Source organism: Leptospira andrefontaineae (assembly GCF_004770105.1).
Classification (GTDB): Bacteria; Spirochaetota; Leptospiria; order Leptospirales; family Leptospiraceae; genus Leptospira_B; species Leptospira_B andrefontaineae.
Window position 1 is genome coordinate 1 of record NZ_RQEY01000023.1, and the last position, 57671, is coordinate 57671.

General features: G+C 39.7%; 46 protein-coding genes (1 of these 46 running past the window's edge). 26 read left to right on the top strand and 20 right to left on the bottom strand.

What is annotated here, in order from left to right:
* Positions 1 to 308: 308 nt before the first annotated feature.
* On the bottom strand, positions 309 to 1364 hold the full coding sequence (locus EHO65_RS16845; protein WP_135775718.1) for a hypothetical protein: 1056 nt from the start codon (positions 1362 to 1364) through the stop codon (positions 309 to 311).
* A gap of 302 nt (positions 1365 to 1666) precedes the next feature.
* Positions 1667 to 2581 carry an NAD(P)/FAD-dependent oxidoreductase gene (locus EHO65_RS16850; protein ID WP_135775719.1) on the bottom strand — a complete coding sequence of 305 codons (915 nt, stop codon included), beginning with the start codon at positions 2579 to 2581 and terminating at the stop codon, positions 1667 to 1669.
* Positions 2582 to 2729: 148 nt separating this feature from the next.
* Between EHO65_RS16850 and EHO65_RS16855 the strand changes: the two genes are divergently transcribed.
* A complete protein-coding gene (locus EHO65_RS16855; protein WP_135775720.1) occupies positions 2730 to 3647 on the top strand; it encodes a LysR family transcriptional regulator in 918 nt (305 codons plus the stop codon).
* A 2-nt stretch (positions 3648 to 3649) separates the two neighbouring features.
* Here EHO65_RS16855 and EHO65_RS16860 read toward each other — a convergent pair whose 3' ends face one another.
* Positions 3650 to 4795 carry a TauD/TfdA family dioxygenase gene (locus EHO65_RS16860; RefSeq protein ID WP_135775721.1) on the bottom strand — a complete coding sequence of 382 codons (1146 nt, stop codon included), beginning with the start codon at positions 4793 to 4795 and terminating at the stop codon, positions 3650 to 3652.
* Between the two features lie 199 nt (positions 4796 to 4994).
* Between EHO65_RS16860 and EHO65_RS16865 the strand changes: the two genes are divergently transcribed.
* Together EHO65_RS16865 and lfb1 are read left to right on the top strand one after the other, a co-directional pair.
* Positions 4995 to 8231: an acetyl-CoA carboxylase family protein gene (locus EHO65_RS16865; protein WP_135775722.1), complete on the top strand. Its 3237-nt coding sequence runs from the start codon at positions 4995 to 4997 to the stop codon at positions 8229 to 8231.
* A 99-nt stretch (positions 8232 to 8330) separates the two neighbouring features.
* Complete coding sequence (lfb1, locus tag EHO65_RS16870) at positions 8331 to 8690, top strand: LIC10280 family protein (protein WP_135775723.1); 360 nt, start codon at positions 8331 to 8333, stop codon at positions 8688 to 8690.
* Between the two features lie 70 nt (positions 8691 to 8760).
* Here lfb1 and EHO65_RS16875 read toward each other — a convergent pair whose 3' ends face one another.
* From EHO65_RS16875 to EHO65_RS16890, 4 genes are all read right to left on the bottom strand, one after another.
* A complete protein-coding gene (locus tag EHO65_RS16875; RefSeq protein ID WP_135775724.1) occupies positions 8761 to 9834 on the bottom strand; it encodes a sulfate/molybdate ABC transporter ATP-binding protein in 1074 nt (357 codons plus the stop codon).
* A 9-nt stretch (positions 9835 to 9843) separates the two neighbouring features.
* Positions 9844 to 10728, bottom strand: coding sequence for a sulfate ABC transporter permease subunit CysW (cysW, locus tag EHO65_RS16880; protein ID WP_135775725.1), 885 nt, complete (start codon positions 10726 to 10728; stop codon positions 9844 to 9846).
* On the bottom strand, positions 10725 to 11552 hold the full coding sequence (gene cysT / locus EHO65_RS16885) for a sulfate ABC transporter permease subunit CysT (RefSeq protein WP_135775726.1): 828 nt from the start codon (positions 11550 to 11552) through the stop codon (positions 10725 to 10727). Before cysT ends, cysW begins: the two co-directional genes overlap by 4 nt.
* 105 nt (positions 11553 to 11657) lie before the next feature.
* The gene (locus EHO65_RS16890) at positions 11658 to 12707 is read right to left on the bottom strand and encodes a sulfate ABC transporter substrate-binding protein (RefSeq protein WP_135775727.1); all 1050 of its coding nucleotides are present in this window, start codon (positions 12705 to 12707) and stop codon (positions 11658 to 11660) included.
* Positions 12708 to 12899: 192 nt separating this feature from the next.
* On the opposite strand from EHO65_RS16890, the gene EHO65_RS16895 reads away from it, so the two are divergent.
* The 7 genes from EHO65_RS16895 to EHO65_RS16925 all read left to right on the top strand — a co-directional run bounded on the left by EHO65_RS16895 (position 12900) and on the right by EHO65_RS16925 (position 20464).
* The gene (locus tag EHO65_RS16895; protein WP_244243562.1) at positions 12900 to 14945 is read left to right on the top strand and encodes a PP2C family protein-serine/threonine phosphatase; all 2046 of its coding nucleotides are present in this window, start codon (positions 12900 to 12902) and stop codon (positions 14943 to 14945) included.
* A gap of 145 nt (positions 14946 to 15090) precedes the next feature.
* Positions 15091 to 15225 carry a hypothetical protein gene (locus tag EHO65_RS20110; protein ID WP_008589440.1) on the top strand — a complete coding sequence of 45 codons (135 nt, stop codon included), beginning with the start codon at positions 15091 to 15093 and terminating at the stop codon, positions 15223 to 15225.
* Between the two features lie 96 nt (positions 15226 to 15321).
* Positions 15322 to 17799, top strand: a complete 2478-nt coding sequence (locus EHO65_RS16905) for a hypothetical protein (RefSeq protein WP_135775729.1) — start codon at positions 15322 to 15324, stop codon at positions 17797 to 17799.
* Positions 17796 to 18947 (top strand): DUF445 family protein, encoded by a 1152-nt coding sequence (locus tag EHO65_RS16910; protein WP_135775730.1) that lies wholly within the window; start codon positions 17796 to 17798, stop codon positions 18945 to 18947. Before EHO65_RS16905 ends, EHO65_RS16910 begins: the two co-directional genes overlap by 4 nt.
* Positions 18948 to 18989: 42 nt before the next feature.
* Positions 18990 to 19286 (top strand): hypothetical protein, encoded by a 297-nt coding sequence (locus EHO65_RS16915; RefSeq protein ID WP_135775731.1) that lies wholly within the window; start codon positions 18990 to 18992, stop codon positions 19284 to 19286.
* Positions 19283 to 19627 carry a hypothetical protein gene (locus tag EHO65_RS16920; RefSeq protein ID WP_135775732.1) on the top strand — a complete coding sequence of 115 codons (345 nt, stop codon included), beginning with the start codon at positions 19283 to 19285 and terminating at the stop codon, positions 19625 to 19627. The genes EHO65_RS16915 and EHO65_RS16920 overlap by 4 nt, the downstream gene beginning before the upstream one ends.
* 123 nt (positions 19628 to 19750) lie before the next feature.
* A complete protein-coding gene (locus EHO65_RS16925) occupies positions 19751 to 20464 on the top strand; it encodes a pirin family protein (RefSeq protein WP_135775733.1) in 714 nt (237 codons plus the stop codon).
* A gap of 140 nt (positions 20465 to 20604) precedes the next feature.
* Here the strand turns inward: EHO65_RS16925 and EHO65_RS16930 are convergent, their stop codons facing one another.
* Complete coding sequence (locus EHO65_RS16930) at positions 20605 to 21612, bottom strand: S1C family serine protease (protein WP_208744144.1); 1008 nt, start codon at positions 21610 to 21612, stop codon at positions 20605 to 20607.
* A 115-nt stretch (positions 21613 to 21727) separates the two neighbouring features.
* Positions 21728 to 22039 (bottom strand): putative quinol monooxygenase, encoded by a 312-nt coding sequence (locus tag EHO65_RS16935; RefSeq protein WP_008597036.1) that lies wholly within the window; start codon positions 22037 to 22039, stop codon positions 21728 to 21730.
* An 82-nt stretch (positions 22040 to 22121) separates the two neighbouring features.
* Here EHO65_RS16935 and EHO65_RS16940 point away from each other — a divergent pair, with 82 nt between their 5' ends.
* On the top strand, positions 22122 to 23039 hold the full coding sequence (locus tag EHO65_RS16940) for an NAD(P)H-dependent flavin oxidoreductase (RefSeq protein WP_208744146.1): 918 nt from the start codon (positions 22122 to 22124) through the stop codon (positions 23037 to 23039).
* 47 nt (positions 23040 to 23086) lie between these two features.
* On the opposite strand, the gene EHO65_RS16945 is transcribed toward EHO65_RS16940, so the two are convergent.
* From EHO65_RS16945 to EHO65_RS16970, 6 genes are all read right to left on the bottom strand, one after another.
* Positions 23087 to 23368: a hypothetical protein gene (locus tag EHO65_RS16945; protein WP_135775736.1), complete on the bottom strand. Its 282-nt coding sequence runs from the start codon at positions 23366 to 23368 to the stop codon at positions 23087 to 23089.
* Positions 23369 to 23577: 209 nt separating this feature from the next.
* Positions 23578 to 24216: an MXAN_6521/LA_1396 family lipoprotein gene (locus tag EHO65_RS16950; RefSeq protein ID WP_135775737.1), complete on the bottom strand. Its 639-nt coding sequence runs from the start codon at positions 24214 to 24216 to the stop codon at positions 23578 to 23580.
* On the bottom strand, positions 24213 to 27128 hold the full coding sequence (locus EHO65_RS16955; RefSeq protein ID WP_135775738.1) for an MMPL family transporter: 2916 nt from the start codon (positions 27126 to 27128) through the stop codon (positions 24213 to 24215). The genes EHO65_RS16950 and EHO65_RS16955 overlap by 4 nt, the downstream gene beginning before the upstream one ends.
* Positions 27128 to 27712: an ABC transporter substrate-binding protein gene (locus EHO65_RS16960; protein ID WP_135775739.1), complete on the bottom strand. Its 585-nt coding sequence runs from the start codon at positions 27710 to 27712 to the stop codon at positions 27128 to 27130. Before EHO65_RS16960 ends, EHO65_RS16955 begins: the two co-directional genes overlap by 1 nt.
* A 120-nt stretch (positions 27713 to 27832) precedes the next feature.
* On the bottom strand, positions 27833 to 28645 hold the full coding sequence (locus EHO65_RS16965; protein ID WP_135775740.1) for a hypothetical protein: 813 nt from the start codon (positions 28643 to 28645) through the stop codon (positions 27833 to 27835).
* A gap of 180 nt (positions 28646 to 28825) precedes the next feature.
* Positions 28826 to 29458: a TIGR04282 family arsenosugar biosynthesis glycosyltransferase gene (locus EHO65_RS16970; protein WP_135775741.1), complete on the bottom strand. Its 633-nt coding sequence runs from the start codon at positions 29456 to 29458 to the stop codon at positions 28826 to 28828.
* Between the two features lie 184 nt (positions 29459 to 29642).
* Here EHO65_RS16970 and EHO65_RS16975 point away from each other — a divergent pair, with 184 nt between their 5' ends.
* Together EHO65_RS16975 and EHO65_RS16980 are read left to right on the top strand one after the other, a co-directional pair.
* Positions 29643 to 29828 (top strand): hypothetical protein, encoded by a 186-nt coding sequence (locus EHO65_RS16975; protein WP_135775742.1) that lies wholly within the window; start codon positions 29643 to 29645, stop codon positions 29826 to 29828.
* On the top strand, positions 29825 to 31021 hold the full coding sequence (locus EHO65_RS16980; protein WP_135775743.1) for an LIC_12337 family protein: 1197 nt from the start codon (positions 29825 to 29827) through the stop codon (positions 31019 to 31021). Before EHO65_RS16975 ends, EHO65_RS16980 begins: the two co-directional genes overlap by 4 nt.
* A gap of 351 nt (positions 31022 to 31372) precedes the next feature.
* Here EHO65_RS16980 and EHO65_RS16985 read toward each other — a convergent pair whose 3' ends face one another.
* On the bottom strand, positions 31373 to 32707 hold the full coding sequence (locus EHO65_RS16985; protein WP_135775744.1) for a sterol desaturase family protein: 1335 nt from the start codon (positions 32705 to 32707) through the stop codon (positions 31373 to 31375).
* Between the two features lie 168 nt (positions 32708 to 32875).
* Here EHO65_RS16985 and EHO65_RS16990 point away from each other — a divergent pair, with 168 nt between their 5' ends.
* From EHO65_RS16990 to EHO65_RS17005, 4 genes are all read left to right on the top strand, one after another.
* Positions 32876 to 33937, top strand: a complete 1062-nt coding sequence (locus EHO65_RS16990; protein ID WP_135775745.1) for a saccharopine dehydrogenase family protein — start codon at positions 32876 to 32878, stop codon at positions 33935 to 33937.
* Between the two features lie 78 nt (positions 33938 to 34015).
* On the top strand, positions 34016 to 34690 hold the full coding sequence (locus EHO65_RS16995) for a hypothetical protein (RefSeq protein WP_244243564.1): 675 nt from the start codon (positions 34016 to 34018) through the stop codon (positions 34688 to 34690).
* Between the two features lies 1 nt (position 34691).
* Positions 34692 to 35597, top strand: coding sequence for a hypothetical protein (locus EHO65_RS17000; protein WP_208744148.1), 906 nt, complete (start codon positions 34692 to 34694; stop codon positions 35595 to 35597).
* A gap of 80 nt (positions 35598 to 35677) precedes the next feature.
* The gene (locus tag EHO65_RS17005; protein ID WP_135775746.1) at positions 35678 to 37147 is read left to right on the top strand and encodes a caspase family protein; all 1470 of its coding nucleotides are present in this window, start codon (positions 35678 to 35680) and stop codon (positions 37145 to 37147) included.
* Positions 37148 to 37432: 285 nt separating this feature from the next.
* Here the strand turns inward: EHO65_RS17005 and EHO65_RS17010 are convergent, their stop codons facing one another.
* The gene (locus EHO65_RS17010; protein WP_244243565.1) at positions 37433 to 38278 is read right to left on the bottom strand and encodes an SGNH/GDSL hydrolase family protein; all 846 of its coding nucleotides are present in this window, start codon (positions 38276 to 38278) and stop codon (positions 37433 to 37435) included.
* A 287-nt stretch (positions 38279 to 38565) separates the two neighbouring features.
* Here EHO65_RS17010 and EHO65_RS17015 point away from each other — a divergent pair, with 287 nt between their 5' ends.
* The 7 genes from EHO65_RS17015 to EHO65_RS17045 all read left to right on the top strand — a co-directional run bounded on the left by EHO65_RS17015 (position 38566) and on the right by EHO65_RS17045 (position 51588).
* Positions 38566 to 39990: a circularly permuted type 2 ATP-grasp protein gene (locus tag EHO65_RS17015; RefSeq protein ID WP_135775748.1), complete on the top strand. Its 1425-nt coding sequence runs from the start codon at positions 38566 to 38568 to the stop codon at positions 39988 to 39990.
* Positions 39991 to 40073: 83 nt separating this feature from the next.
* Entirely contained in the window at positions 40074 to 41018 is a 945-nt protein-coding gene (locus tag EHO65_RS17020) for an alpha-E domain-containing protein (protein ID WP_135775749.1), read from the top strand.
* A 2-nt stretch (positions 41019 to 41020) separates the two neighbouring features.
* Entirely contained in the window at positions 41021 to 44308 is a 3288-nt protein-coding gene (locus EHO65_RS17025) for a transglutaminase family protein (protein ID WP_135775750.1), read from the top strand.
* Positions 44309 to 44418: 110 nt separating this feature from the next.
* Positions 44419 to 45720: an imelysin family protein gene (locus EHO65_RS17030; protein WP_135775751.1), complete on the top strand. Its 1302-nt coding sequence runs from the start codon at positions 44419 to 44421 to the stop codon at positions 45718 to 45720.
* Positions 45720 to 48140: a TonB-dependent receptor family protein gene (locus EHO65_RS17035; RefSeq protein WP_135775752.1), complete on the top strand. Its 2421-nt coding sequence runs from the start codon at positions 45720 to 45722 to the stop codon at positions 48138 to 48140. Before EHO65_RS17030 ends, EHO65_RS17035 begins: the two co-directional genes overlap by 1 nt.
* A gap of 33 nt (positions 48141 to 48173) precedes the next feature.
* The gene (locus EHO65_RS17040) at positions 48174 to 50690 is read left to right on the top strand and encodes a circularly permuted type 2 ATP-grasp protein (RefSeq protein WP_135775753.1); all 2517 of its coding nucleotides are present in this window, start codon (positions 48174 to 48176) and stop codon (positions 50688 to 50690) included.
* A complete protein-coding gene (locus tag EHO65_RS17045) occupies positions 50683 to 51588 on the top strand; it encodes a transglutaminase family protein (RefSeq protein ID WP_135775754.1) in 906 nt (301 codons plus the stop codon). Before EHO65_RS17040 ends, EHO65_RS17045 begins: the two co-directional genes overlap by 8 nt.
* A 356-nt stretch (positions 51589 to 51944) precedes the next feature.
* Here the strand turns inward: EHO65_RS17045 and EHO65_RS17050 are convergent, their stop codons facing one another.
* Positions 51945 to 53033, bottom strand: a complete 1089-nt coding sequence (locus tag EHO65_RS17050) for an acyl-CoA desaturase (RefSeq protein ID WP_135775755.1) — start codon at positions 53031 to 53033, stop codon at positions 51945 to 51947.
* 175 nt (positions 53034 to 53208) lie between these two features.
* Between EHO65_RS17050 and pyrE the strand changes: the two genes are divergently transcribed.
* Both pyrE and EHO65_RS17060 read left to right on the top strand, forming a co-directional pair.
* A complete protein-coding gene (gene pyrE, locus EHO65_RS17055; protein ID WP_135775756.1) occupies positions 53209 to 53766 on the top strand; it encodes an orotate phosphoribosyltransferase in 558 nt (185 codons plus the stop codon).
* Positions 53766 to 54485: a hypothetical protein gene (locus EHO65_RS17060; RefSeq protein WP_135775757.1), complete on the top strand. Its 720-nt coding sequence runs from the start codon at positions 53766 to 53768 to the stop codon at positions 54483 to 54485. Before pyrE ends, EHO65_RS17060 begins: the two co-directional genes overlap by 1 nt.
* Here EHO65_RS17060 and EHO65_RS17065 read toward each other — a convergent pair.
* Complete coding sequence (locus EHO65_RS17065; RefSeq protein WP_135775758.1) at positions 54472 to 55422, bottom strand: hypothetical protein; 951 nt, start codon at positions 55420 to 55422, stop codon at positions 54472 to 54474. The genes EHO65_RS17060 and EHO65_RS17065 overlap by 14 nt on opposite strands.
* Before the next feature lie 49 nt (positions 55423 to 55471).
* Positions 55472 to 57671: the 3' portion of an FtsX-like permease family protein gene (locus EHO65_RS17070; protein ID WP_135775759.1), read on the bottom strand. Its footprint extends 308 nt past the window's final position; the window shows 2200 of its 2508 coding nt (coding positions 309-2508); its start codon lies beyond the right edge, outside the window — the gene reads right to left on this strand; the stop codon is at positions 55472 to 55474.

Below are 57671 nucleotides of genomic sequence, written 5' to 3' on the forward strand. Positions count from 1 at the left end.
GGGCTGGGGGTGTAACAAATCGGTGAGTCACGCTACTCTATATGTTTTCGAAGAGTCTTCCTCTTCTTTCTAATTTAATAAACTCTAAATAAACTTAAGATCTGAGATACAATTCTCTATACGGATAACATGCGCGCTTTCGCATGTTGGAATTCCTACGTCTTTGTTTGAGAGTTTTTTCTCTTGCTTAGATGAATTTTTTGTGATATAGAAAATTTTCTCTCCCACAAGCCACTCCCCACCACCCAAAACAGGGAGGGGGGCGTTTGCCAGATAACCTGTGGGAGCTCCTACAAAGCTTGCAATTATCAGCCTAAGGGACTAAAACATCTTCCCCCAAGCAAGCAACCCCAGAAATAAATATGGTTCTTGAAGCCTAACACTAAAATTGATATTAGCTGTAAGGGAGAAGTTGCGATATCTAAGGTAATTGAAAAAGGGTATAATGCCGGATATGCACTCCAAATTCCTGCGGCATCCTTCTCTGTTCTTGAATCATTTGGTAGAGAGATGAATTGTATTCCATCACGAAGGTTCTCGACTTGACCAATGATCCTAAACGTTTTGTTTTCTATTCTAAATATCCCGTTACTATCCGGATATTCGTATTGAACCGATATGAGTTTTTCTTGTTTAGGTAATGTGAATTTTCGAATTTCTAATTGCTCTTCACTTTTTACTTTCGCCTTTAGTTGAGCGAATGGGCGCCAAGAATAAATGTCTGCTGAGATCTGAAATCCGCTTCCAGTGGCATACATATAGATTTCTTCCTTTGTGTCGAATTGTATGCGCAAATATCTATGGCTGAAGTAATCTCCTTCTAATAAAGAGGCTGAAATGACTTCTCTTCCTTTTACAAATTTCAGAGAATTGATTCTAGGATAAAAATATGTATTTCCGAATTGTTTGGGGGAAGGAAAGGGGCGTGTGAATTTATCGAATCCATTTTGGGAATAGAGGACGATTTTTAAATCAGGTATCCAAATTCCGTTTCTCAGTTCCGGGATCTCTTCTAATTTCAAATCTATAAATTTCGAAGAAGTCTCCGGCTCGCAGGAGGTATAATCCTTTATATCTTTATAATATGTATCTACAACCGAAAGAGATTTTAAGCTAAAGCAAGCGGTCTTTTGAATAATAGCTCGGTCTTTCGAATCCCGAGAAGTGTACAAGCCTACATCATAGACGATCTTTAATTCCTTATCAGATATGGACAATTGTCTAATGTCCCTTGTGCTCTCTTGGAAGAATGGACGTGAACCTTTTTGGTCTCTTAAATCCCAGCCATGTTTCGTCATGACTACCGCGGTAAAGCAGTTCCAGAAAAATAAAAGAAGGAGGATAGGTAAAAGGAACTTTTTCATTCTAATTCAAAATAAAGTTTTTATTTCGGCGAATTTATAGCTGAAATACTGATACTTCGAAAGAAGAATTTACATTAATTTTCAAAAAGATGTAAATTCGGAATATCTAAAATGGGGTATCTAGCCTAAGGAAAATGAATTTTATAGTATGTAGGAATTCCAACATGGGAACGAAGTGCGCCCCCACCCAAGTTCGGGTGGAGGAGGTGGGCTCGTGGGAGAAGCCGTTACCCTATATACCAAAAATCACAAAACATCAACTCAAAATTCCACCCACAACTCATGTTGGAATTCCAACATAACTACTCTAAAAATTTCTCGCTCAATAATTCGTGAACTATACCTGCCCCTGCCATTCCTCCAGAAGCTGCTGCTAGTAAAACAGAATGGGCACCGCTTGCATTGTCCCCACAAGCATAAACTCCATCTATAGTAGTTTTTCCTCTTTCACTAACTTTGTAAAAGCCGAACTGATCCTTTTCGCAGCCAAGCTCTTCTCCGATTTTAGATTTTAGTTTGAATGGGAATGTTGGAAGTGCGTAAAGACCGTCTCTTTCTAGATTCTCTCCATTTTCAAAAGTGACACTTTTTAGTTTTTCCCCTTCATGTATAAAACCTGTGATCTTTTCTTCTATGAAGCGAATTTTTTTCTTATTCAATAAGTCTCTTTGTTCTTCTTTGAATTCTGCTTTTCCGTTTGTAAAAATAATTAAGTCGGATGCTAAATCGTGTATAAGAGGAAGCATATAGAATAATGTATCTCCGTTTCCAATCAGGCCCAACTTAGAATCTCTTACTTCGAAGCCATGGCAATACGGGCAGTGAAAAATGGATTTACCCCAGAGTTCCTTGTAACCCGGGATCGGAAGATATTTGTCCTCCACTCCGTATGCAAGAATGACCTTCTTAAAGTTGAACGTTTTTCCTGTTGATAATTTTGCTTCAAAGCCGGATCCAGACTTTTCTACGGAAAGAACACTCGCTTCTACATAGTTGATAGTATTATATTTTTCTAAATCTTTTCTTACTAATTTTCTCCATTCTGCAGGATGGATCCCATCCCGAGTGGGAAAATTATTCAGATGAGAAGAAGCCGCATTTCTTGGACGACTATCGTCGCAGATTAGGGCGGTTCTGCTCATTCTTCCTAAAGCCAATGCTGCGCTGAGACCTGCCGGTCCTCCGCCGATAATCAATACTTCATAATCGAATTTCATTTCTGTCCTCCTTGAGGGCTTTTGATAATAATAATTATTGAAATTTTACCATCTTGAAAACTGTAAATACATTTGAGGGAAATTTGTAAATTTTTGATTTTATTCCAAATTTAGTTGATTTATTGATACTTAATAGGTATCAATACTTATGGATTTATCTAAATTGAGATCTTTTATAGTCGTTGCAGAGGAATTAAATTTTAGGAAGAGCGCTGAAATTTTGGGAATGTCCCAGCCTCCTTTGACCAGGTTGATCTCTTCTTTCGAAGAGGAACTTTCTACCAAATTATTCGAGAGATCTACAAGGCATGTAAAACTTACCGGGGCGGGGGTTCATCTACTGAAGGAAGGTAGAGAGATTATTGCAAAAGCGGAAAAAATCGAAAAGGAAGTTCGTTCTATCGGTAAACTCAAGGCGGGAGGACTTAGTATAGGTTTTTCCACGACTACTTTTATGGCGAGTTTGCCTCAGATCATTAACGAATTCCAAGATCGTTTTCCTCGGATCAAATTACAACTTCAACAAGAGACTCGAAATAGGATCATTAAGGGATTAAAATCTGCTCAATTTGATATTTGTTTTTTAGAAGGAGTAGTTTCTGATCCTCGTTTGGAAAAACATCCGGTCCACGACGAGGTGCTCGGTGTTCTTGTTCCTAAAAAACATCCTCTTGCTAAAAGGGAAGAGATCGAGTTTAAGGAATTAAAGGACGAAACAATCATATTACATCCTAAAAAAGACTCAGGAAGTTTTTACGATACGATCTCTTCTCTTTTTAAACAAAGTGGGATCAAACCCAAGGTTTACGTAAAGAATGAAAGAGAAAGTTGTCCTATCTTGGTTGCGACCGGCAAAGGGGTTTCTTTGACAATTTTAGGAGCACAGAATTTTGCACCTGCGGATACTAAATTTGTTCCGATCAAACAATTATATTTGCCAGTCTCCGTTTTTTATATTCCGGAAAATCAAAACCCTTCTTTAAAAACTTTTTTAAGTTTCGTATCCGAAAGTAGTTTTATCAAAAACAAACATGCAGAATGCCTGATGGATGTTATGAGGCTCTGATTTTATTCGGTCCAGGCGACTTGGATCTCTCTTGGACCAACAAATGGAAGTCTTCCGTGAGAAACTGAATAATTGTCTATATAAAGAATATCATCCTTCTGCCAGGAGAAAATTTGAATATTCTTCCAAAAAACATTTACGATGGTTTTTATATCTTTATTAGAAATTTCCGATCCATCTCCGTAGGTCGCGTGAACATCTAAATCTTCGGACCTACTGAATAGTTTTTTGATCCCGGTCAATAGATTTAAGATCAGATAGACTCCTAATCCTCTGAGTGTTTTCTGTCTTTTGAAAATATATTTGTATTCTAATCTTGGAGAATCTATATGAAATGTTTGGCTATGGTTATGCCATGCTTTAGAACCTGCGATCGGATGTTTCCTAACACCAACTTGAGAATTAATTAATCTTAATTTATTTCCAGGCAACCATTCATGGTCGAAGTTCTGTTTTTTTATCTCCTTCTCCGCTTCTTTTTTATCTACCGTCTTGAACATTTCACTCCAAGGTTTGGTTTTCCATAAGCTATAACGAGAAGCTCCCGGGCCGTCATAATGTCGAATATACTTAATACCTTGCTTTTCTACTTTATCCGAAATATGAGAAGGCATTTCTCTCAAAACAGTTCTTAGATCTGTGATAGGAGTTTCCCCGTTTTTGGAAGGCGCCACCTTAGCATAAAAGAAAAGTTTTTTAGGAGGTTTATTTAAGAAACTCATCTCCGCATGTTGCATGATCGGATATGAGGAAGGAAGTTCACTCGCAGTATGAACAAACTTAGTCTTCTTATCTCTGGGAGAAGTTCCCAAATACGCTTCCGATAAATTGGAATCCAGGCCCAAAGCGATCTTTTCGAAATTTTCGGAAGAACCTATATTAAATCCTCTGAATAGAATGGCGCCATAGATCAACAAATCTCTTTGTATTTCCTTATGGTTCTTCTTGATCCAATCAGTCAGATGTTTTAGATCTGCTTTTTCCGGAGAAGAAGGAGAATAAACAATAGGAAGATTTAAACCTTTGATCAGGTTTTTGGAAACTTCTTCCGAAGTTTTGGAGGGTCTGGTTTTCTTCTTTGATAAATTCGCATTTTTGGTTAGGGCTTTCTTTTTCCCCGATATTCGAACAATACTAGTAGCAGACATATTGAATCCCCTTAAAAACCACTTCAGTGAAAGTCCAGGTTTGCTTCGATTCGTATATCTAATATATTGGAATAAAAATCGTTATTATGGATAATGATTTATGCAAATGCATATTATAATGTGCATTCGTTCAAAATTTAGAGGTGGCTTGGAAACTGGATCGACTTGGGGCCTTTTATCATAAAACTTCCTCCAACTTATGAAATTATCCAAATTATTAATAGCGAATCGGGGAGAAGTTTCTATCCGAATTGCAAGGGCTGCCTCTGGGTTAGGAGTTCCTACAGTCTCCATATATTCGGAAGATGATGCTAATTCCAGACATAGATTGACGACCGATGTTTCCATCCCTCTAAAAGGAAGAGGAGCCAAAGCCTATTTGGACCAAGAAGAGATACTTTCTATCGCGCTCAGAGAAGGTTGTGATTCCATTCATCCAGGTTACGGATTTTTAAGCGAGAATTCAGGCTTCGCAAAAAGATGTGAAGACTCTAAGATCAATTTCATCGGGCCAGATCCCAAGACACTTGAGATCTTAGGCGATAAATTGAAAGCGGTATTGCTTGCAGAATCTTTAGGAGTTCCTACCTTGCCCGGACTTCGCAAGGTAATCGATCTGAATGAAGCGAAAGAATTCCATTCTAAAAATGGAATATTCCTCTTAAAAGCGATTGCAGGGGGTGGGGGAAGAGGAATTAGGATCGTAAGAAACTCCGAAGAATTAGATACAATATTCAAGAGTTGTTCTGAAGAAGCATTACATTCATTTGGAAATCCTAATTTATACGCGGAAAAATATCTATCAATCGCAAGGCATGTGGAAGTGCAGGTTTTAGGCGATGGTTCCGGTAAGGTTCTCCATTTTTGGGACAGAGATTGTTCTCTCCAGAGAAAAAATCAAAAACTACTCGAGATCGCACCTGCTCCAGTTTTAGATCCTAAGCTCAGAGAACAGATCATCTCATATTCTTTGAAGATCGCTTCTCATCTTTCTTACAGAAGTTTAGGCACTTTTGAATTTTTGATCAGTCCTGACTCCGAGATCTATTTTATAGAATCCAATCCTAGATTGCAGGTGGAACATACGATCACTGAGGAAATAACAGGAGTAGATCTTGTAGAAGCCCAACTGGAGATTGCTTCTGGAAAATCTTTTCAAGATATCGGATTAGAACAAAAGAATATAGAATTTCCTAAAGGGTATGCGATCCAAATCAGGATAAACTCCGAAACCTGGGATGAAAAAGGAGAGATCATTCCTTCTTCCGGGAAAATAAAAGTATTCGAACCCAGTTCTGGTCCCGGTGTTAGGGTGGATAGTTCCGTATATTCAGGTTATGAGGTCGGTCCCAATTTTGATTCCCTACTTGCGAAATTAATCGTTCATTCTAAACATACGGATTTTTCAAAACTTATCCATTCTGCTTACCGGGCATTATCCGAATTTAGGATAGAAGGTATCAAAACAAATCTTCCACTTCTTCTAAATGTATTCAAAAGGAAGGAACTGGAATCTTATTCCGTTTGGACAAAGTTTATAGAAGAGAATATCTCGGGACTTACTAACACGCGATCAATAGATCATAAAAAATATAATTTTGATCCTGTTCAGAATGAAAATTTAGAAAATTTTAAAATAAAAGAGGAAATTCCAGAAGGATTGATCTCTTTTCATTCTCCCATGACTGGAAGTCTTATCGATATTTATCCGAAAGAAGGAGATCCTATTCGAAAGGGAGAAAAACTTGTACTTCTTTCTTCCATGAAGATGGAACATCTATTACATTCCGAGACAACTGGAATTATAGAAAAAATTTTGATCAAGCCTGGAAAGGTTATATCGGAAGGAGAAGCGCTCGTTTGGATCCGACAGGAAGATCTGGAACATTCTTCTTTTCATCATGAGGAGAAAATAGATCCGGATCAAATTCGTCCCGACCTGAAAGAAGTCCTAGATCGTTTACTTTTGAATGAAGATGTTTCTAGACACCAAGCCGTTTCTAAACGTCATAAGAGAGGACAAAGGACTGCAAGGGAGAATGTGGCAGATCTTTGTGATCCAGGAAGTTTTGTAGAATACGGGAGTCTCGCCATTGCAGCTCAAAGAAGAAGAAGGTCCATTGAAGAATTGATCAAACTGAGTCCTGCAGATGGACTTATCGCAGGTCTTGGGACTGTGAATACAGAGTTATTCGATCCTCATGTAGCCAGAGCTTCCGTACTAGCTTATGATTATACGGTTTTTATGGGAACACAAGGCGCAATAAGTCATAAAAAGACGGACCGATTTTTGGAAATGGTAGAAAGCCAAAAACTTCCTTTGGTATTTTTTACGGAAGGAGGGGGAGGTCGTCCCGGGGAAGTGGATGTTCCTGCAGTTGCAGGTTTGGATCTGCATACATTTCGAAAATATGCAGGCTTAAAAGGAAAAAGTCTAAGGATCGCAATCGCTGCAGGTAGATGTTTTGCAGGGAATGCCGCATTATTCGGCGCAAGTGATATTCGGATCGCAACAGAAGATTCTAATATAGGAATGGGCGGTCCTGTGATGGTAAAGGGTGGAGGCCTCGGAAATTTTTCCGCGGAAGAGATAGGTCCTGCAGAAGTCCAAACCAAAAACGGTGTAATCGATATATTGGTAAAGAATGAAGAAGAAGCGGTCTTTACAGCGAAAAAGGCTTTATCATATTTCCAAGGGAATATCAAAAAATACGAATATAAGGACCAGAAAATTTTAAGGACATTAATTCCAGAAAACCGTCTTAGGTCCTATGAGATCCGCTCCGTCATTTCTTCCTTGGCGGATACTGATTCTGTCCTGGAATTTAGAAAAGATTTTGCAAAAGGAATCGTTACTTCTCTTATACGAATAGAAGGTAGACCCTTCGGTCTGATCGCTAATAATTCTAGTCATCTTGGCGGAGCAATCGATGTGGAAGGAGCGGAAAAAGCTTCCGAGTTCGCGGAATTCTGTGATTTGAACAAACTTCCTATATTATTTCTTTGTGATACACCTGGCTTTATGGTAGGACCAGAAGCAGAGAAGAGGGGACTTGTGCGTAAAGCTGCAAAATTTTTTGAGGCCGGCGCTTCTTTGCAGGTTCCTGTGTTTACAATTGTTCTCAGGAAAGGGTATGGCTTAGGTGCAATGGCAATGGCTGCCGGCAGTTTTCATTCTCCTGTATTTACAATTTCTTGGCCGACCGGCGAATTCGGTGCAATGGGAATAGAGGGAGAAATTAGAACCGGTTACCAGAAAGAACTTTCAGAAGTAAAAGATTGGAAAGAGAGACAAATTTTATTCGAACGTTTGGTTGCCGAAGCTTATGAAAGAGGGAAGGCAATCAATATGGCCTCCTATCTGGAAATAGATGCAGTAATAGACCCGGCAGAATCCAGAAAATGGATTTTGAGAGGTTACGATTCCTGCATTTAGAGAGATTCCAGCTGGAAATAAATGTTTTCTGACTTAGCAGAAAGATCTTGATTAGATCCGGATCTGTGTTTTCATTTTCCCCTCACCTGGGAGGTATTCATGTTTAGAAATCCTAAAGCTAAAATTATAGCTTTATTTACCGTGATCGCTTTGACCGTTTCCTTCTCTTATTTAAGCGCTCAGACTTTGAACGTTTATGGAACTTATAAAGTGACAGGTACAAATCCGAATGGAAGCAAATACAAAGGAAGTGTTACGATCACTTTGAATGAGGATGGGTCTTACAATTTCGAATGGTCCGTAGGAAATAGTTTTTCAGGAACAGGTACTTTGAGTGGAAGCACTTTAACAGTGGATTGGGGTGATACTTACCCGGTAATTTATACTGTAAAGAGCGGAGGAAGTCGATTGGAAGGTACTTGGGGAAATGGGACGGGTACTGAGATCCTAACCAAATAAGATCTATTGATACAAAAAATCCCCGTGAATACGGGGATTTTCTTTATTATTCTTTTCTAATTCTTTTCGACTAGATCGAAAAATCTTCCATATATTCTACATATACTTTAGCTTTTTTAATCCTGAGATATACTGTTTCGCCAGGTAATAGATTTAATTCTTTAAAATTAGATTGATCCAGTAAGGACTCGATCAGGGTTCCTGAATCCAAACGTTTTAATTCTATTCTTACATTTCTACCTGTAGAATGGATATATTGGATTTCAGCTGGAATTCCTTGGGTGGAAACTCTGGAAATTTCCACATCATAAGGTCTAACGTATGCAACTGCTTCCTTGTCCACCACGTCGGAATGTTCCGGAGTAGCTACATCTATATCGCCTATCTTTGCAGTCCCTTCATGGATCCTTCCATGGAATAGATTCACATCTCCTAAAAAGTGAAAAACGAAAGGTGTTTTAGGTTTATTATAAACTTCGTCAGGAGTACCGATCTGTTCTATTTTACCGGATCTTAATATTACTATGGAATCGCTGACTTCTAACGCTTCTTCCTGATCATGCGTTACGAACACACTTGTGATATGGATCTCGTCGTGAAGTCTTCTGAGCCAGGTGCGTAATTCTTTCCGTACTTTTGCGTCCAAGGCCCCGAAAGGTTCATCCAAAAGTAAAAATTTAGGTTCTATAGCCAAAGCTCTTGCTAAGGCCACTCTTTGTCTTTGTCCTCCGGATAATTCGAAAGGAAATCTTGCATGGAAATTTTCCAACTGCACTAATTTCAAAAGTTGAAATACTTTCTCTTGGATCTCTTCTTTGGAAGGTCTTGTGGATCTTGGACGTACTTTTAGACCGAAAGCAATATTTTCAAAAATTGTCATATGACGGAAGAGTGCATAATGTTGGAATACGAATCCTACTCCTCTGTCCTTAGAACTTTTGGATTTGGATCTTTCTCCGTTGAATAATACTTCTCCTTCGTCGGGAGTATCTAATCCAGCGATGATCCTGAGAAGTGTAGTTTTTCCACTTCCGGAGGGTCCGAGTAATGCGACTAGATTCCCATCCGGGATTGTCAGGTCCACTTGGTCCAAGGCCTGGAATTTTCCGAATCGTTTGCTTACATTTCGAATTTCAATAGACATTCTATTCTCCTAGGATTTGGAAACCTGAACATTTGTATTTTTTTCTTTTCCGAGACCGGTTGTTTCTGGGATCTCTATTTCTTCTTTGCGATGAAGATTTCTTTCTAAGATTGTTTTTAAGAGTAGAGTTAGTAAGGAAAGGAATACCAGAACAGAAGCGGCGGAAAATGCCCCTACCGAGTTGTACTCATTATATAACATCTCTATCTGCAAAGGAAGAGTGTTTGTCTTTCCGCGAATATGTCCGGATAATACGGAAACCGCTCCGAATTCTCCCATTGCTCTCGCATTACAAAGAATGAGTCCGTATAAAAGTCCCCATTTGATGTTCGGAATGATAATTTTGATAAATGTTTGGTAGAGGGAAGCCCCGAGCAAAATTCCAGCTTCCTCTTCTTCTTTTCCCTGGCTTTGCATTAATGGGATCAATTCTCTTGCAACAAACGGAAGTGTGATAAATACGGTAGCGATCACGAGTCCCGGAGTATTAAATACGATCTTAATATTCCATTCTTCTAATATATCTCCCATCCATCCTTGTTTTCCGAAAAGTAATAGGAAAATCAGACCGGAGATTACCGGAGAAACTGCAAATGGAGAATCTATGATGGTGAGTAGGATATTTTTACCGGGAAATTCGAATCTGGTTAAAAGAAATGCAGCAATCAATCCGAATGCAGTGTTTAAAGGAACTGCAATACCGGCAACCTTCAATGTCATTATCATCGCAGCAATTGTATCGCTGTCCTGCAGCCCTTTTAGATAAGCCTCCCAACCTTGAGCGAATGCTTCTAAGAAAACGACTGTGATCGGTAGGATCAAAATAATAAATGCAAGAACTAAGACCGAAAAGATCAAAGCAAAGCGGATCCAAACGGATTCTGTTTCTTTCATCCTAGTCTCCTTGAGGCTCTGTTTTGGAGATAATTGATCCCGAACATGATCGTAAAGGAGAGGACCAACATCAATACTGCGATCCCGGTCGCCTTTGCATATTCGTACTGTTCTAATTTGGTAACTATGAGTAATGGAAGGATTTCAGTTTTTCCCGGAAGGTTTCCTGAAATAAAAACAACCGATCCATATTCTCCAATACCTCTTGCGAACGCCATACTGGTTCCTGCAAGTAGAGAAGGAATTAACTCAGGCAAGATCACCTTAGTAAATGTTTGGAATCTGCTAGCTCCTAAACAATAAGCGCTCTCTTCCAATTCTTTAGGAAGATCTTCCAAGATAGGTTGGACTGTTCTTACAACGAATGGAAATCCGATGAATACTAAGGCGATTACGATCCCGATCGGAGTGTATGCGATCTTGATCCCATAAGGTGTAAGATATTTTCCAATAAATCCGTTGGGAGCATAAATTGTGGTAAGCGCTATCCCTGCAACTGCAGTAGGAAGAGTGAATGGTAGATCCACGAGAGAATCTAAGATCTTTTTTCCCGGAAAATCGTAACGAACCAAAACCCAGGCGAATAAAAATCCAACAAATAGATTGATAACAGCTGCGACTCCACCCGCTCCGAAGCTCAAATATAAGGCCTGCTGGATTCGATTCTCAGAAAAAACTTCCCAGAGTCCGGATACGCCTAAGGTCGCAGATTTAAAGAATAATGCGGATAATGGAATGATTACTAGAAGGCTTAGGTAGAAGACTGTGAGTCCTAAGGATAGACCAAAGCTTGTTTTAGAATAAGGACGAAAAATTAGTTTCAAACGGGAAACCCTTTGGGTCGATTCTTGAGAAACGCCCTATTTCGTCAAACCAAGAGCCGCCCTAAGGCGGCTCCCTTTTTGTAAGTGGTCAGTTGGAGTTCCTACTTACTTTTTTGCTTCGCCATAGATGGAGTCGAAAAGACCGCCGTCAGCGAAATGTTTCTTATGAGCCGCCGCCCAGGAACCTTCAATAGTTCTTACATCGAATAATTGAAGTTTTGGGAATTTTGCAACATTCGCTTTTAGGATAGCTGCATCATTTGGACGGAAGAAATGTTTAGCTATGATCTCTTGTCCTTCTTTGGTGTATAAGAAATCCAAGTACGCTTTTGCCACTTCAGTGGTTCCTTTTTTAGCAGCTACTTTTTCAACGATTGCTACAGGAGTTTCAGCTAGGATACTTGTGCTTGGATAAACCACTTCGAATTGAGCCACTCCACCGTTCGCTTTTCTGGACTCGGATAGAGCAAGTTCTGCTTCATTTTCCCAAGCAAGAAGAACATCACCGATTCCTCTTTGAACGAAAGTAGTTGTGGATCCTCTTGCACCGGTATCAAGAACGGAAGTGTTCTTATAGAGGTTTTTAACGAACTCGATTGCCTTTTCTTCGGTTTTGTATTGTTTCTTAGCAAAACCCCAAGCTGCTAAATAATTCCAGCGAGCTCCACCTGAAGTTTTAGGGTTTGGTGTGATCACTCCGATCCCTGGTTTTACAACATCATCCCAGTCTTTGATCGCTTTAGGATTACCTTTTCTAACTAAGAAAACGATAGTAGAGTAGTATGGAGTAGAATGGTTCGGGAAAGCTTTCTCCCAATCTTTGGAAACAGATCCACTGTTAGAAACGATGCTGTCGATATCATAAGCGAGTGCAAGAGTTACTACATCTGCTTCTAATCCATCGATTACCGCTCTTGCTTGTTTTCCGGATCCACCATGGGATTGTTGGATAGTAAGGTCTTTGCCGGATTTCTTCTTCCAAGATTCTACGAATTTCTTATTAATTTCTTCGTAAAGCTCCCTAGTTGGGTCGAAAGAAACGTTTAATAGGGTGTCTTCTGCAAAGGCAGAGAAGGAGAAAATACTGATTAGAGCCAGAGCGCCGATTCCTTTGGCAATTGACCGTAGTATAGAATGATTAGATTTTGCTTTCATATGGTTCACTTTTACGTCCCTTCCGACAGTAAGCCGGAATTTTTATCCAATAAATTGGATATTTATCTGTTATAGTCGGAATATGCTTCTTTTTGTCAAGAAGGGTTTTATATTTTAAAACATTTTTTTCCTATTTTGAACGCTTTTTTGATTCGATCCCTCAGACTTCGGTTAAAGCGGATTTTCCAAAAAATGAATAAGGCATTTTCCTTCTTAATTCTGGTATTTCTCCCATACTTCTTCTCAGGATGTTCCGAATCTTCGGCAAAAGTAGACCATCCAGCTCTCGTCCAGGGAATACTCGAGTTAAAGAATTATGATTTGGAAGAGCAAGGTCCAATTCTACTTTCCGGCCTTTGGAAATTCAGATGGTTGTATTGGAAAAGTTCCGGATTAGAGAGCCAGAACTCATACGAAATAGTTAGTGTACCTTCTTCTTGGAACGGAAAGAACGGTTCTAGAATAGGAGAAGGTTACGGAACCTACGAACTTAACATAAAACTAAATCGAAATTACGGAGAACTTGCATTTGCACTACAAGAACAAAGTTCTTCTTACTTTTTGTACGTGAACGGCAAACTTTTAGCTTCTTGCGGAGAAGTCGAATTTCCTTCTACCTCGGATATCACTATCTTCGAAGTCAAACCTGCCTGGTGTAATAAACTAGTGAAATTCACTCCGGATAGTGAAGAGCTGCAAATCGACATGCAGATCGCGAATAGGGATCATAGGCTAGGAGGTTTTTGGGCACCAATCCGATTCGGAACTGCATCCAGTATGGAGAAAACCTGGAACGCGGAAAGATTTTTGGATCTATTCTTAGCAGGCGGATTATTCTGCATTGGATTACTTCATCTTATCTATGCCGTGGTAAGAAGGGGAGAAGCCGCTTCCATGTATTTCGGCACCTACTGCGTGATCATGGCTGCAAGAGGTCTATTCTCAGGCACTCGAATTATTTCAGAATATCTTGATTTTCTAAAATACCATCATTATGTACGGATAGAATACGTTACGTTTTATCTTGCAATCCCTGTTTTTTTAAGTTATATACTTTCCGTTTTCCCTAGAGAGTTAAAACGAATTCTAGTAGATCTTGTTTGGTGGATTGCGATCGGCGCATGTATTGTGGTCCTTGTCTTCCCGGTAAGAATATTCACATTCACTATTACGATCTATTATTTGGTGGCGTTTCTTGCAGGAACTCTCGGATTATTCTCTCTTACTAAAGCAGCCTTAAGAAGAAGAAAGGGTGCGCTCATAATACTTGCCGGTTTCGTATTCGTGTATGCCGCTATGATCCACGATATCTTATACGCCACATTCTATCTGGACACAGGATATTTTACGAATATCGGTGCATTCGTATTTATAGTTGCTCAATCCGTATTCTTATCCATTAGAAGTTCTGAAAGTTTGGATAGACTTTTGGATCTTTCCAGGAATTTGGAAAGAAGGGTAGAAGAAAGGACTAAACAACTCCGAAATGCCCTCCGCCTTATCCAAAATGATCTGAATGTTGCGAGAGAGATCCAAAAGGGACTCTTAAATTTAGAGGATACTTCTGCAAAAAAAATCGGGAATATCAAATTCGGGAGCTTGCATAAACCTCTGGCGGAAGTTGGTGGAGATCTTTATGATATCGCAGAACTTCCAAGTGGGAAGATACGTATTTTCCTAGCGGACGCAACCGGCCACGGAATACAGGCAGCACTCATCACAATACTGATCCGCAGTGTTTATGAAGATCTAAGACTAAAAGAAGAAAGTCCCGGAAAATTGCTCTCGGCGATCGGCTCTCAGTTTCACGGTAAGTACGGAAATGTGTCCACATTCTTCTCCGCATCCATCCTGGAAATTTCTCCTGATGGAGAAAAACTCACTCTTTCTTTAGCAGGATCTCCTCCAGTCTTAGTCCAGACAAAGGACGAAGAACATATAATTGAATGTGAAAATCCGTTAGTGGGTCTTTTGGAAAATTTCCATTTCGAAGATAAGGAGATCCTTCTCACTCCGGGTTTTAGAATACTTTGTTTTACGGACGGACTCACAGAATCTTCCAGGCTTCCCGGAGATTTTTACGGAATAGAAAGAGTATTGGCTTACCTAAGAACTGGAGATTCTCAAAGTTTAGAAGAATTATTAAGCGGCATCCAAGAAGATCTATTCAGATTCTTAGGAACTTCTGAACCCAAAGACGATATACTAGTCTTGGGAATAGAAGACCAACGTTCCTAAGTTAGTAAAACATTTCTTCTTTCGAGAATATTGGATCGTTTTCTAGTTTTATTGTATTGGACCCCGAAAATGATGGTTAGAGAGAAGGTGAACGGGTCCATACTTTTAGAATGGATCCCGAAATCGTTACCTTGTAGAGGACCCTATGGCATTCAAGCTCGACGGGGCAAAATTCCCCACCTTGGAAGAGTTGATTACGGCTCTGTATCCATTGTATGCGGACAAGATGAGCGAAGCTGAATTTAGAAAGTACGTTCAGGAGAATGTGAAAGAGGAATAGTCTTCCTCTTTTTGCCCCGATCCTTCGGGGCTAATCCTTCCCTCTTAATATCCAGTTTTGCTTGTCAATTATAGGGGTTTTCCTTACCCTCTCGGCATGCCTTTTTTTCAGAAAAAATGGAGACTTGCTCCCGCTTGGCGAAGGCCATTATTGCTTCTCGCCTCATTCTTAGTTCTCATTATCAAATTCAGGTTCTTATTTAGCGAAGATACTCTTTCGGGTTGGAGCCTTCATGCCCAAACCCATTTGGCAGAGATCTACGATTCATTTTTGGATAACGGGCAATCTTTGGGTTATGATAGCCGCTGGTTTTCCGGGATGCCGGTCTTCTATTTCCAGCCTCCATTCTTCTATTTTTTAGTCGCTGTACTTCATAAAACTGTCTTCTTCTGGTCCTCACTTTCTCTTTCTTTCAATATAGGAGTTCTACTTTCTATATTACTTTTTACATATGCATTTATCAAGTTCAGTCTTTTGCTATTGAGTGAAACAAACCATAGAGCAAACACGGTGATGCTCGCGATGTCTGGGCTTTTGTTCTTCTTTTTATGCGCAGGAGAAGAGCCGTTCGGACTTTCTTTAGTTGGTTTGTTCAGCGGCTCTGTGACCGGATTTTTCGGACTCGGTTGGAGTTTATTAGGTTTTTATTATTTAGAGAAATATAGGACCACCGGTAAATTATCCTCTCTTTCTAAATATCTGGTAGTTAGCGCTTGTGTTTATTATTCCGATCTTCCTTCTTCCTTATTCTATCTTGTTTCTCTCTTGATTTATTTCTTATTTTTGGGAGAAGAGTTGGGGAAAAGAGCATTCTCAATTGCATTCTTCATTCCTTTGATCGCGGCCACACCGGTTTGGTGGAATTTTTTGAAATATTCTTCCTATCGCGCAGAAACTTTCCCAATGGATACTACTCCTGGATTGATCTCCATTTTAGGTTCGGAAGCCTTAAGACCGATTTGGGAAGGAAGTGGAGTCATCGCTTTCTTATGGAATTTTATTATAGGACTTCATTGGACACAGGTAGTGTTCCCTGCTTTATTCTTACTCGGAATTCGTTCTATTCTAAAACGTAAAATTTTTCCTCCCGCATCCAGATTTGTGTTCTTTGCAAGTTTGATCTTTTATTGGATCGGAGTAGATACCTCTCTTTCTAAGTTTTTCCCAGGTTTAGGATTTCCTTGGTATAGAGCATTGGATCTTTCTTTATTATTTTTAACTTTATCCGGTTTGGAAACAGCGGTTCATTTGCTTAAAAATAAAACTTCTTCTTCGGTTGCACAATATTCAGTCTCTGCACTTTTGTTTTTTGCATTAATAAGATTTTTCTTATGGCATCCTGAATTGGAATGGAAGGAGAATACTACATTTTTAAAAGACAGTTTCTCCGCTATGGAGATGAAAGATGTAGAAGTTGCACTTTCGGAACTTCCTAAAGATTCTAAAATTTTTCCGGAAATAGATTCTCATAGAAAATGGGGGGACAGTCCTTTTACATTAGGGCTCTTGATCAGAAGGGCAGGACATAGGAACCTATTGGGAATGGAGGCGGATGCTTCCTTGACTTCTCTTGCGCTTCAACCTTATTTAAGTCGTTATCTGCCTTGGACTGCCTGGAAAAAAAATCCAGGCTACGAAGAGGAACTTTCTTTGGAAGACGCAGGCATAGGATTACATCGATTTTTGCAGGCGAACGGAACTTCTTATATTATAGGTTCCACCGAAAAACTTTATAAAATTCTAAAATTAAATCCGACTCGTTTCGAATTATTAAAAGGTTGGGTAAATAGAGAAGGTCTGCGTACGAATGATTCACCTTCTGAAACATACGAAAAAGAATTAGAGAATAAATCTTTCTTATTCTTATTTAAGGTGAAAAATCCGGGGGCAGATATTGCTGTTTTGACTGAAAAACCTTGGGGAGTCGCGGATTATAAGGAACTGAGCGGAGGAAAATCACTTCGCCCTAAAAGATTCTTGTATAATACGAACGAGGCAATCTTGCATGAAGGATTAGATGCGGGGATCGTATTTGCTCGTATTGGTAGAAAAGAGATAGAGGCTATCGGTCCAAATTATAACAAATGGTTCCAAGGTTTACTGGTCCTGAATGTTCCGAAAGAAGATAATGTTTGGAAGGAAGAATTCAAATCCAAATACGGAGATCTTTCTTTCTCGGATCGAAACGAATTTTTAGGCAGATTTTTTCCCGTAAAAGAAAAACCGAAAGAGCCGGTATTACTTCCTGAACTTCCGATTTTACCTCGTATTTTTTCGGATGAAGAAGTTTTTGCAGGATCTGAGACCTCTTCCGTTGAAAAACCGGAACAATCTACATTAGAAAATCATAATTGTAAACTTGTTCGAAGATCCTTTTTTCCGAGCTGGGAAGATGCGGAAGGTGGGATCTTATTCCAAACCCAAAGAAACGAAATTTTGGTCTGTTCGGGGAAACAAAACTCCGATCTGAAGTTTGTTAAAGGGAATTCGATCTTCTTGACCATTATTCTTTTCCTTCTCCCTATATTCTTCATATTCTCTTCCTTTGTGAAAGGAAGGTGGTTTTTCCGTTGAGGAATCCGTACGGCAATAAACCGTACTCTAAACTTCAATTCGTTTCGAATTCACTTTTGGTGTTATTCGGAAGTATCCTTCTTTTTGGGCTCTGGCAAAAATGGAGCCTTTATATTTGGGGAAATATTTTCATTCACGGCTTAGAAGGCGGGTTGGTCGGAGCGATTTGTGATTGGTTTGCTGTTTGGAAAACTTACAAAGCTGTAGAATCGGAAAGCGAGACAATCGCGGAAGAAATCGGCCATTGGGTATCTTCTGACCTGATCAGCGAACATAAATTAAAATCCTATTTAGACGGGATCTTAGATGAACCCGAAAATATCCAGGCGATCAGGGAACTTTTAGACAAATATCTAAAAGGAGAAAAAGAAGTCAGAGAATTCCTGAACCTGATCTGGGATAAAATAGAAGAAGATATAGTATTATATGTTTCTAATTTTAAATTTTCAGGAGCAGATAAACAAATCTTACATGAATTGAATAGTCGTAAGGAGATACTCTCCACTGTTCGATTTTTAGTGGGAGAAACCTTGATGAAGGTTTCTGATCATCAGGATTTTGGAGAAAGGGTCCAAAGAATTACCAAGGGCCTTTCTTTTCTTGCAAAACCTTTAATTTGGCTTATCGATCCGCAAAAAAGGATCAAAGAATTCGGAGAGGGTTTAAAAGAAGGAAAAGATTTCGAGACGGAAGAGGAAGAAGTCCTATTCGAATTATATTCTATATTCTCCGAATGTGTGGAATTATACATAGGTTCCTGGAACGAATTCCCTGTCGAGAGAAGAGAAGAAGCAGTGCGTGCCTTAGCGGATTTTGGCAGAGAACAATTGAATCGATTGATCAGCGAAGTGGTCCTTACCCATAAGGAAGAAATTTCCAGATTGGAAAATCTGAGAGAATACGGACCAATCCGTTCTTTCTTGGAATTTTTAAGTTCTAAAACAAACGAATCTGTTTCGGAATATGTGGGAGAACAGATCTCTAAAGGGCTGAAATTATTGGAGCCCAAACAATTCAGGGAAAATTTAGAACTCAAAACTAGAAGGGTCTTGGAGAAGATCAGGATTAATGGAAGTTTATTAGGTTTTTTAGTTGGATCTGCAATAGGATGTGTCGTCTTATTATTCGAAGGAAAATTGGGGTTATAATCTCTTGCATAATTTGCGGGTTATTGTTTAGTATTCAAGATCATGGAACTAAAGCGGATTTATATTCTTCTACTTTGTGTAGTATTGAGCGGATGTTATTCGAAGACAGTCTTCTTCTTTCAAAATATCCGAATGAAACCTCTTCCTCCTCAGGTAGAGCAAAGTTTATACAAACAGAATGAAAAAGGATGTAATGAAAATATCCGTAATATTCTGAAAAGAATTCCTGAAAAAAATCCTACAGCCACACATATCCGGGATCTGGAGATTTTCCAATACGACCAAGGAATGTTCGATACATGTTATCGACTCTATTATGGTTTGGAGATCTCTCAATGAAAGTTTTACATGGGACCTTCTTCCTTTTCTTATTTATATTCACTTACTGTAGTGGCGCTGAAACACTTATATATCGTGTAGAAAGAATTGTACCTGCAAAAGAAAGACCTGTCTTCGCTTCTAAAAGAGTAGAAGGAGAAGATTGTGTAGTACAAATTTTTCCATTCATGTTCGCGAGATACGTTCCCGATCTACAAAGTGCATACAACCATGCGATAGATAAGGCTCCGGCAGGAACCCAATCACTTGCAAGCGGAGAAGTTTATACAAAGGGTTTGTATCTTCCTCCAATCTTTTTGTTCCGTTGTATCGTAGTATCCGGGACTCCTAGTTACGATTAAGGTTCAAAAATAGTTTCTATCCATCTTACTTTTTAATAAGGGCAAATTACTTTAAATTTGAACTATCTGGGATAGGGTCGGTCTAATTGGTATTCGCCCCGAAACGGGGAAAGGAGATAAAAAATGGAAGCGGTAGTTCATAAGGCAGGCACGAGAGGGAAAGTGGATTTCGGTTGGTTGAAATCGAATCACACATTTTCTTTCGGAAGCTATATGAATCCGGAAAGGATCAGATTCGGTTCTTTGCGTGTATTGAACGACGATATCGTTGCCCCGGGCAGAGGTTTCGATCCGCATCCTCACCAAGATATGGAAATCATCTCTATACCGATCAAAGGAGCCTTGGAGCACCAAGACAGTATTGGAACTTCAGGAGTTATCACATCCGGAGAAGTCCAGGTAATGTCTGCGGGAACAGGCATCGTTCACTCGGAGTACAATCATTCTGAAACCGATCCCGTGAACTTCTTACAGATTTGGGTGATACCTGATAAAAGGGGAGCTCAACCTAGATACGATCAGAAAAAATTCCTTCCGGAAGATAGGAAGAATAGGTTCCAGGTGGTTGTGTCTCCTAAAGAATCAGCGGAAGGTCTTTGGATCAACCAAAACGCTTGGTTTTCATTAGGGAATGCAGAAGCCGGAAAGGAACTGCAATACGAGTCCAGGAACAAAAGCGGTGGAGTTTACGCTTTTCTAATATCAGGAAAAGTGAATATTAACGGGACCGAACTTTCAACTCGAGACGGCGCAGGTTTTCCGAGAACGGACCTTCTGAAAGTAAACGCTTTGGAAGATTCTGAACTTCTTCTAATGGATGTTCCTGAAATCCAGTAGGAGGCACTGAGATAGAGAAAACCATCGGTTTTTTCACACGGAGCCACGAAGACACAGAGAGTTTGAGTTTAAAATTAAATAACTTTCAACTTTGTGTCTTTGTGCGCAATTCTCTCAATTCCTCTCGCAACTCTGTTACTTTACTTCAGTTCCCCTGGTTCGATGAAAAAACTTCTGATAGACCCGTCTCTCAATAGACGAATTCCCAATTTTCTCCCAATGGAAGTTTCATCCAAGATCTTATGAAGATCGTCTATCGTGTGGATCTCTTTCTCATCCAAACTAATGATTAGATCTCCGTTTCTGATCCCTGAGCGATCAGCAGGAGAACCAGGTTCTAAAGATAGCACCAAGATCCCCGAATCGGAGCCGATCTTGTTGAAAGTTTTGGTGACCGACGGGATTTTTTGATTTTGACCTGCGATCCCTAAATATCCTCTTTTGACTGCGCCATTCGTGATAAGGCGAGTGATCACATATTCTGCAGTGTTGGAGGCGACTGCAAAACAGATCCCTTGGGCGGGCAAAATGATGGCTGTATTGATACCTATCACTCTTCCTTGGAAGTCTACTAACGGCCCTCCGGAATTCCCCGGGTTTAGGGCAGCGTCCGTTTGGATCACATTGTCTATTAGGCGTCCATTACGAGATCTTAATGTTCTTCCGAGTGCACTTACTACTCCTGCAGTGACTGTGGATTCGAAACCGTAAGGATTTCCGATAGCGACGACTAGTTGCCCAACTTTCAGTCTTTTGGAGTCTGTAAAAGTGGAATGAGGGAATAATCCCCCGTGAACTTTTAGGACAGCAACGTCAGTATGTGGATCGTTCCCGACGAGTTCCGCTTCTTTGCTAGAACCGTCCGCAAGGTTGGCTTTTATTTTAACTGCGCCGTCCACCACATGGCTATTGGTTGCTATAAATCCGTCGGGAGTGAGGAAGAATCCCGAACCGCTTCCACCTTCTCCTTTTTTGTATGTGACTTGTAGGTGAACTACGCTTGGACCTACTGAGTCCACAGCATGTATCACGGATTTGGAATAGGCGTCTAAAATTTCCGCTTCATTCAGTTCTTTATTTGCATTTGTATCATCCTGCTTTTTGAAAGAAGATAGAAAGTCTGCACTTGTATTTGTGAGTAGTACCATAATATTTTTGGACTCCATGTCCAAAAATAAAGTCCCGAAAAGAGCTTAATGGTTTAGAAAAAATGAATTTATTCCTTGAGCAAACTAATCTTGTCACCCAAGTCTTATATCCTGATTACTTTTTCCAATCTTCAGGTTTAGGAGATACAGGTTTATAATAAACAGTGGTAGTTCCTTGAGAGAACATTTCAGGAACTGTCCTTCTCCAATTCACAAAATGAGGGGTTTCTAAATGGGACTTACGTTTGGATTCGCTTTCATAAGCTTCTATGATCAAAAATCTGCCTTCGTCTCCATCGTTTTGTAACAGATCAAATCTAAGAACACCGTTCTCTTTGAGGGATTCTTTGGAAAGTTCACTGCTGATTTCCTGAAATTCTTGGATCCTTTCCGGAAGTATTTTGTAAGAAGAGACTGTAACGATCATAGTCCCCAGTTTCAATATCTGATTTTCTTCTACCAGAAAAAAAAGATAGATGGAATCGGATCAGAATGAAAGCTTTTCCCTTATGAAAATAAAAACTCCAGTAACGGAGATGCTTGGAATCGATTTGCCCATTATCGGGGCGCCCATGTTTCTCGTTTCATATCCTGATCTAGTTGTTGCAGTTTCCGAAGCCGGAGGCCTTGGAACATTCCCTTCTCAGAACTACCGGACCCTAGAGGAATTAAGAAGAGGTTTGGAAAATATCAGATCCAGGACCAAAAAGCCGATCGGCGTTAACTTAATTTTGCATAAGGCTCATAACCCTAACTGGGCAAAACACTTAGAAATACTTTTAGAATTCAAAGTAGAATTGATTATCACAAGTTTGGGAAGTCCTCGTTCCATTATCAACGAAGCAAAATCAGTGGGAACAAAAGTTTTTTGCGACGTAACTACATTAAGACATGCTAATCTAGTAGCTAAGTCCGGAGCAGACGCGTTGGTAGCGGTTGCTCAAGGTGCGGGAGGACATGCAGGAAATATTTCTCCTTTCAGTCTTTTTCCTTATCTGAAAAAAGAGATCGGTCTTCCTGTTCTTGCTGCGGGCGCGATCAGCGGTGGGGCACAAATGGCGGCTGCAATGTCCTTAGGAGCAGATGCCGTTTATATCGGAACAAGACTTATCGCCACTCAAGAAGCCGCCGCTTCTCAAGAATATAAGGAGATGATCGTTCAGTCGGCACCTGAAGAGATCGTTTATACGGAAAAAATATCCGGGATTCCTGCGAACTGGCTAAAACGTTCCGTAGAAAAAGCGGGAGATAATTTCCACAACGAAGGAAGCACGGATATAGATCAGGAATTCAAACGTTGGAGAGATATTTGGTCTGCTGGTCACGGAGTGGCTCAGATCGATTCCATTATTCCGGCAGGAGATGTTGTAAGAGGTATGGCCGCGGAATACGCGGATATCGTAAATAAACTACCTAAACTAGTTTAATATTTTAGAATATTCTAAACCCCCGATTCCGGGGGTTTTTTTGTAACTTATTTCTTATCTGAAAAGCTTACAGGGATTAGGTGGAATACACCAAATACGAAAACCTGAGCCGCGTCTGCGATTTTGAATCCGCCTCTGTCCCCTGCACGAAAGGAATAGATCGCGACTTCTAAAATATGGATCCCTAAGATCACCCAACCTAGAGTGAGAACGATACCATCCAAACTTGGATGTAAATTTACGAGTTGTACGATTCCGCTCAAAACTCCCAACCATAAAAGCCAAAATGCGGCAGTGGAAGCCTTGGATATATTATTCACTAGATTCATTCTTTTCCTCTCGAAAAATCGATTCCGAGTATAGCAATCGATACAGAGGTTTTGGTCAAGAAGAAGTTGGAAGATGCGGAGGGAGAAGAGGCGCAGATTTTTTCACACAGAGACACTAAGTCACGGAGGTTTGGTTTCAGAATCTTGATAACTCTGCGCCTTCGTGGCTCTGTGTGTACAATGTCTCCGGGGCTCTATTAACTCTGTGACTAAGAACCGGATTCTACTTCTATTTTCTCGTCTTGTTCTGCTTCGTTTAAAACTGGGCTTGCTATCTTATCCAAAAGAGACTTTAGGATATCGTAATATGGAAGCACTTTTGGACCGACGGATTTCCCGAATTTGTTCTCATAACTCGTCCTAAGAGTAGCTTCTTCATCTCCTCCCATAAAATAAGAGGAGGAAGCGGTGCCTTCCCAAAGAACGTCTTTCGTATCACATTTTTGGATCTGTGCTTGGATAGAAATTTTGATCCCATCTGCAGAAGGTCCGAATACAGCGGGACTTAGCCATACTAAAAAGGATGGTGTGGTTCCTTTTAGGGCTTCTTCTAATTTAAGAGTAAGAACCCCTTGGGATTTTCCGACAGGAGATTTGCAGTTTTGGTTTTTACTGGAAGGATCCGGATATACGATAAATTCCTTATGGTGAGCCAATTCTTGTTCCGCCATGGATTTTAGAAGAGTTGCCTCGACTTGATTCACTTTGGAACTTGAATCAATTGCTACAGTTAATCTTTTAAATCTGTCCAGAGAAGATTCAAAATTAGGTGCGATCCTAATTTGTTTTACCGCACAATTTGCAAATGAAGTAGAAATTAAAAATAGAAGTATTAGTTTAGATCTCATTTTTTCTTTCCGGTTTTCTTTTTAGGAGCCGACTTTTTCTTAGGAGCTTTTTTAGGTTTCGGTTTAGCAGGAGTTTCTTCTATTACAAATTCAGAAACTGTTTCGGAACCTTCTTCATCCTCAGGGCCTAAACCTAATGGCACTGCCTCATCTTCTTCTTGTTTGCGGCTTCTATATGCTAATTCTAAAATTGCGGGAAGTAAAGTAAGGGCGATCAGTAAACAAGCCGCAATACCTATTGTCGCCACTTTTCCGATGGAGTGTAGGCCTCTTTGATTTGCAAGAAGTAGTGCGCTCCATCCGACCAAAGTGGTTAATGTGGATGCGATCACCGCAGGTCCTACCATTGCCATTGCTTTTACAATATCATGATCTTCTCTGAATCTATAATAGATATAGATCCCGTTTTGTATTCCATATCCTATGATGACCGGGAATACCAGAACATTCATAAAATTTAATTTAAGATCTATAATTGCCATAACTCCTACTGTAACTAAAAGTCCCAATAAAAGTGGTATCAAGGAGAGTAGTGCGGGTAAGAAGGCTCTATAGAATAGTATCAGAACTATGATCACTAACCCTAAGGTAATGAAGAATGCAGCAACACCTTCTCTTTTTACTATCATGATAAGCTGAGCAAATAACATTAAACTTCCAGCCGTATCGGTTTGGAATGTGTAAGATCTGGCTTGAGCTATATCCTTATAAGGTCTATGTTCTAAGATCGTATCTACAGTTCCTGGGAGGATCTTAATGGAGAGAAGTTTTTCCTTTGAGTATGTATTCAAAGCGTTCAATAGAATTTTATTTTCCGCCGTAGAATAGTTCTCTTTGGTCGGATCTATTTCGGATTCTTTTTGAGTTCCTGTGGAATATAGGATCGCATTTAGGGTTCTTCTGGAAATTTTAGGAACTTCCAATCTACCTATTGCGGCAAAGAATTCTAATAATTTTCCACCATGCCATAGAGCTACTTTAGGATAGAGGAATAATAGATGTCCTTTTTCTTTAGAGCTTGCAACTTCCTTAAACTGAGAGGAAAAATAATCCGGAACTGCAGTATAGTCGTAAGGTTTAATGGATAAGAATAATTTTGCCTTAGGTAAATACTTTCTCTGTTCAGGTTTTAAGAAGGAAGCTTTTACAGGCTTCATATCTTTTGCGAGCTGATCCAGAACTTTACGGTTTTCTAATTGTTGAGAATAAGGCGGAACAAAATTCCAAAGAGAAACAACTTGGTCAACGGAACCGGCGATAGATTCAGGAACCGGGTTCAAATAATCGAATACAGCTTCTGATTCTTCTAAACTTTTTACTACAATTGCCTGAGGATCGGAAGAAATATCAAAACGATCCGCGATCTCATCGTATAAGTTTACGGATTCTAAATTTTCTACTAAAAGGTTTCTTCCGTTAACGTCAAATTGTACTTTTGGAGCGAAAACTCCAAAGAGTAACACGAGAACTAAAACGCTTACGGATAAAATGCCCGGTCTAGAATAAAATCTTCTTAATAAACCGGAAGGAGTTTGTTGTTCTTCATTTAAAAGGAAAGATTTGGAAAGGGAAGGGAACCATTTTAAAAGTAAAGCGATCTGTAATGCAGTCACTCCATACATTGCAACTGCGATCAGAACGATCCCATAAGTCGCAATAATCCCGAACTCACTGAATCCTCTGAATTCTGAGAAAGAGAGTACAACGAACGCGGAAGTAGTGGTTAATGCGGAACTAAAAGAAGCAATCCCAGTATGATAAATCGTGTCTTTGATTGCTCTTACTATATTTTGTTTCTTGGTGAATTCTTCTCTGAATCTGTATAAGAATTGGATCCCATAGTCTATCCCAAGTCCCATGAGAATGGACCCGATAATACTTGTGATACTATTCAATTGTCCTATAACGAGTCCGGTTAAACCGAATGTCATGAGTAGTCCGCTGAGAAGAGAGAATAGCAGAATAACTATAAAAAGAGGATTACGGAAAAATAATAAAAGTAAAAGTCCTATTCCTAAGAAAGAAGCGATCCCGATCGGCTTTAATGCCTTAATCAAAGTTTCATAATCATCTTGGTTAAGTTTATAGGCTCCGGTATAACCTGCGTAAATTCCGTCTTTTTCTATCTCCAGGGTTTTTACTAAACCTTGGACTTTAGTGTCTATTTTTTCCAAGAACTCAATGTCAACGAAGGAACCTGTAGGTTTGATCAGAACGATCAGCATCCCTTTTTCAGGTGAAATATTATATTCGTCGAATATATCTCTTTTTGCGAGTTTTTGGTATTTGGAAATGATATCCGTAAAATCCGGATTATATTCCTCATTCGTAAGTTTGATGAAGAATGGATTAGCTTTTTCTATTTCATCATCTATCTTCCGTTTTACTCTTTTACGGATCTCTTTTAGATCTTCAGTTTTTAAGAATAAAGGAAGTCTGTCTTGTAAAAAGGAAACATTATATCTATAAGAAACGTAACGAACTAATTCTTTGTCTTTCAAAACTTCCGTAGCAAGTTTGTCGGAGGCTTTTTTGAGTGCGATCTCTCTCGCCTTGTAATAAGCGATGTTCTTACGTTTTGCCGCGTCAGCTAATTCTAATTCTTTCTTCTGGGTTTCCGGATCGCCGTTACGTTTGGCTTGGAATGCTTTGGTAAGATGCTCCGTCATTCCCTTCTCGTCTTTGAATTTGAGAGCTACGGTATAAAAACCGCTCCCGCCGATCATTTCGATCACACGTTTTGTTTGTACGACGGAAGGGTTGTCAGAGGGAAGAAGTTGAAGATTATCACTGTTAATGGAAAGTCTGGTGGCTAAAAGTGCGGAAATCACCAGAAAGATAAATAGGATTGCGGAAGAAGCGGCCGGTTTGGTTAACACCAACTCGGTCGCTTTAGAAAGAAATTTTCTCATCAGTTCTTAGCTGCTTTTTGTATTAGGGAGATAGTCCCCTTGATTCCGTTTTTCTTAATAGACGGCTCTATGTTTTTAGTGCGGTTAATTTCCGTTGCAAGTTTACCTTCGGTTTCAAAATCGCTGATGTACCAAGCACCTTCGGATTCTGAAAGTATCCAAGCAAATTTGATCTGATCGGAACCCTTGTAAAGAATGGAAGATCCGATCCTCGCCTGTTTACCATTCACGCTAGGTTTGTCGTAAGTGATATCAATCTTATCAAAATATTTTAATGCGATCGGGAATGCCTTATTTACGATATATTCGGATATCCCTTCTTCGAATTCTTTTCTTTCCGCAGCGGAAATTTTATGATCTCCTAATAGTTTGTCGGAGAATTTTCCCACATGGATCAAAGCTAAAGCCTTGTCGTTTTTCTTATAACGGATAAAGCCGATCAATTTTTTAACGGCGGATAACGTCTGCTCTTCTGCCGAAACTTCGGGAGAAGTGGTTTGGGTTTCGTTAGTAGTTTGGGAATCCTGGGCAAAAAGAAGCCCCGAGGAAAGTAAACAAAACAATAAAATTTGAAATAGTTTCACAGATATTACCTAAGGAAGGATCGATCCGGAAATTTTACAATCAGGTAAAAACAGACTGCATACTGGCCGGATAAATTTACAGTAATGTAAGGGGAAGGCTTAAGTCAACGGAAATTAGACTCAATTCGGGCGGAGAAAATCGTAAGCCTGGCTTCCGCAAGAAAATGATAAAACTTTCGGTGTTAGGCAAGTTAGGATAAGAGGATGTTTCGCTTTGTACTGCTCTACTAAAATTTGAACGGTATGTTCCTTTGCCAAATCCGCGGCCCAATCATGATAATTGATCGGTATTCCTGGATGAACAGTTTTAAGACTTCTATGACTGTCGGAGGCATCCTTGTTCAAGCATGCATGGGTTGCAAAGGTATAATTTCCGTGAAGACCTTCTTCCGCATCAAAACAATCACCCGCTTCTTCCGTATGTTCTATGATTGGAAGAAGATTATAATAACCTGTTTGGATCTTTTTCATACTTAGAAAAATCCAAGGATGTTCAATAGGAGCAAGTACGCTCACCAACGGATAATTTTCCGCCCAATTAGAATGAGAATAGAAATCCTGCGCGATATGCAAAGCCATTCCCAATTTAATTAAGCCGGATATATGATTGGATTCTCTATAAGAGTCGTCTTTTAAGCTGCTGAACCGATCGGCACATCCCAGAATATTATCATTATCGCAATGATATGCATCATTATTCATGAAGGCCGCGTCTGCTCTCAAGTTGCCTTGAACGATCAGCTCCATACAATCAGCTCTTAGGTCCCAGCCGGTCTTATCTGCAAATCCTAAGAAAGCCTCTTGGGTAATACTAGTATGAGTATGTGGGCCCTTCTTCCCGAAAGCTCTTAAGGGAGAAAGAGAGGCAAGAAAATATATCGAAAATCCAAGCACCAAAAATTTTAGAAAAATAAAGTTAGTTTTACTGCTCATATATGTAATCAAGCAATTACATATATGAGACCTTGTGTTTTAAGCTAAGTATGCAAATAATTACATAATAGAGAAGAAAATGTTAAATCCTTCTGTGGACATAGGTCGAGACCGAAGTCTATAGACTATATTCTATTTTTTTAATGTAGATGGTGTGAGGTGTTTCGTGTGACTTGAGGATCAGGAACCGTTCTTTTTCCAGTCCAAGATCCCATTGGATTCGAAATATTCTAAATCTTGGACATCATCCAGGTCGGATAATACAGGTAGAAGTCCTACTTGTTTTCTGGCCCATTGAAGTTTTTCTAAACTTCTGGCAAAAACAGTTTCCGTACTCCATTCTATTCCATGAAAAAGTTCAGGAGTATCCGACTTGAGTCCTACCAGATAATAACCTCCATCTTTCGCCGGTCCTAAAACCACATCTTTATGATCTATAATTTGAAATGCTTCTTTTAGATGTAGGAGGTCCAACTCAGGGCAATCACTTCCTATGAGTAGTGCAGGACCGGAACCGTTTTGGAAACAATACAAGAAAGCGTTTCTCATCTTCTCTCCTAGATCTTTTCCTTCTTGTTTGCGAATGAGTAATGGAGAATGTCCCCAACTTCCCAGATCGGATGGGTTAGGGAGATAGGAATCGAACCAAAGGACTTTAGGAACATCCAAGTCCTTACAGGCTGATCTGGTTTTTTCGACCAGGGCCTGATATACTTCTAGTGCGGCTTCTTCTCCTATATTCTTTGCTAAACGTGTCTTAACTTTTCCCGGGACTGGATTTTTCAGAAATATATTCAAGATTGGACCTTTCATTTTTGTCTCCCGAGTGTTATGATCTTAAGGCATCTATTCCTTGGGGGATGTTTTTTCCAAGGATTAACCGAAATAAAGCTATCTTTTGATATGCAGGTTTATTAATTAGAACAAGCTCTTTAAATCTAAAGCAATATGAAAAATATTAAATCTCAAATGTTCATTATTCTATAAGGAGATACTTATGATCTTAAATCTAAAAAGAGGGATTCTACTTATTAGCTTGGGGATCATCCTAACTGGGTTAGTTGGGACCGCTTGCGCGCCCGGAGGAAAAGACCCATTCCTCCCTCTATTCAATCTCGGATACCAATTGGAAAAAAGCAAAACCGGATTTTTTATTATCGTTCCAAGAGGAATTGCACAGTGAAATTACAAAATCGTCGTTCTATTCTTCGTAAAGTTGTTCTGGCTTTACTCGTTTTTTTCGGAATTACTGCTGGTTTTAAATTTAATCCAGGATTTAAGAAGGAAAAAAATCATATTCCGATTTCTTTAAATGTTTCTCTACTTAGGCCATTGCACGCAAGCGCGGACGAATGGGGCTTTGTAAGAGGATCCGCTTCCTGGGCCCGTGGAAATTCTCTCTTCATGGATGATGTGATCGGTTCTATTCAGGCAAATCCAGCATTAGTCTTAGTTGCCAGTGGAGTTAATGGTATTACGCAAGACGGTTTCTCTACAACGTCTGGAACTAATTTTACGATCTCTTTGAAGTTGAACGGAGCTTTTACCGCATCTTCTACTGCATATACCGGAACGAAAACATTCTCCAATTATTTAGAACTGAAGAATGTTGGAACTACCGATACAGCGAATATTGCATTACAATTCTATTGGGATGATGATCCTCGAGATCCTTTACAGGACGGCGCTCTCGTCAGATATCGTTTGCAAATGTTGAACCCTTCTCAAGATGGTGGGTCCTCTGCAGATATAGAAAGTTATGTGTATTCTCCGAATGTTGCTAATGCTTTTTACTCTACTCTTTATCCAAACCAAGGCCTTGTACAAGTATATTCATGGGATGATAAGCTTGCAAACGATAACGAAATTTCTCTCAAGGCACGTCACGGAAGAGTGATCCTGGAAGAAATGGATGAACAAACTGTTTTCTGTTTTAAGGCAATTGTTCGTGTAGACGCGACTGCAAATCTTATTCCTAGCAATACTAATGCAGGACTTTGTACCGGAAGTGCGAGCGATGAATACTATAAACTTGCCTATAGCCAAAAATTGACAGGCAATCTGGAAGTGACCGCTAAATCAGGATGGGAAGAAGGAGCAATAACTTCGGGAGATGGTAATCTGTGCGGTCTTGTTTCTTTAAATTATGGTTTGTTTAATGTAAACGGATTTGTTAAAGACTTAGTTGCTTCCGGAGATATTCCTTCCAGTTACGTTCCTGCTTCCCGAGTTGATGGCTTATATGCAAGAATTGGATTAAGCGGTAAATCGGGGAATACTGGCGATAATAACGGCGTTTTTTGGGACGATACGAGAAAAGCTACCATTGATGCATTAGATATCGTATTCGAATCTTCTCCTCCTCCGTTCGATTGAAGTAGTATAAAACCATCGCTTAATTGCTAGTTAAAACCCCCGGTTCTCGGGGGTTTTTTTATTACCTAAGGCAAAATTTCAATCTTCCGATTGTTCGAAAATTTCAGGATTTCTCAGTTGAGAGAGAATAGACTCTTCCGGAAATTGGCTGAACATTTTCGAATTCGATTTTTTATCGGGGAAATTTGTATAAAGAATATCTAATGAATGTCTCCCTCCTCCATATATCCGTATATGGATTAGATGAGCGGAGAATACTAACAGATCTCCAGGGTTTTGTGTGAATCCATTTAGTAAAACTTCTCCGCAAGAAACGAGTCTTTCAAGCGGAGAAGTGAAAAATTTTGCCGGTTAAGCGGCTTTACTACGGATCTCTTTTACAGGATCAATATCTTTCCATTCTGCAAAATGGTGTCTCTGAGAAAGGAACCATGCTAGTGAAAGTGCACCGAACCCAGCTGCGATGAACGCTGTCCCGGCAGAAACCCCTAAAAGGAAAGCAGCTCCGACCAGAAGTGCGATTCGGACAGGTTCTAGATATAAGGTCCAACGTTTCAGATCTAAAATTCCTCCCACAGTTGTTAAGGAGAATATACTGAAGAAGAAGATCGTGTATAGTAAGCCTGTCGGGATAGAATGCACTTTTACAAGCATTGAGAATGTTCCAACCAGAGTAAGGACAAACCAGGTCACTGCATATGCAGTTAAACTTTTAGAAAGATTTACATCATATTTTTTGAATGTTTTCTCATCAACTTCAGGGATAGGGTATTGTCCTCCTAAATCCTGAGGTCTCCATCCTGGCATTGCTAAGAAGGCTTTGATCTTATCCATGAAACGAGGGCTTTGTTTTGCTTGCTCCCACATTTCCACCCAATAATGAACATTCGCCCATAATGGATTGAAGCTACGAAGAGGTTTGACTGTTCCGTAAACTGGAGTTTCTTCTTCTGCTTGGAATGTTCCGAACCATTTGTCAAAAACGATCAATGTTCCGCCATGATTTCTATCTATATACTTCGGATTGATACCGTGGTGAACTCTATGGTGAGAAGGAGTGTTGAATACCGCTTCGAACCATTTTGGAAATTTATCTACCGCTTTAGTATGGATCCAGAATTGATAGATCAAATTTAATTGTCCGTTCAGAACCATTACGATAGGGGAAAATCCTATAATCGCCAGAGGAATATAGAAGATCCAAGTGAATAATCCATGAAAGCTTGCTTGGCGTAATGCAACAGTAAGGTTGTATTCTTCACTTTGGTGATGAACCACATGTCCTGCCCAAAGGAAGTTAACTTCATGGCTCAGTCTATGCAGCCAATAATAAGCTAGATCATAGAGTACGAAACAACTGATCCAAACTGCTAGAACGATTGTCCATGCCCAAGCAGAAGCGGAAAGTCCTAATACGTCGGAAGAAGGCATCCAAGAAACCGGTTCGCTTGGCCAAGAAGGAAGATTGAATATTCTCCAATTCTCATATACCCAAAGATATGCGAAGAATGTGAACGTCTTAAAAATGATCCCGAAAATTTGGCTAGCGATCCCAGCACTGAGATCGTTGATCGAATCGTTCAGACGATAAAGTTTTCTTTTATGATACCAGGAGAATGCGAGCTCTAACCCGATCAGTAAAAAGAAGAATGGAATTGCGATTGTGATAAGATTTATTTTTTCCATAATACAAGCCGGTAACCTCTATCATTCCTCGTTCATTCACTAGGTCAATCTAAAACTAAAACAGACTCCAAATCGAAAATTCTTTACCTATCAATTGTTTGAAAAAAACTAACTCGTTCGTGGTATGCAGGTTGACTAAAACAGAAACGATGTTGTAGTTCCTACCTTATGACAATATCTAAGTGGATGATCTATGGAGCGAACGGTTACACGGGAGAACTGATCGCAAGAAGAGCAGTGTCTCGCGGTTTAAAGCCTGTGCTCGCAGGAAGAAGCAGAGGCAAAATAGAAGAGCTCGCTAACGAACTCCGTTTAGAATATAAAATTTTCGACTTAAACAACTCGAACGAGGTCGGTTCGAATATACAAGGATTCCAGCTCGTTCTACATTGTGCGGGACCTTTCGTCCAAACTTCTGTTCCGATGGCAAAGGCATGTATTTCTAAAAAAGTACATTATTTGGATATCACCGGAGAAATTCCAGTGTATGAATCTTTGCAAGCTTTAGGAGAAGAAGCCGAGAAAGCAGGAGTTCTTCTTTTACCGGGCGTTGGATTTGATATTGTTCCTACAGATTGTTTGGCTTCTTCTTTGAAAGAATCTCTCTCTAAGCCAAAGTTTTTGGAACTTGCATTTGTAGGTTTAAGTGAAGTTTCTCCAGGCACAATGAAAAGTGCACTCGCTCAATTGCCTTATGGATCTAAGATCAGAAGGGACGGCGAAATGGTTGGAGTTCCCCATCTGAGCAGAACTAGGGAAGTGGTTGCAGGTGGGAAAACCTACAGAGTGTATGGAATTCCTTGGGGAGACGTTTTTACTGCCTATATTTCTACAGGTATTCCGAATATTGATGTGTATACGGATATTCCTTCCGGGCAGGTGAATGCGTTACGCTATTTTAAACCGATCATCTCTTTATTAAAAATTCCTTTTATATTAAAAGGAGTTCAAGCATTGGTCGGAAAAACGATCAAAGGCCCAGGAGAAAGAACAAGGACTTTAGTCAAAACAACAGTCTGGGGAGAAGTTCGATCGGAAGAAGGAAAAAAGTCCACAAAAGTTTTAGAATGTAAAGAAGGTTACGAATTCACAGTGGAATCTTCTCTTGCAGCGGTTTCCAAGGTTCTTGCTGGAAAAGGAGGAAAGGGATTTAAGACCCCGAGTCTTGCATTTGGTTCCGAATTCGTTTTGGAAATTCCCGGATCTAAATGGAAAGATATTTCAAATTGAATAGAAGTCTCTTTCTTTCGATCTAGAATTTATTCTTTACATTCTTTTTCACACTTTTACATTACAGAGCTGTCGATCATGTCTCATTCTCGTCCGTGTATATTATCACTTTTTCTAATATTTCTTTCCGCTTGCACTACCATTAAAGTGCATGTTCCTAAAACTCTTTCCGGTGCTCATGAGATCCAAGAACATTGGATGGAAGTGAGATCGGGTGCTCCCGATTACGATTCAAAGGATCCGGATATAGAGATAGAATTCCCGAGCGAGGATCCGGCTCGTTTTGTATATTACGAGGATGGATTCACTTCTTGGACCGGATGGGGAAAAAATTATGAGAATTTATATGGACCAATTTCCAAACTGATCCGGAAAGAATTGAACGATCATAAGGAAGATTATCCGGGAAAACATAAGATCATAATCCAAAAGTTCAAATTGGAATCTATAGATCATTGGACCTACAACCAAGTGAACGTAGAGATGGAAGCTGACATTATCTCTTCTGGAAAAACCTGGCACTACGAATTTAAGGATGGGATCGAATCCAGAGTAACCGATTTTATGGCGACTCTTGCAACAGTTCCAATTTTACTCGGATGGATTATACATCTTCCTTATATGGGACATCGAGGAAACAGAGAAGATCAGGTAAACCAAATGGGAAGAGTGGCGCTTTTGGATTTTATGGATGAGATCAAAAAACATTCTATAGATACAAAACGAACTCCTAACAAAAAAGGGAATAAGTAAGATGAAACAGAAAATTCTAATACTCTTACTTGCCTGTGTAGTGTTTCAGTCCTGCTATTATTCGACGGAAAAAAGATACACTGTTGCTCAACCGTTCCAACCGAATGACGAAATGTATTTTGATGAGGAAAACCCTCAGTTCGAAGAAGGGGAACCTTATTCAGTCTTAGACTTTATAGGAAGTTGGATCTGGATCGAAAGTTTATTCGCAAAAGTTATGATCTGGGACAGAAGGATCCAAAATCACAAACTATCTTTCGAAACAAAAAAGTATCTGATGGATTATATCAGAGATAATAACCTGAAAGATGTTAAGGTACGTTTTAACCAGTATTCTCCAGGAAACGATTTCAGAAGGCTCTGGGATTCTAAATCGGTAAATCCACTTTTAAAATGGACCATAGGTCTATTCGCCTATGTTGTGAATGATGTACTTTTAGTAGGTCGTATTTTTGGAGGAGATCATTATAACCCATATTCCAATACGATCCATGTGTATTCGGATATTCCTGCAGTAGTGATACATGAAGGCGGTCACTCCAAAGATTTTGCTCAAAGAGAATATCGTTCTTTATATGCGTTAGGATATGCTGTTCCGATACTTGGGGCCTTCTATCCGGAAGCAAGAGCCTCGGATGATGCGATCAGATATTTCAGATATCGCTGCGACAAAACGGAAGAAATGACCGCATATCGCACATTATACCCAGCTTACGGTTCGTATGTGGGAGGCGGTATCTCTGACTTAATTCCAACTTCTCCTTATGCAGTTTTATATTCGTATTCCATTCTTGCAGTTGCAGCCGGAACGGGTCATATAGTCGGTTACGTTCGACAAAAACAAGTGGAGAAGGAATGGATTCCCAAAGAGTGTATGATCGCGGCGGAGTTGGAAAAGAAGAAGTAGTGGATTGTACGAGTGAGAGTAGGTGTGAGATTGGACGTTAGGTGCCATATGGCGAAAATAAAATATAATTGGAAATCTATATGAGAATTGCAATCGTTATTGGTATTAGTAATTACAAATCAATCCAACCACTACCAGCATGTGCAAAGGATAGAGATTCGATCGTAAACTTTTTAAATGCAACAAAAAAGTATGACTCAATATTAGTTTTAAAGGGCGACGGAAAATCATGTCATGAAGACAAGCAAGAACTTGTTACTTTTCTCAAAAACCATCAAGGCAACAAGGTGGAAGAACTACTTTTCTATTTTTCAGGCCACGGAGATTTCGATGGCACAGAATTCTATTATATATGGTCAGACTTCGATAGAGATAAGAAAAGACAAACCTCACTCCAAAATGAAGAAGTTGATACTTTACTCAAAAATCTTAATCCAGAAATTACATTCAAGATTATAGACGCATGTCATTCAGGGATTTCATATGTAAAGGATGCAGACTCAATATCCGCGTATATAAAATCGAATAAAAATGGCTTTAATAAGTGCTATTTTCTGTTCTCTAGTCAGGCTGATCAATCTTCATACGCTAGTGAAGAATTCAGTTTTTTTACTAAAGCATTCATTTCTTCCTTTAGATTAAATTCTGGTGATATAATCCGATACAAAGATATTATTGATAGCATTTCCGATGAGTTTGATAATCGATCTTATCAAAAGCCATATTTTGTTATTCAAGCAGATTTTACAGAAGTCTATTGTGAAATTACTGAAAATTTAATTTCGACATTGGGAAAAGCCGATAGTGGTAAAAAGGATGAAGACTCATCTGTAGACCATAGGGATAAACTGAAAGAGGCTATTCAAAAGGAAGCAGAAAGATATATTACCAAAGAAGATGCAATTATTAAGGTTAATTCACTAAATGAATCTTCTGAATTGATTAATGAAGGTCATGAAATTTGGAGTTATTACACCAAAGCATTATCTTTCAATAAGAATTACGACGGCTTGCCTTTGTTTGATCAGCTTCTTTTATGGCTACAGAAGAATGAAAAAGAATTATTCATAGAGATAAAAACAGTAGAACGAATTATTAAAGTACCATATCCAGAATTATCAGACGATGTGAAAGGAAAAACAAATGCAAGTCGTCAATCGGTAAAATCGCAACTTCATGTTGCGAGAAGAATTCCAAATTTCCCCATTAAACTAATTTCTACTGTAGAATTTGAATTCAATTCAATTGTTATTCAATTGCTTCCAAAATATCCAAACTTGCCGAAAGAGGAGATTTACTTGATTCCTTTGATTTCGAAAACGCAAATGAAAGTGTTTTATGCTCGAGCAACTTATATAGAGCAATCATGGGGAGAGTATAAGATTGTTTTGGATAATTTTAAGTGGAATTATATAGCATTCGATTTAAAGCCATTCGAACCGGTAAATCAAATAAAGGATAAAATAATTGGTCCAATTTCTATAGAGATACTTGAGGATCTGCGTAGGAAATTTCTGGGGCTAAATACAGATTCTACAATTACTGAATAGAATTTCAATTGCGACGTCGTCTAGCTTTCGACTCTGACGCTTCGCTTCCGGCAATTTCGCTTTGTCACTTGCCTTGCGGTGGCAAGTCTCGCGCCAAGTGCTTGCGCACTCGCGAAACGTCGTCAAACCCCGTCACCTGCATGGGCGTAATTGCGTAAAAACGCAAAGTAGCAAATTAAGTCATATATACTTGAGAAGTGTAGGCTTACCGGGGAAGCCCCGCCCACCGAAAAGGATTGGTAGTTCTTCTTTGCGAACGTGAAAAGAAAAGCGTTCCCGAAAAAACTATTCGCTCAGATCTTTTTGGATCATATCTTCCAGGATTTTTCCCGCTTTTGAGTTCATATGGATCCCATCCGTCATAAAAACCAATTTAGATTGTTCGGAAATATGATCCCAAGATTGAAAGAGCCCATAATGTTTGAATATCGTCCAATAAAGTTTTAAAGTATTTCTAGTATAAACGTTTTCAGGTCTATTTGGTAGCTTATTTAATTCTGCAAGCATGGTTTCATTTAAAGGTAGATAGGAAGAATTAGATTCCTTGGCAATCTTTTGAATGATTTCAGAATATGTAACCGATTGTTTTAAAGGAATACTGTCCAATCCTTCTCCCAAAACTGGGATTGAGATTAAATGGATCTTAGCCTTGGTCTTTGTTTTAAGAAGGGATACAATTTCTCTCAGATTTTTTTCGTAGCTAGCAATGCTTGGAACTTCTGGAAGTTTCCAAAGAGAATTGTATCCGTTGTATTCTTCTTCGCTCAAAGCGGATTTTGCATCGTTTGTTCCAATCAGAATGAAGATATGCTCCGGATCTAAACGTATTGTATCAGTTACTTTTTCTAATATTTGATATGTTAGGCGACTATTGATCCCCTCGTTCACGAAGGTGAAGTTTTTTAATTTAGGATTTTCTGATAAACTCCGGATATAGTCATAACTTACTGTTCCGTGAGTTATACTATCGCCTAAAAAGACAATCGGCCTATCAGACTTTTTGTTTTCAGATTTTAGAAACGATTCTATATTATTTTTAGGCACCTTGTATGCGGATCTTATCGTATAAATTACTGAACCAATAAAATAGAGAAGAATAATGGATAGAGAAAGGTAAACGGATCGTTTCATATGAGTAGGGAAGCTTTCTTTGAATATTCCGATTGTATAGTAAAATACCTTCCTATCATGATTAGGTGGAAGTGTAAAAATTCTACCTAGCAAACGCTTCGGCCCATTTCCTCGTTTTCCCATCAAAATCGGATTTCTTTTCCACCACTTAGATTAATATATTAATAAAATGTTTAATATTTGAGCATTGATAAATAATCGGTATAAAAAATAAGCGTATAATTTAATTTCTGCTTGTTTATTAAGAGCAAAATTAGTCTCCTTCAGATAGATGGGAGGAGGATTCTATGCTCCTGACTAATTACCAAACGGATTCCTTTTACGACGAAATGTTCTCTGAAGAGGGGGGGATTCGCCAGAGTTATCATATCTTAAAATCCAGGATCGAAGGAATGGATGATAAGGAGCTTTTGAAGCGGAAGGCTTCCGCAGAGAAGGCTCTTCTTTCCTTGGGCATCACCTTTAATGTGTACGGAGATGAGGAAGAAGAAGAGAGGATCATGCCTTTCGATATCATTCCTCGTATCGTAACTTCTTTCGAATGGAAAAAAATGGAAGAAGGTCTCAAACAAAGGATTCGCGCCTTAAATCTTTTCATCCAGGACATTTATGGCGATGAGAATATCATCAAAGATGGAGTAATCCCTGCCGAGATCGTTTATAGCAGCTCCGGTTATTTAAAAGAATGTAAAGGGATCAAACCTCCGAAAGGGATTTGGATCCATATTACAGGAACGGATCTAGTGCGCGACGGGGATGGGCAAATGTTGGTCCTTGAGGATAATTTACGTTGCCCTTCCGGTGTTTCTTATGTATTAGAAAATCGTGAAGTAATGAAAAAGACCTTCCCGGAACTTTTTGCGAGTCTTTCCGTAAGGCCGATCTATGATTATCCGATCCGACTTCGCGGGATGCTCGAACATCTTTCCGACAAACCTAATCCGAATATAGGTGTACTTACTCCGGGTATCTATAATTCTGCATATTACGAACACAGTTTTCTCGCATCTCGTATGGGAGTTCCTTTGGTGGAAGGCACGGACCTTACTGTTAGAGATGATAAACTTTATATGAGGACCACCAAAGGTCTGAAGCAAGTGGACGTTCTATACAGAAGGATTGATGATACATTCATGGATCCTAAGGCTTTCCGTAAGGATTCTCTCTTGGGTGTTCCCGGTATATTCGAAGTATTCAAAAAAGGTAATGTTGCGCTTGCGAATGCTCCGGGCACAGGAGTTGCCGATGATAAAGTGATCTATTCTTATGTTCCTGATTTTATTAAGTATTATCTGGGAGAAGAGCCGATCATTCCGAATGTTCCTACTTATCTATGTTCCAGGGAGAAGGACCTGAAATATGTTTGTGAGAATATCGGGAACCTGGTCGTAAAAGCGGCTAACGGAGCAGGTGGATATGGAATGATCATTGGTCCTGTTGCCAGTGAAAAAGAAAAAGAGGAATTCGTAGAAAAAGTAAAAGCTGATCCTCGGAATTATATCGCTCAACCTGTTTTAAGTTTATCCAGGATACCAACATTGATAGAGGATAAGTTAGAAGGAAGGCATGTGGATCTAAGACCTTTTATCTTATATGGAGAAGAGATCTATGTAATGCCTGGGGGACTAACTCGAGTCGCATTGAGAAGAGGTTCCTTGGTCGTAAATTCTTCCCAAGGTGGTGGCTCTAAAGATACTTGGGTGATGGGTTAATATCAAAAAAAGTTCAAGAACTGGCAATCAGGGAAAGTCCCAAGCGGAACCGAAAAATATCACAAAACTAGAGAGGTTTCCTAATGCTAAGCCGAGTCGCTGAATCCGTATACTGGATGAATCGTTATATGGAAAGGGCCGAGAATTATTCACGCTTTTTGGATGTGAATTTTCAACTTTCCTTAGATCTAAACGAGGACTCCAACAGGCAATGGATGCCTTTGGTGTATACCACCGGAGATAATGAATTATTTTCCAGAAAGTATAATTCTCCGAGTAAAGAGAATGTGATCCACTTCATGAGTTTGGATACTGAAAATCCGAATTCTATCATGAATTGTCTGATCCGTGCGAGGGAAAATGCCAGGACCATCCGTGAAAATATTTCCACTCCTATGTGGGAAGTGATCAACGAATTTTATCTTACTATCAAATCCAAAAGAAAATTTGAAGAATCCGATATGCCCGGAATTGCTGAATTTTTCAAAGCAATCCGAAACCAATGTTTGTTATTCTACGGTTGCCAAGAAGCCACGATCTCCCATGACGAGGTCTGGCATTTTGCATTACTCGGAAGATTATTGGAAAGAGCAGATAAGACCACTCGTATCTTGGATATGAAATATTTTATACTTCTTCCTGCCAGAGAAGAAGTCGGGTCCACTTTGGATCTGATCCAATGGCTTTCTCTTCTTAAGTCCGCAAGTGCTCATGAGATGTTTAACCGTTTTTATACAAGGATCACTCCTAAGAATATTGCCGAGTTTCTTATCTTGGATAAAATTTTTCCAAGAGCGATACGTTCTTGTCTTTCTAAAGCCTTCGATAGTCTGAAAATTTTAAGTGGGACTGAGAAGGACAGTTACGGGGATGAAACGGAGAAGAGAGTAGGTGTTCTTCTTTCGGAAATGAACTACGCCTCTATAGACGAAATTTTTTCTTCTGGGATGCATGAATATTTGGACCAATTACAGGTAAGATTGAACGGGATCGCTGCACAATTGGATGAGACTTATTTTAGGAATTAATCATGTCCTTACTCGTCTCTCTTACTCACGAAACTTCTTATGAATATGATAGGCCGGTCGCATTATCTCCTCATATCATTCGATTGAGACCTGCTCCACATTCTAGGACCAGGATCGTTTCTTATTCACTTCTTGTAGAACCTTCTGAACAATTTTTGAACTGGCAGCAGGATCCTTTCGGAAATTACCAAGCAAGATTGGTATTTCCTAAGAAGACTGAAAAGTTAAAGATACTCGTGGATCTGGTGGCGGAAATTCAAGTCATCAATCCGTTCGATTTTTTTCTGGAACCGGATGCGGAAGAGACCCCATTTATTTATTCAGATGCTTTGAGAAAAGAACTTCTTCCTTATTTGAGCGCAACTGATGGAAGCAACGCACTCGCAAATTATATTTCAAGTTTAAGAAAAGACGGAATTTTAAAATCAAAACGTACCGTAGACTTTTTGGTGGGACTCAATCAAAGGGTATACCAGGACATTTCTTATGTGATTCGAATGGAACCTGGGGTCCAAACTTGTACGGAAACTTTGGAAAGAAGATCAGGTTCTTGTAGAGACTCTGCATTTTTACTCGTTCAAATTTTAAGACATATTGGTCTCGCATCTAGATTTGTTTCAGGCTATCTGATCCAGTTAAAACCGGATGAAGTATCCATTCATGGACCTTCTGGTGCTAAGGAAGATTTTACTGACCTTCATGCGTGGGCGGAGGTGTTCCTACCTGGTGCTGGTTGGGTAGGCTTAGATCCAACTTCGGGCTTATTTGCAGGAGAAGGTCATATTCCTTTAGCAGCAGTTCCCGAGCCTGGAAGTGCTTCTCCTGTATTTGGATATTCCGATCCTGCCGAGTCCAAATTCGGATTCAGGATGGAAGTAAAACGATTCCAAGAATCTCCTCGTGTAACAAAACCTTATACAGATCCGACTTGGGACAGAGTGTTAAAACTAGGAAAAGATCTGGATATTAGATGCAAAAAAAATGATATTCGTGTTTCTATCGGTGGAGAACCCACTTTTATTTCGGATACTTCCAGGCAAGATCCGGAGTGGAATACTCTGGCCCTTGGAAAAGAAAAGTTAGAGTTAGGCGAAACACTACTTACCAAACTTCGTGAAAAATTTTCACCGGGTTCTTTGGTCCAAGTCACTCAAGGTAAATGGTATCCTGGAGAACCTCTTCCTCGCTGGTCCTTGAACGTATTTTGGAGAAAAGACGGAGAGTCTTTATGGAAAAACGGAGAACTATTCTCTTCTTCCTCTGAAAAAGAAAAAAAGGATTTAGATAAGGATTTACTATCATCCGAAAAATTTGGGGAAGAGATTTGTAAAACTTTGGGAATTTCTCCCAGGCATATGGTTCCTCTATACGAGGATGGTTTTTATTATTTATGGAAAGAAGGTCAACTTCCTGAATGGAAGGATCCTAAAAGTGAGGATTTTAACTCTGAAGATTTTTCTTTCGAGGCTTTGGAAAGGAAGAAGGTTCTTTCTCTGGCTGACAGAGACTTCAAACTGAAAAAGGCGATCGCTATTCCATTACAATTTAATTATGCAAAGTCTGAATGGGAAAGTTCCGAATGGAAATACAAAAGAGAAAGATTGTATTTGATCCCGGGTGATAGTCCCGCCGGATTTAGATTACCTTTCTCTTCTATCTCCGAAAACTTCAGACCGAATGCGGTTCTTACGGATCTATCCAAGAGTAAAAAATTAAGTTCTCGAAAAGATTTGGATTCAGTTTTAGGAAAAAGATCCTCTAAAGAACCTAAGTTTTTTTCAGCTGGAAAAGAACTTCCTATCCGAACTACATTAGTCATTGAGCCAAGACTTGGTTCCATTCATGTATTTTTACCTCCTATAGAAGGTATGGAACCTTGGTTGGATCTGATCTCTTCTTTGGAATTTGCGGCCGAAAAATCCGGAGTAAAAATCGTTTTAGAAGGTTATGAACCTCCTGCAGATTCGAGGTTGGGCCTATTTCGGATAACGCCGGATCCGGGCGTTTTAGAAGTGAATTTACATCCTTCTTCTAATTTTAAAGAGCTAGAAGAAAAGACTCGTATCTTATACGAAGAAGCAAAGGAACTCGGTTTAAGTGCGGAAAAATTCCTGATAGATGGAAGACATACCGGAACTGGAGGAGGGAATCATATCACTATAGGTGCCATGTCTCCGGAAGACAGTCCTTTTCTGCGAAGACCGGACCTTCTGCGCAGTTTAGTAAGTTATTGGCAACATCATCCTTCTCTCTCTTATCTTTTCTCCGGCTTGTTTATCGGCCCGACTTCTCAGGCTCCTCGTTTGGATGAGGGAAGGGACGAGATATTATACGAATATGAATTAGCTTCTTCTCAATTAGATAAAATTAAAGAACCGAATCCTTGGTTAGTGGATCGACTTTTTCGAAATCTACTTGTGGATCTGACAGGAAATACTCATAGAGCGGAAATTTCTATAGATAAATTGTATCCTCCTTCCGGTTCTCGTTTGGGTCTTGTAGAGTTAAGAGGATTTGAGATGCCTCCTCATTATAAAATGAGTGTGGTCCAACAACTTTTAGTCTTATCTTTGATTTGTAGATTTTGGGAAAAACCTTATGTGCAGGCTCCCATTCATTGGGGAACAGAACTACATGATCGTTTTCTTCTTCCTCATTTTGTATGGAATGATTTTAAAAATGTTCTGAAAGATCTGAAAGATCATGGATTTGCATTCCAAGAAGAAGAGTTCCTTCCATTTTTCGAATTTCGTTTTCCAGTGTATGGCAAAACCCAAAGAGAGGAAGTGTTTCTCGAACTTAGAATGGCCTTAGAACCTTGGAATGTTTTAGGAGAAGAGTCCTCTTCTTTCGGAACTTCCAGATCTGTCGACTCTGCATTAGAAAGATTGCAAGTAAAAGTAGAAGGTTGGAGTGATCGATACATTCTCAGCTGCAACGGTTATGAAGTTCCTCTTAGAGGAACCGGCAGAAAAGGAGAAGCAGTTTCGGGAATCAGGTTCAAGGCTTGGAATCCTGTATTCACTTTGCATCCGAATCTTCCTGTCCATACTCCATTGGTATTTGATGTCTGGGATACCTGGTCTTCTCGTCCTTTAGGCGGTTGTCGTTATTATGTTTCTCATCCAGGTGGAAGAGCTTATGATACTTTCCCTGTGAATTCTTATGAAGCCGAGTCTCGTAGGATCTCCAGATTTTTAGCGGATGGTCATTCCGCCTTAGATGGCTCCGAACCTAAACGACTGAAGCACACAAATGGTTATACGATGGACCTTCGTTGGATTGAATAATTAATATTTATCAAACCCAGTTTGTGAGAACAGATCTCAAAAACAGTTGCAACCAGTTCTAGAAAAATAATTCTGATTCTCAAGATAAAGAGCCCAGTTTCGAGGGAACGATGCGACAAAACAATTCTGTTAGAAGCGGACGATTCGGCAGGTTTTTCCGGATTAAAAAGCTGATCCTTACCGCTTGGATCATTCTAAGTATTTTCTTACTTTCAATTTTCATTTCATGTTCTCACAAAAATTCCGCATCAGGTGCGGCGAATGCAAATGGATATCTCTACCAAATGTTCAATTCATTCGATCCTAGATCTCTTTTGCAGAATTTAGGAAATAATATAATTCCACCTCTATTCGTGAATTTAGAAGCAAGTAGAGTCGCTCTTGTAAATGCAACTAACGACCTTTGTGCTTCCGATTCTTTGGCTTCTGCGCAGGCTGCATGGATTGCTCATAAATCGGATCTGAAAAAAGTAGAACCTTTTCGTTTTGGAACTACTCTCGCTTATTTTTCCAGGATGGATCCGTTCTTGATCAATTATCTGACTCTGTCTCCGCCTAGTAGCATTAGTACTGTAGACGTAACCTCAGGTTTAGATCAATTAGATTCATTTACTGTTGGGGATCTTAATGATGCACAACAAGCCATAGGCCAAATGAAAAATATGGAGAAGGGCATCAGTGCAATTGAATATATTCTTTTTAGTAGAGCCGGGGTAAATCGAGGAACCGCTCCCAATTGTGGTGCCGATTTTGCAAATGCTCCTGATGGTAGAGCAGCACTTTTAAGAGCATTAGTTTTAGAATACAGCGGCCATGTGCTTAATGTGACTACTGCTTGGGATGTGGGTGGAACAAATCCTTTGGGTACACAGCTTGCAACTGCAGGCAATGGATCTTCTGCTACTTTTCCAAGTTCAGGCGCTGCATTGGATGCGGTTTTTGCAGGAACAATCCAGCTTTTGAATACCATGAAAGACGGAAAACTGGAAATTCCGGAAGGTCTTTCCGGAGGAGGAAGCGGTTCATCTCCTAAACCGGATCGTGCAGAGTCCAGATTTTCAGGCCGATCTTTCGATAATATAATAGATAATTTAAGTACTTTTAAAGCGATCTATACAGGCAATGGTACGGGTGCAGGACTTAAGGATTATGTAAAATTCTACAGTCCCGAGTTGGCTGAGGAGATAGATGGAGAGATAGCGGAATTAGAAGAACATTTAGGAGATATCACTTCTTCCTATTCTCCATCGGATCCTTCTACTGCGTGGGGAAGTTCCAATACTACGAATTTTGCCGCTATCAAATCAAGTATCGCCGATTTAAGTGAATTATTAAAAATTCTGAATACTGAACTCGCTGCTCTTACTGGCTCGAGTCCGGTTTCCGGTGGACCAGGAGGGGACGGAGATTAATGTTCCAAAAACTATTCCGTTCTCCTCTTATTTTAAGTATTTTAATTTTTTCTAATTCTTTCCTCTTCTCCCAACCGAACGAAAATACTGGGACAAACGGAACTTCTTCAGAAGTAAAACAAGAAGATCCTTCTAAAAAGGAAGATCTTAAACAAGAGGAAACTCTTGCGGAAAAGAAAAGAAGATTTTTAGAAAGCGGTCAGATCAATGTGATCGGCGCCAAGGATGACGATATAAAGAAGATTCCTGGTTCCGCGAATGTGATCGGTAAGAAGATCTTAAAAGAAACAAATCCGGTCGATTCTATGGAAGCTCTGCGCAGGGTTCCAGGTGCAACAATCCGCTACCAAGATGCTGTTGGTCTTACTCCGAATATTGCATTCAGAGGTGTGAGTAACGAAGAGTCTAGAAAAACTTTGATCTTAGAAGATGGTGTATTCACTTCTTTAAGTCCTTACGGACAACCTGAAAGCTATTTTGTACCTCATATAGATAGAATGGAAAGAGTTGAAGTTGTGAAAGGTTCAGGCTCCATTCTTTTTGGACCGACAACTTTAGGTGGTATTGTTAACTATGTGACTCGCAAACCTCCTGAAAAACCTACGTTCAGCGCGAAGGTGATCGGAGGAACAAACGGTTATGCTTCCAGTCTTTTACAATATGGCGGGACCAACCAAACTACGAATACAGGTTATGATATCTCCTACATGCGTAACCAAGGAAATGGTTTTAGGGATTACCAAGGTTTTAGAGTAAACGATCTAAACCTAAAGTTGATCCAGAAATTAGGGGAGAAGGATTCAGTTTTTCTAAAATACCAATCCTACCAGCAGGAGGCCCAATCCACTTATTTGGGATTAACCCAAGGTTTGTATTGGAGAAATCCGAGGATCAATCCTGCCAGATATGACCAAAAGTCCATTGATAGACAGGCCGCAGTTATAGGGCATGATCATACTTTTAACGAAAATTGGAAGATGATCACAAGAGCATATTGGACAAATGTCGGCTTCTTATTTCGTCAGGAATCTTATTCGTATAATAATCTAACCGAATTCGGTTTTCCTGCAAGACCTCCTGAAAATGCGTTTGGTATTTATGCTCCTGATATTATCGGGAACCAGCCTGGAGATGTAATTTACATGCTAAATTCCACTCCGAACAGACATTCTTTCTTTAAGACGGGAGGTCTGGAAACTAAGGTAGAAGGTAAATTTAATACATTCGGCTTGGATCATGAGATCGCTTTCGGTGCAAGAATGCATTATGAATCCGTAAACGCAGCGAATAATGTATTCCCTTATCCGACTCTTACTAAAGGTCTTACCACCCAGCAACAGAACCGTAATGCAAGAGCTTATGCTTTATATGTCCAAGATTCTATCAAGTTGACTGATAAATTCAAGGTGATCCCGGGAGTTCGTTACGAACATATCTTCCAAGGTGTTTATACTCACAGAAGGCTTGCTACTGAGGAAGATGTTACCAAAGGAAACGCGAGTACAGTTGGACAGACCATTTTGGTAAATGATGCAAATGAGACTTATACAAAGGTAGTTCTACCGGGTATTGGACTTACGTTCGATATTACGGAAAAGTTTATTTGGTTTGCAGGTGCACATACTGCATTTTCTCCTCCTACATTCTCCACCGTACAAAACCCTGCATTAGGTTTAGGTTATAAACTTAGCGCAGAAAGATCCAATAATTATGAAACAGGTTTTAGGGGAAATATCACTCGCTACTTCTACACTCAGGTTAGCACGTACGCATTATATTTTTCGAATCAGATCGTAAATACGAATGAGGCCGGTTCAGGGCTCGGAGCCGTACCGATCAACGCGGGAAGATCGGTGAATAGAGGTGTGGAAAGTAATTTTGTTTTCGACTTTGGAAAATTTGCCGAGTCCAGATGGGAGGTCCCTCTGGAATTTACCTACTCTTATACAAAGGCGATCTCTACCACTTACGTTCCAGTAGGCACAATACAAAATGCGGATGGAACCGTTAGTATCACGAACCAACCTTTATATGCGCTTAACTCTGCAGGAAACCTGATCAAAGTAAACACAAACGGAAATTATCTGCCTTACGTTCCGATGAATGTTTTTATAGGAGCGATCGGAGTGAAAAGCCCATCCGGATTTTATGCAAGAGTCGAATATCAGTATTTTGATAAACAATATTCTGATTTGCAGAATACCAAAAACCAGAGTACGGACGGAAGCCAAGGTGTAGTCCCTGCATACGGAATTTGGAATGCCGACTTTGGGTACGAGGCTCCGGGAGGAAGATGGTCCATCTTCGTGAACGGAAAAAATTTAGAAGATAGAGTGTATATTTCGGGAAGACTTCCTGTGGGGATCCAACAAGGGCCATACAGACAAATCAATATCGGGGCTACTTTAAAGCTGGATTAAAATCGGACGGGAGATGAAAATGTCTCTCGGAAGATGAATCAGAGAACTTCCCAAGCTGCAAATCTTCTCTCCGGATACAAACCTGCTCCGGGAGTCTATGACGAGCTATGCCTCCCTGACGGAAAGTCCAGGGATAAATACGAATTTTTACTTCGCACTTTAAATAATCTGGGTGGCGCAGAATTAAGAAGGCGCAAAGAAGATAGTCTCCGTATCCTAAAAGAAAGTGGAGTCACGTATAATGTTTATGGGGATGAGAGAGAAAGGGTCTGGGGATTGGATCTTTTTCCTCTTCTCATGGATAGCAAAGAATGGGACGAAATCGAAAGAGGTCTTGCCCAAAGATCCGAACTACTTAATGAAATTCTAAAGGACGTTTACGGTCCTAAAAGATCCTTATACGAAAAAAAGCTTCCCCACGAAGTGCTATTCCAGTCCGGAGGATTTTTAAGAGCCTGTGCTCCGGTTTATGATTTTACGAATTTCCGTTTAGCATTTTTAGCCACTGATATCAGTCGAGACATACAAGGGAATTTTTATGTAATAGGAGATCGTGTTCAAGCACCTTCCGGTTCCGGATATGCTCTTGAGAATAGGATCGTTCTTTCTCGTATTTTTCCGTCTCTCTATAGAGACTCTCAGGTTCATAGAGTTGCTTTATACTTCAGAGCGTTAAGAAGGACTTTAAATTCATTCTCTTCTAATAAAGATAGAGAACCTCTTACAATTCTTTTAACTCCTGGGCCTGGGAACGAAACCTATTTCGAGCACGCTTATCTTGCAGGATATCTTGGATATACTTTAGCCCAAGCAGAAGACTTAACTGTTAGAGATAATAAGGTCTTTCTGAAAACGATCGAAGGTTTACAACAAGTAGATGTGATCTTTCGTCGTGTAGATGATTGGTACATGGATCCTCTCGAATTAAAGGGAGATTCCCTTCTGGGAGTTCCAGGTATCTTGGGAGCGGTGAGGGCAGGAAATGTCACCGTAGCAAATCCTATCGGCTCCGGATTTTTGGAGAACCGTGCAATTCACACATATCTTCCCAGTTTATGTAAATTCTATTTGGGCGAGGATCTGATCCTTCCGAATGTTCCTACTCTTTGGATGGGAGATGAAAATTCTCGCAAGGAAGTATTCTCCAATCCCCATAAATATACGATCAAACCGGCGATTCGTTCTCCTTTGGATCCGTCCGTATTTCTTTCTACTTTGAGAGAAAAAGAAATGTTAGAACTGAGAACCAGAGTGGAAGCAAGACCAGAACGTTATGTGGCACAGGAAATTCTCCCAGGTTCTACATCTCCTATTTTTTCAGGAGATTCGGAAGAGCTATTGATGGGTAAATCTGTCTTAAGGACATTTACCTGTCTTTCCGAGAATGGATATACATGTATGCCTGGAGGACTTGTTCGAGTTTCTCCTAAGGCGGACGAACTTATCATTACAAACCAAAGAGGAGCTATTTCCAAAGATCTTTGGATCTTAGCTTCCGAAGAGAAGAAGGAGTTCAGTCTTCTTCCTGGACAGATCGGAAGGATGCCTATCAAAAGAAAAGGTTCGGGTATTCCGAGTAGGGTTGCGGACAATATGTTCTGGATGGGACGTTATGCGGAACGTGCGGAGAATATGTCCAGGCTTCTCAGAGAGACGGTTCATAAGATCTTGGAAGCGGAAGAGTCTTACGAGAAAGAACAATTCTCCATGTTACTTGGTATCTTGGACCAACTTTCAGGATACAGCCTTAGATTTTTCGAAACAAACGGATTGGACTCTTTGGATTCCATCCGGGAGAAAATATTCCAATTAGCGACATCTCCTTATTCTTCCGGAAGTATACGTCATGATCTGAACTTCTTTGTGGGAAGTACCAAGGCTGTTAGAGACAGGATCTCTGACGATACTCGTTATTTGATCTCAAGATTGGAATCTGAGACTCCACGAAATTCAAGTTACGACGAAGTGTTGGAATACTTACAAAAATTAGTGAATCTATTTGCTTCTCTTTCCGGTCTTGCAAACGAAAGTATGAGCCGTGAGACAGGATATTTCTTCTTGGATATGGGAAAAAGATTGGAAAGGGCTCAATTCATAGCAAGACTTCTACTCTCTACAATCGAAAGATCTTCTATATATAATAAAAGTATGTTCGAAAGTCTTTTGAACGTGAACGATATTCGAATTACTTACAGAAGACGTTATAAATATAGGGTAGAAGCGGAATCGGTGGTTGACATCCTGATCTTCGATGAAAGTAATCCTAGATCGCTTGCTTTCCAATTAGAAAGATTAAGGGAGAATACGTTATTCTCTTCTTCCGGAAAAGACGAAGAGATTTCAGAGGAGATCCAAAGACTCACGGACGTTTTAGTACGATTCAGTGAAGAAGATGCAAAACGTATTTTTGAATATGCAGATCCGGCCGGCGGGCTTCGCAGATGGTTGGAAGATATTCTTTCCCAATTAAAATCCGTCTCCGACGCAGTCGCTACCAAATACTTCCGCTATGTGGAAAACCAAGTCAGATTGGGAGGACCTTATGGCTGAGTATTCCGTTCGCCACCTGACCCATTATACTTACGAGAAAGAAGTTTCTCATTGTCTGAATTTGGCTCATCTTTGTCCTACATCCAACGAAAGACAGATTTGCAGAGAGTTTAGAATAGAAATACTTCCTAAACCTAAATATACGGAATTCAGAACGGATTATTTCGGGAATACGGTATATTCTTTCGCGGTGGAAACTCCTCATAATATTCTATCCGTAACCGCAGAAGCGAAAGTTTTCACTTCTGAAACGGAGAATAAAAAAGGTCGTACCACGATCTCTGCTTCTGAAATATTAAGAAAATTGAAAACAGTTACCGAAAAAGAAGATCTGGAAGCGATGGAATTCGTTGGAGATTCTTCTTTTGTAAGTCGCTCTGTTTCTTATAAGAATTTTTTAGAAAAATATCTGCCGATGGATCGTCCATATCTGGAATCCGTTTTGGAATATGTAAAAAGATTCAGAGAAGATTTTAAGTTCAAAGCAGGAAGTACTAATATTTATACACCTTTGGACGAGGTTTTGGAAAAAAAGGAAGGAGTCTGTCAGGACTTCACTCATCTTTCCGTAGCTGCCTTTCGCTCATTAGGCCTTCCTTGCAAATATGTTTCCGGTTATATCGAAACTTATCCTCCTCCAGGAAAACCTAAATTAAGAGGAAGTGATGCAACTCATGCATGGATTTCCGTGTATTGTCCGGGAGAAGGTTGGTTCGACTTTGATCCTACAAACGGAAAAGCGATTACAGAGGAATATATTCATACTTCAGTAGGCAGAGATTTTTCGGATGTTTCTCCTTTGAAAGGAATTCTATTCGGAGGCGGGAAACATAAATTAAAAGTCGAAGTGGATGTTTCTCAGTTAGGAGATCCTAACGCGATCGGAAATCATATCTGACGTGCAGAAATTGAGAAAGTCACAAATAGAGTTTTTTCTCTTCACTAAACGATACAAACTGGACTTAAGCCCTTCGCATCCTTCCCGCGGATGTAAAACCTCTGTGATCTCAGTGCCTCTGTGTGAACCGAAAATGCGCAAACAAGTTTCGCACAGAGTTCACGGAGCACACAGAGTATTCCACACAAAGCCGTGAAAGGAAGAAGATTCTTCCGTTAGATATCCAATACCTTCTTATCTTTGTGTCTTCGCGTGAGAATATTATGTAGGAGTTCCAACACGCCGGCTGGCAGTTGTGTATAGAGTGAAAAAAGCCCTCCCGAAGGAGGGCAATGGATCAGGTACTGGGAATAATATCAGACCGGGGCAAGATCTCCGGAAACGAATCTTTTCCAAGTGTTCAATGCTACTTTGTATTCTGACTCAGCTTCTTTAACTGCCTTTTTTCCTGCTTCTTCTTTCACGGATTTCAAATTGATCATTCTGGCTTGGCTTTCCTGAACGGAATTGCGCAGAGCCTCTAATCTTTCTTCGAATCCTTGGTTTAAGGTTTGGGACTTAGCTTCTAGTTTGTTACGTAAAGCTTTCTCTTCCATCACCATTTTTTTACGCAGGATCTGCTCTTCAGAGATAGTCTTTCTATCGCTTGCCAAACCGAAAAATGCGAAAGTGTTGATCAACCATTTGGTCGGATCGTAATCGAACCAGCGGATACCATTTCTGTAATCTGCTTGGAACTCATGGTGGAAGTTATGATATCCTTCTCCAAAAGTAAACAATGCGATAAGCCAATTGTCCTTTGCGGTATGTTTATCGGAGAAAGGTTGGTCTCCTTTATAATGTGCCAATGAATTGATGAAGAATGTCATGTGGTGGTTGATCGCAATTCTTAAAGAACCTGCTAATAATAATCCACCTAAAGCATCTCCCCAAAGAGCACAAAGAAGAGTAGGAAACAAAAATCCCATGAAGATCGCGATCGGATAATAATGATCGTCTTGGAATTTTACCCATTTGTCTTCGTAAAGATCGTTCACGTTAACAGGGGTTCTATGATCTCTATTCTCGAATAACCAAAGAATATGAGCATACCAGAATCCTTTTGTGATAGCGTAAGGATCTTCTTCTTTATCTACGAATCTATGGTGAATTCTATGATCAGAACTCCATTCGATCACTGATTGTTGGAACGCAGCCGCTCCGAAAAGAATATAAAAAAGTTTTACTGGCAAAGAAGCTTTATAAGCTCTATGCGAAAACAAACGGTGGTACCCTCCTGTGATCGCGAGCCCGGTTGCTGCGGTCATAAATAGATACACAAGCCATGTGTTTAATGGAATACCTCTGGTAAACAATAAGGCACCCGTCCCGATGACTCCGATGATCGGAGTCGCAAATAAGAAGATTGTGGTCTTCAACGCTATTTTCTTTTTCGTTTGTTCCATGTCGGCTTTCCCGTCTTGGTTTTTATGATAAGAGCGCAATCGTGGACCCAGGTTGCGAAAAAATTCGAAAATTTAGAATTTTTCCCCCAGGCTTCGATCTGGCCCAAAAATCTGTTTTTTCCTGAGGAGTTCCTACCATCATGGAATTCCGGGCAATGCCCGAGGGAGATCCGCTTTGAGGGAAGAATTGTTTCAACTCATTCAAACCCACGCCTATCGTTTCCGAGAGGAACCGTTCACCCTGGCCAGTGGTAAAAAATCCAGGCATTATTTTAATTGTAAGGAAATCACTCTTCATCCTCAAAGATTAGAATTACTTTGTAAGTATATTGTGGAAAAACATCTCCCGGAATCCGGTCTAGATGAGGAAGAGGCATTTGGTGGTCTCACAATGGGAGCGGATCCTATCTGTTTCGGGATCTCTTTAGAATATCGCAAACAATCCAAGAACGTATTTCCATTGATCGTGAGAAAACAGGCTAAGGATCATGGCACGAAAAATTTGGTAGAAGGTGGAGTAAACGCGGTCAAATCCTGTGTGGTAGTGGATGATGTGATCACTACCGGAGGTTCTACCTTGCAAGCGATCAAAAGTTTGAGAGATGCCGGATTGGAAGTCACCGCTTGTATCTGTATTTTGGATAGAGAAGAAGGCGGAAGAAAAGCAATAGAAGAAGAAGGGATCAAAGTTTTCCCTTTGTTTAAAAAATCGGAATTCGGAAGTTTAGACTAATGTCCGTATTCAATTACGATTCTCCGGTTTTTAAGAAAAAACTACTGATCCGCACTGGACTTGTGCTTTCGGTTTTCATAATATTTATCGGTGTAAGCTTTGTTCAGGTAGAATCGGACAAAAGATCCGCGTTTCTTTCTATGTATCTGCTCTTAAGCGGAGTACTTATACTTCTTCTTTTAAAAAATTACAGAAGACAGTTGAAAGTATTAGAAGGTGCCAAGGTAGAATTGGATTCTTCTTCTTTAAAACAATGGAACGCGAAAGGCCAATGTATGGAGTTCGAATTCCGAGATCTGGAAAGTATCGAGAAGGATAGATTTAGAGGTTACGAAAGGATCTTACTCATTTCCAAACAGGGGACTTATATCCCGATCTTAAATTTGGAAAATATGGATCAGTTCTTGAATGAATTGGAGAAGAAGTCCGGTAAAAAGGCAAAAATTTTCGAAGAAGATACAAAAGTCCTAAGCTGGAAAACTCTAATCGCATTTTTACCTTCTATAGGAGCGGCCATCGCTTTTGGGAGTGGATACTGGAAAGAAAAACAAGACGCACTCTTTATAGTATTCGTAGCAAATGCACTTTTGTTTATGATCTATTTCCCTAAAGATAGAATGGACACTGGATATTCTGCGAGAAGGCGTTATATCTTTATCTTAGTGGTATTATTGATCGTTTTAGTCGCTCGATATTTCGAGTGGATTAATTTTGGATAGATCCTGAATTGGTGATCCCTTTCAGGATATTCATTTTTTTCTGAGCAAGTCTTCTAAGTTCGGTCATCTCTTCCGTAAAATTTTGTAAGATAGGATCCAGATGTACATGGTTCTCCATAGTCTGGACACTATCTCTTACATATTTTAGATCATCGAAACTAACTAATTTTCCACCGAGTATAAGTTTACGCACAGTATCAAATTCATATTTTCTCAAATGGATACGAACTAAAAACTCCACAGAAAATTTAGAAGTAAGTCTAGACCAAGGACTTTTAGGATTAAAAGCTACCTCGTTAGACGCAACTGCATCAGCCGCTCTTTTAAAACCTAAGGGAGAACCTCCTCCTCCGCCCAAAGAAGTAATCTCATAATCCGGAATATCCCTTGCAACGGCAACAGGAGTCCCGTTTCTTTCTAATAACTCTGATAGTAAATTCCTGCGTCTATTATCGTCGTAATCATTCGGCGCAGCAGTTAGTACCCTTTGGTATTCTTCCAACATCACAGCGATATTGATAAACCTTCCCAAAGGAGTATTATTATGCTCTTTGATCTTAGGAAATAATTCTCTAGTGATCTGAAAGGGAGATTTTCTTTTATAATAAGTGGCCTCGTAGGCCTTCTCCAATTTTTTCTCCGCAAAACCTTTCAGTTCGTTTACGATTCGCAGGTCCGCATAAATATAAGCGTCTACTCCCTGGTCTTGGTCCCTTGCATTTTTGGATTGTTCCGGAAGAACGATCTTGATAATAAAAAGATACTTAGATTCTCGGAGCATTTCCAGGACTTGGCGGATCTCATGCATATCCCTGGAAAAGAATGCGATCATGTCTTTCAAAAATGTATCGGAAGTAGGGATCCGATTGTCTTCCTGCTGGTTGATCTTTTTGATCTCTTCCGCAAGTTCCAGGGCGATTTCTAGCTGAGTAGCCATTGAAGTAATAACTTACTTCCGGGCTAGTTAGGAATCAAGATAGTTTTCCTCATTCCGGGCTTAGCTGGAAGCTCATTTTTCTCAATAATCTTAGAGGGTAAACCGCAGAAATCCAACCCAAGATGGGTGCAAAAATTAAAATAAGGATCGGGGTTTCCGGCAAAAAGGAGAAGGTCAAGGTCCAGCCAAATGCGTTCTTATTCACCACATAAAGAATAATGGGGGACATGATGAGAGAAGAGAGGATCCCGAAGAATGCTCCGAATCCTGTCAGATAAACCGACTCCGTCTTGAGAATAATCCCAAGCTGGTCCTGAGAAGCTCCCAAATATTTGAGAAGTCCCAAGATCCTGCGCTTATCGTACAAAGTATGTACCAAAGAAGAAAGTAGAGAAATAACAGAGATCAGAATTGCAGTTGCCTTAAGAGAATCCAAAACTCGGAACACTTTATTTATCTCATAAAGATAAATTTCCCTAAGTTGTGCAGAATCTAGTAAGATCAGATCTTTGTATTGAGGATCAGAATTCAGAAAATCCATAATTTTCTTTTTGGAATATTCTATTCCGGAAGCATCCGAATATTCATTCTTTAAGAAAAGTTTAATAGAGTTTAAGGTCTTAAATTCGAAATTTTTTTCATAGGAACGGACATCCATCATCACAGTTCCTTTTTCCGAAAAAAAATGCTCTTTGATCCCTTTTATATTAAAATTCTTTTTACCAAAAGGAGTCTGGGCAACCAGAACATCTCCCACCTTCAGTTTTTTTAAATGAGCCATATTCGAAGAAATTAGAACATCTGTTTCTTCTTTTACTTCGTTCTCTATTCTTTCCGGTTTGTTTTGATAAACGGAAAAATCGTAAGCGTGAATGATAAAATTTCCTTTGTCGGTTTCAAAAGAAGTGTTCACCAAAAAACCGTCCAAGTAAGAGCTTATCCCTAATTCTCTGATCTTCTCCGGAAGATCCTTAGGAACCCCTCCATGAATCCCTGAATGGAAAAAACGATCGTTAATGATCGTAAAGTCGGAAGGGTATTCCGAATCCACCCAATCGTTCAGGGATTTTTTATAACTGTCCGTAAGAATGGTCAGGCATAAAACCAAAGAAACAGCAAGCATCACAGTTGCCGCAGTCAAAGTATTCCTTCCTGGATTTTCTTTTAATTCTTCCAGACCTATTCTGAAAAAAGGAAAACTTTTATCACTTCTATCCAGAATTTTAGAAACAGCCGAGCTGAATAAGGAAAGTAAATAAGGAAAAGCGAATGTAATCCCGATTGTCACACCTCCCACACCCAATAAACCGGGCATAGGAAGTTTCCAAGGAGAAGGTAAATTAGAAATCCCTAAAGAAGCAAAAAATATGATCCCGCCGTAAATCGCCAGTCTGGAATTCGGGATCTGTCTTTTTTCTTTTTGGGAATCTCTCAGGATAGAAAGGGGAGGGACCTTTCCTGCTCGAATCGCAGGATAAACCGAAGAAATAACGGAACCCAAGATCCCAAGCCCTGCAGCAAGGCCTAGGTCAAAAAGAGAAATAGAACTATAGGTTGATAATAGATTTTTATCCACAAGCCCTGATTCAGGACGAAAAAAATCTAAACCGGAGAAGAATATACCGAATACAATCCCTAAAACCGTTCCTATACTTCCGAGTAGAACTGATTGGCTTAAAAAAAGAAAAATAGAAGATCTTACATCTAATCCCAATGTTCTCAAGATCCCCAGTTCTCTTTCTCTACTTAAATACAAACCAGTCATAGTATTGGAAACCATGAAGAATGCGATTAGAAGAGAGATAAAGGAGATGATGAGAAGATTTAGCTGAAAAGAACGTAATGCATTTGCCGATTTTTCCTGGATCTCTTCAGAGGTTTCGATTTTTACATTTACACCAAGGATCTTTTGTAGGTTCTCTTTTACCTCAGAAAGATTTGGATCGGAAGATTTTAAAAGAAGATAGTCCGCTCCATTTATATTGTCTAGTTTTTCTTGGATTAGAGAAATATCCTCGATGATTAAAAAACCACCTTCCATATCCACGGAGATATAATCTTTGAACTCCCAGTTTTTTCCATTTAGAAGAAGAGTAAAAGGTGCACCTTTAAATTTATCTGCTAATGATTTAGATACATATGTTTTTTCTAATGGACCGGTTGTTTCGGAGCCTGCATCTTCTTTTAAAGGGATCCCCAAATATTCTTTGGTCAGATCCATCCCCATATACAAAACCCTTAGATTGTCG

Coding starts and splice junctions, on each gene's coding strand:
- EHO65_RS16845 (WP_135775718.1), bottom strand. CDS start 1,364: ATGAAAAAGTTCCTTTTACCTATCCTCCTTCTTTTATTTTTCTGGAAC.
- EHO65_RS16850 (WP_135775719.1), bottom strand. CDS start 2,581: ATGAAATTCGATTATGAAGTATTGATTATCGGCGGAGGACCGGCAGGT.
- EHO65_RS16855 (WP_135775720.1), top strand. CDS start 2,730: ATGGATTTATCTAAATTGAGATCTTTTATAGTCGTTGCAGAGGAATTA.
- EHO65_RS16860 (WP_135775721.1), bottom strand. CDS start 4,795: ATGTCTGCTACTAGTATTGTTCGAATATCGGGGAAAAAGAAAGCCCTA.
- EHO65_RS16865 (WP_135775722.1), top strand. CDS start 4,995: ATGAAATTATCCAAATTATTAATAGCGAATCGGGGAGAAGTTTCTATC.
- lfb1 (WP_135775723.1), top strand. CDS start 8,331: ATGTTTAGAAATCCTAAAGCTAAAATTATAGCTTTATTTACCGTGATC.
- EHO65_RS16875 (WP_135775724.1), bottom strand. CDS start 9,834: ATGTCTATTGAAATTCGAAATGTAAGCAAACGATTCGGAAAATTCCAG.
- cysW (WP_135775725.1), bottom strand. CDS start 10,728: ATGAAAGAAACAGAATCCGTTTGGATCCGCTTTGCTTTGATCTTTTCG.
- EHO65_RS16890 (WP_135775727.1), bottom strand. CDS start 12,707: ATGAAAGCAAAATCTAATCATTCTATACTACGGTCAATTGCCAAAGGA.
- EHO65_RS16895 (WP_244243562.1), top strand. CDS start 12,900: ATGAATAAGGCATTTTCCTTCTTAATTCTGGTATTTCTCCCATACTTC.
- EHO65_RS20110 (WP_008589440.1), top strand. CDS start 15,091: ATGGCATTCAAGCTCGACGGGGCAAAATTCCCCACCTTGGAAGAGTTG.
- EHO65_RS16905 (WP_135775729.1), top strand. CDS start 15,322: ATGCCTTTTTTTCAGAAAAAATGGAGACTTGCTCCCGCTTGGCGAAGG.
- EHO65_RS16915 (WP_135775731.1), top strand. CDS start 18,990: ATGGAACTAAAGCGGATTTATATTCTTCTACTTTGTGTAGTATTGAGC.
- EHO65_RS16920 (WP_135775732.1), top strand. CDS start 19,283: ATGAAAGTTTTACATGGGACCTTCTTCCTTTTCTTATTTATATTCACT.
- EHO65_RS16925 (WP_135775733.1), top strand. CDS start 19,751: ATGGAAGCGGTAGTTCATAAGGCAGGCACGAGAGGGAAAGTGGATTTC.
- EHO65_RS16930 (WP_208744144.1), bottom strand. CDS start 21,612: ATGGTACTACTCACAAATACAAGTGCAGACTTTCTATCTTCTTTCAAA.
- EHO65_RS16935 (WP_008597036.1), bottom strand. CDS start 22,039: ATGATCGTTACAGTCTCTTCTTACAAAATACTTCCGGAAAGGATCCAA.
- EHO65_RS16940 (WP_208744146.1), top strand. CDS start 22,122: ATGAAAATAAAAACTCCAGTAACGGAGATGCTTGGAATCGATTTGCCC.
- EHO65_RS16945 (WP_135775736.1), bottom strand. CDS start 23,368: ATGAATCTAGTGAATAATATATCCAAGGCTTCCACTGCCGCATTTTGG.
- EHO65_RS16950 (WP_135775737.1), bottom strand. CDS start 24,216: ATGAGATCTAAACTAATACTTCTATTTTTAATTTCTACTTCATTTGCA.
- EHO65_RS16955 (WP_135775738.1), bottom strand. CDS start 27,128: ATGAGAAAATTTCTTTCTAAAGCGACCGAGTTGGTGTTAACCAAACCG.
- EHO65_RS16965 (WP_135775740.1), bottom strand. CDS start 28,645: ATGAGCAGTAAAACTAACTTTATTTTTCTAAAATTTTTGGTGCTTGGA.
- EHO65_RS16970 (WP_135775741.1), bottom strand. CDS start 29,458: ATGAAAGGTCCAATCTTGAATATATTTCTGAAAAATCCAGTCCCGGGA.
- EHO65_RS16975 (WP_135775742.1), top strand. CDS start 29,643: ATGATCTTAAATCTAAAAAGAGGGATTCTACTTATTAGCTTGGGGATC.
- EHO65_RS16985 (WP_135775744.1), bottom strand. CDS start 32,707: ATGGAAAAAATAAATCTTATCACAATCGCAATTCCATTCTTCTTTTTA.
- EHO65_RS16990 (WP_135775745.1), top strand. CDS start 32,876: ATGACAATATCTAAGTGGATGATCTATGGAGCGAACGGTTACACGGGA.
- EHO65_RS16995 (WP_244243564.1), top strand. CDS start 34,016: ATGTCTCATTCTCGTCCGTGTATATTATCACTTTTTCTAATATTTCTT.
- EHO65_RS17000 (WP_208744148.1), top strand. CDS start 34,692: ATGAAACAGAAAATTCTAATACTCTTACTTGCCTGTGTAGTGTTTCAG.
- EHO65_RS17005 (WP_135775746.1), top strand. CDS start 35,678: ATGAGAATTGCAATCGTTATTGGTATTAGTAATTACAAATCAATCCAA.
- EHO65_RS17010 (WP_244243565.1), bottom strand. CDS start 38,278: ATGAAACGATCCGTTTACCTTTCTCTATCCATTATTCTTCTCTATTTT.
- EHO65_RS17015 (WP_135775748.1), top strand. CDS start 38,566: ATGCTCCTGACTAATTACCAAACGGATTCCTTTTACGACGAAATGTTC.
- EHO65_RS17020 (WP_135775749.1), top strand. CDS start 40,074: ATGCTAAGCCGAGTCGCTGAATCCGTATACTGGATGAATCGTTATATG.
- EHO65_RS17025 (WP_135775750.1), top strand. CDS start 41,021: ATGTCCTTACTCGTCTCTCTTACTCACGAAACTTCTTATGAATATGAT.
- EHO65_RS17030 (WP_135775751.1), top strand. CDS start 44,419: ATGCGACAAAACAATTCTGTTAGAAGCGGACGATTCGGCAGGTTTTTC.
- EHO65_RS17035 (WP_135775752.1), top strand. CDS start 45,720: ATGTTCCAAAAACTATTCCGTTCTCCTCTTATTTTAAGTATTTTAATT.
- EHO65_RS17040 (WP_135775753.1), top strand. CDS start 48,174: ATGAATCAGAGAACTTCCCAAGCTGCAAATCTTCTCTCCGGATACAAA.
- EHO65_RS17045 (WP_135775754.1), top strand. CDS start 50,683: ATGGCTGAGTATTCCGTTCGCCACCTGACCCATTATACTTACGAGAAA.
- EHO65_RS17050 (WP_135775755.1), bottom strand. CDS start 53,033: ATGGAACAAACGAAAAAGAAAATAGCGTTGAAGACCACAATCTTCTTA.
- EHO65_RS17060 (WP_135775757.1), top strand. CDS start 53,766: ATGTCCGTATTCAATTACGATTCTCCGGTTTTTAAGAAAAAACTACTG.
- EHO65_RS17065 (WP_135775758.1), bottom strand. CDS start 55,422: ATGGCTACTCAGCTAGAAATCGCCCTGGAACTTGCGGAAGAGATCAAA.